Here is a 57,671-nt window from a genome sequence, read left to right on the forward strand (position 1 = left end):
GCCGCTGAGCGTACCCGAGGAGGTATTGCCCGGCGGCGCCAAAGGTAAAAAATATCGGGTAATGCAAGGGGATGTCGCAGATCAATTCAAAATCTCCGCCCAGGCCATCACCCTGTTTAACGCCTGCAGCAGGCGGCGGCGCCCGCGGAAAGCAAAGGGCCGCGAGAAGTGCTGTTTATCGATAAGGATCGTCTGGATCGTGCGGCGTGGGGCTATGACTTTATCCATACCGGTATCGTGGCGCTGCTGGATATTATTCCCACCACGCAAACCAGCGGGTAAAAATAATTATTGATATTAATGTCGGCGATATATTAGTACAGGTGTGAACGGATATTAAAATACAGCTGAAGATATTTGTAGCGACCAATTTTATTTGACCGCTACAAATATCATTATCAGTTATATATGGAGGTTCATATATTAGCATAAATACAAGCATTTAATTACGCCATTTATTAATAAGTCATCACTTTATATTTGTAAGGACACATCAATGATAAAACATATCCGTATTTTGCCCGGCGGACTGATGGTGCTGGCCGCCGTTTTGCTCTGCCTGCTGACGGCCTGTCGCGACCACAGTCGCGACGGCATGAGCGGCGCTGACATAAATGTCTATAACCACGGCCCGGATGACATTGTTTCGGTGCAGGTAAACGGTTACGGGGGCCCCAGGGCTAATCCCTACGGCGGCGGCGGCGGCTTCTGTTGCGTGATGGTGCCAGATGTCTGGCGGCCGGGACTGACGGCAAAAATCACCTGGACTTCCGATCCTAATGCCTGGATGAAATCGAGTGAGATGCCGGACGACTATGAAACTCACTATCAGAAACATGGGCCGATTACTGTCCCTATCGAACGTTGGGAGAAGGGGCAGGCCTGCGGATTTGATGTGCATATTTTCCCCTGCGATAAAGTGCGGATAGTGCGTTCCTGCATCCCGCCGGGACAGCCGGGATATCCGGTTCCCCAGTCGCCGCCAGACTGGAAGCAAAGAGCTCAGAAAATACTTATCCAACATATCAAGGAGGAAGTTGTATGTCCGACGCCGCAGACTCCACGTTAAGTGCCCTGAAGGCGCTTATTGCCGCCTTCCAGACCGGCGCCACCCCGGTCGCTGTCAAAACGTCCACCGCAGAAGCGGCCAGTTTACCGCCACACTTTCCCGGGCCGGATGATAAAAAGGGGAAAGCGCCAGCGGATGACTCCACGCAGCAGAAAACCGAATACAACGAGCGCGGCCGCCTGCCGGCGAGCAGAACGCTGACCGAAGGCAACTACGCCAGGCAGTACCTGGAGGGATATGTCGGGGAGTCCGATCATCAATCGGACAAAAAAACGGAACCGGGCTGCCCCGCCAGCCTGCATATCAGCCTGTTCTTTGACGGTACCTGCTGTAATGAAGAAGGGGCTGATGAGATATACGGCTCGCGCAATCCGCCGCTGACCAATATTGGCCGCCTCTACCATGCGGCAAACTGGAAAGAGCAGGATGAAACTGCGGAAAACGACGGCTACTTCAGTTACTACTTCCCCGGCTGTGGGGCGCGCTTTCCGGAGATTGGCGAAGAGCACTACTCGCTGGACGGCGAGCTGTTTGCCAACGGCGGTGAGGATCGTATCAATCAGGCGCTGCTTAAAACCTACAGCAGCATTTGTTATGCGGTGAAAAAGGAAAGGATAGAAGACAATGAGCTGACCAGATATCGGCAAAGTATGGCCACCGTCTGGCCCTTCTCGCGGCTGACCCAGAAGTTCAACCGTAAAAGCGCGCTTGACAAATTCTGCGACGACCATCTGGGGTGCGTGGTCAACCAGTGGCCGCGGCAGCCGACGCGGCTGCATATCCAACGCTCGCAGCGGCGCATCGCCAAAATCAAGCTGTTCGTCTACGGCTACTGCCGGGGGGCCGCCACCGCCCGCGCCTTCGCCCGCGGGCTGGAGTTGCTGCTCGATGACGCTAAAATGCCGCTCGATGCGACAAATATGCTGCCGGCGGGGGCGGTGGTTCCGGGCGGGCCAACCCTGCTGGGCATCCCTATCAGTATCGAGTTTATGGGGTTGCTGGATACGGTCTCCGCGGTTGGCGTGCCGCATATTCTGCCGTCGGCCACCGGGCATCTGGGCTGGGCGGCCAACAGCCTGCGGCTGCCGACCACCAAAGGTTTCTTAAAAAGCTGCCACCACTTTGTCGCCGGCCACGAGCAGCACGGCGACCTGCCGCTGGACTCCATCCGCGGTCCGGACGGCAAATACCCGGCCGGGGCGGTGGAGGTGGTCTATCCCGGAATGCATGCCGATGTTGGCGGCGACTGTAAACCCACGGAACTCGGCAAAGTGCAGACCGATGCCGCCAGCCTGCTGTCAAAGATTGTGCTGCACGATATGTATGCCGCCGCCTTTGATGCCGGGGCGCCGCTGAGCGTGCCTGAGGAGGTGTTGCCCGGAGGGGCTAAAAATAAGGCCTACCGGATAATGACGAATGCCGTTATAAAACAATTCAAAATCTCCGCCCAGGCGATCGCCCTGTTTAACGCCTGGCAGCAGGCCGGGGCGCAGCAGGCGGGGGCGAAGACCGAAACGCCGGCCGTCAATGAGGCGGAGGTGGTGGCCATCGCCGTGGCCCAGGGCCGGGATCCGGTTGCCGCGCTGAAGGCGGCTCACGACAAGGCGGATGGCGATAAGGCGAAAGCCGCCGCCGCGAAGCCGCCGGAGAACGGCCCGCTGGGCAAACTGCCGGATCCGGTGTATGTGCCGCTGAAGGCCAAAGCGCTGGAGGTGATGCTGGCGGACCAGCTGAGCTGGATTACCGCCTGGCGCACCGAGCGCTTTGCCAGCCCGCAATACGCCGATAAGTATTATCAGCGCAAACCTTTTTATCAGCAGGCGCTGAATGAGCAGACCAGCGCGCTGCCGTCGGCGGCGGCGCCCGCGGAAAGCGAAGGGCCGCGAGAAGTGCCGTTTATCGATAAGGATCGTCTGGATCGCGCGGCGTGGGGCTATGACTTTGCCCATACCGGTATCGTGGCGCTGCTGGGCCAGGTGCTGCTGGATGTGATCCCCACCACGCAGACCAACCAGCTTGGCGGTCCGCTGGTGGCGGCGCAGGAGTCGGAATATATCCAGATCAAGAAAAGCGGCGATGCCCGGCGGGCGGCGCTGATGGGCTCGCCGACGATGCTGGATTTTTACGATAACTACGTGCATGACACGCTGGCTAAATATAATCACGACCCGCTGCACTCCTCGTTTTCCCACGGTTATTTTGCGTCGCGGACGATTTACGATAACGATGATGATACGTGGGATTCGGTGAAACAATTTGGCCAGCGGGTAAAAGCGATTATTGATATTAATGTTGGCGATATATTAGTGCAGGCGAGAACGGATATGAAAGATTTGAATACGGTATCGGGCGTGCTGGGGAAAATATATCGCGATATAAAAAGCGAGGCTTTTAAAATACTGCTGCCTTAATTCGTTATCGCCATATTCATTATATCCGCTAAGTATCCTTAATAACGCTATACGGGCGTGATGATGCACGCCCGTGGCTAAGGGAATCATCAATTTTATGTTCAAGGAAAAAAATGCCGCGGTAATGACCGTAGCGGCTACCGCGACCCTGTGTCTTGCCGTCTGGACAATTGTGGTCCTGCTGGGCGGTCTGGGATGGTGGAACTGGCACGCCAACCGCACGCTGCAGTGGACGGCGATCCGCGAGATATTGACCGTCTGTGGCCTGATCTGGGCGTATGGTCTCTGTCTCTGGATACTGGGCTTTATTGCTTTCCACCTGTTTATCAGGCAAAAAGCCGATGGGCAACAGCGTCAGACGCGGACTTTTATTAGCCAGCAGACAAAACCGGCGCAGCCGTTTGCGTCCTTAAAGCACTTTCTCCGTCGCCGCTACGGCCGATTGTGGCGCAATAAGGTCCGCCTGCTGTGGGTCGCTGGCGAGGCGGCGCAGATTGCCGCCATCGCTCCAGGCCTTGCGCAACAGCAATGGCTGGAGGGCCGCGGTACGGTGCTAATTCACGGCGGTAGCCTGTCGGCGACGGTGGATAACGAGCGGCTCAGTGCCCTGCGTCGGCTGCGCGGCCGCCGGCCGCTGGATGGTATCGTGCTGGCGCTGGACAATGCTCAGGCCACCGCCGCGACTCTGGACGGGTATTTGCGAACGCTGGAGCAGGTTGCGCAGGTTCTGCGCTACCATCCGCCGGTCTATCTGTGGCAACTCCACGACAGCGACTGGCCGCAGGATACGCGCATTACCCAGACGCTGGGGGCGTTGTTCCCGCCGCGGGCCGTCCCGCAGGATGTTGAACGGCAGCTTCGCGCCATTCTGCCCGCCATGCTGGCGCAGGGGACCCAGCAGTTGTGCGCTGATTCGTCCCACGATTACCTGCTGCGTGTCGCTAAATGGCTGAAGGAGGGTGGTATCAGCGGCTGGAAGACGCTACTGACGCCGTGGCTTACCGGGCATCTGCATCAGATCCCGCTCCGTGGTCTGCTGTTCAGCCCCTCGTTAAAGGCGGAAGAAGCGGTGGACAATGGGCTCTATCCCCACCGTTGGTCGGCCCCGGCCGTCTGGCAGGGGATCATCGCAGACTGCGGCCGCGCGCGCGGCGTGCCGGTGGGGGGGGCGTGGCGCCGCTCCCTCGGCGTCGGCCTGCTGGCGCTGATTGCTCTGTGGGCGGCGGGAAGCCTGCTCTCTTTTATCGTCAACCGCCAGCAAATTGTCAGCGCCACCCAGCGGGTACAGCTGCTGCGGCAGCCCGTCGTTAACGACCAGCATCTGATCGATTTGCAGGTGCTGCGCAACGATATCGGCCGTCTACAGAATCAGCTCGCCAACGGCACGCCCTGGTATCAGCGCTTTGGTCTTAATCATAATGCGCCGCTTTCTGCCGCGCTGCTGCCGTGGTATGGGCGGGCTAACCAGCGTCTGATCCGCGACGCCGCGGCGCAGGCGCTGACCCGGCAACTGACGGTGTTGGTCAACCTGCCGCCGCGCAGCCCGCAGCGGGCGCAGCTGGCGAAAGCGGGTTATGACCAGTTAAAGGCCTATCTGATGATGGCGCGTCCGGACAAAGCCGATGCGGCGTTTTACCGCCAGGCAATGACCGCCGCGCAGCAGACGCGTCAGGGAGTCGCCCCGGCGCTATGGCAGAGCATCGCCCCCGATTTATGGGGCTTCTATATGGACAACTTGCCGTCGCAGCCGACGTGGAGAATCACCCCGGACGCCGCGCTGGTGACGCAAGCGCGTCAGGTGCTGCTGGCGCAAATCGGGCGGCGCAACGCCGAAAGCACGCTTTACGAGAACATGCTGCTGCAGGTGCGCCGTAACTATGCCGACATGACGCTGGAAGACATGACGCCGCAGACCAATGCCAGCCGGTTGTTTACCACGGAAGAGGTGGTGCCGGGGATGTTTACCCGCCAGGCGTGGGAGGGCGGCGTGCGCGAGGCGATCGATAAGGCGGTGGCGGCCAGGCGCGATGAGATCGACTGGGTGCTGAGCGATAGCCGCCAGACCGTCAGCGGCGATGTCTCCCCGGAGGCGTTGAAACAGCGGCTGACCGATCGTTATTTCACCGATTTCGCCGGGGCGTGGTTGGGTTTTCTCAATAGCATTCGCTTAAATCCGGCGCGCAATATTGCCGATGTGACCGATCAGCTGACGTTGGCGGGCGACGTTCGTCAGTCGCCGCTGATTGCGTTGATGAATACCCTTGCCTGGCAGGGGCAGACCGGGCAGCAGCGTGAGGGTGTGGCGGATTCGCTGGTGAAGTCGGCTAAAAATCTACTCGATAAGGATAAGCAGCCGTTTATCGATCAGCAGGCCGGCGGCGTGCGCGGCCCGCTGGAGAGTACCTTTGGGCCGCTGCTGGCGCTGATGGGCAAAAATCCCTCTCAAAGCGTGGTCGCCGCAGACAGCACCCTCAGTTTACAGACCTGGCTGACGCGCCTGACCCGCGTACGCCTGCGGCTCCAGCAGGTGGCAAACGCCCCCGACCCGCAGGCGATGATGCAGCAGCTGGCGCAGACCGTGTTCCAGGGCAAAAGCGTCGACCTGACCGACACCCAGGAGTACGGCAGCCTGGTGGCGGCCAGCCTTGGCGAAGAGTGGAGCGGTTTCGGCCAGACCATGTTCGTCCAGCCGCTGACGCAGGCCTGGGAAACGGTGCTGCAGCCATCGGCGGCCAGCCTGAACGAGGCGTGGCAGCGTTCTGTGGTCGCTAACTGGCATTCGGCTTTCGACGGCCGCTATCCGTTTGCCGCGGGCAAAAACGATGTCTCGCTACCGATGCTGGCGGCATTCATCCGTCGCGATAGCGGGCGAATCGACCAGTTTCTTGCCCGACAGTTGGGCGGCGTGCTCAACCGGGAGGGTAGCCGCTGGGTGGCCGATAGCGCGCACAGTCAGGGGCTGACTTTCAATCCGGCCTTCCTGAAGGCGATTAATCAACTGAGTTCCTTGTCCGACATCCTGTTTACCGACGGCAGTCAGGGAATGGGGTTTGAACTACAGGGGGTGGCGACGCCGGGCATTGTTGAAACGCAACTCACCCTCGACGGCCAGAATCTGCACTACTTTAACCAGCTTGCCGAATGGAAAAGTTTCCGCTGGCCGGGGACTATCAACAAACCCGGCGCGATGCTGAGCTGGAGCTCAGTGGCGGCGGGCGCTCGGCTATTGGCGAACGACAGCGGCCCGTGGGGCACGCTGCGTATGCTGGAGAGAATGAAGCGCCAGCAGATCGGCGATGGGCTGTTTCGCCTGACGGTCAATACGCCGGATAACCGGCAACTGCAGTGGCTGCTGCGTACCGAACTCGGCGATGGCCCGCTGGCGTTGCTGAAACTGCGAAACTTCACGTTGCCGACACAGATTTTCATTGTGGAGGCCTCCCGTGCGGAACCGTTTGCTGACGGTGACGTAGAGGAATAAGGGCCGACATTCACGCTGCAAGCGCTGCTTTACAAGCAGCGAGTTTTTCAATTCTGACATCTGAGATATTCCATGGACGATTTAACTCTGCGTTATTTTGACGCTGAAATGCGCTATCTGCGTGAGGCTGGCGAGGAGTTTGCCCGCGCCCATCCCGATCGCGCCGCGGCGTTAAACCTCGATAAAGCCGGCGCCCGCGATCCCTATGTTGAGCGCCTGTTCGAAGGTTTTGCTTTCCTGATGGGGCGGCTGCGCGAAAAGCTCGACGACGACCTGCCGGAGCTGACCGGCGGGCTGGTGAGTATGATCTGGCCGCATTATCTCCGTACCATTCCGTCATTGGCGATGGTCGAGTTCAGCGTCGACTGGCGGGAGATGAAAGAGCCGCAGCGGCTGAAGAAGGGAACGGAAGTGATCTCCCGGCCCATCGGCGAGACGGGCACCCGCTGCCGTTACACCACGACCCAGCCGCTAACCTTACAGCCGCTCGCGCTCTCCCGCGCCAGCGTCAGGGCGCAGGCCGACGGCCGCCAGGCGATTTGTCTGCGTTTTGACTGTAGCGCGCTGGTGGACTGGCGGGCGCTAGACCTGAGCCGTATTCCGTTGTATCTGAATGCCGATGCGCCATTGGCCTGCGCGCTGCATGAAGCGCTGACCCTGAATGTGGCGCGCATCGGCATACGTCTGGCGGGGGAGGCCGATAGCAGGCCGCTGGCGGCCCATTTTGCCGTTTGCGGTTTTGGCCATGATGATGCGCTGCTGCCCCAAAGCGGCGGGTTCAGCGGCTACCAGTTGCTGCTGGAGTATTTCAGCTTTCGTGAAAAATTTATGTCGGTCGCGCTGTGCGGGCTGGAGAATATGACGTTTCCTGATGCGCCGGGATGGTTTGAGATCGAGGTCGTGCTGGATAAACCGTGGCCGCAGGAGTATGCGTTGTCAGAGAAACATCTGCGTTTACACTGCAGCCCGGTTATTAACCTGTTCCCGCTGGAGTCGGACCCGCTGCATCTGGATTCACTACAAAGTGAGTATCTGCTGCGCCCCATGCGCGTCCAGGATGGACACACCGAAATCTATTCGGTGGAGTCCGTCACCTCTTCACGTCTTTCCGGCACCCAAGTGTATGTGCCGTTTACCAGTTTTCGCCACAAAGGCGGCATGTTGCGCCATGATGCGCCGGAATATTATTACCACACGCGCGTTAAACGTGGCCCGTCCGGGCTGCATGATACCTGGCTGACGCTGGGCGGCGAGGCGTTTGACCAGCATCGCGTGCCGCAGAATGAAACCCTGTCATTGAGCCTGATCGGCACCAACGGCCAGTTGCCGCGGCGGGCGCTGCAAAGCACGCTGCTGGACACGGTGGTCAAATCCACAACGTCGCGACTCCAGGTGTGCAATCTCAGCGCGCCGACGTTGCCGTGTTATCCACCGGATCGCGACCGTTTTCACTGGCGGGTGCTGAGCCATCTCGGTAGCAGCTTCCTGTGGATGATGGATAACGCCGAGGTGTTGCGCGGCGCGCTGGCGTTGTACGACTGGACGGACAACGAAATGAACCGCCGTCGCCTGCAGGCGATCGTCGACGTGAGCCACTGTGAGGTGGAACGTTTTGCCGAGGGGCACTTTCTACGCGGCGTGCAGATAGAGGTGACGCTCGACGGTAACGGCTTCGCCGGGCACGGCGACATCTGCCTGTTTGGCGAGATGCTCAACCGCTTCTTTGCCCTGTATACCGATATCCATCTGTTTAATCGTCTGATTCTGATACTGCAACCTACCGGAGAGCGTCTCGAATGGCTGGAGAACCACAAACGCCGCATTCCCGGCTGAGCCCGCGGCTGGAGCGGGATATTCAGCGCATCAACTTTTACCGCTTCTGCCAGCTACTGGAAAAATCGCGACCTGGCGCGCCGGCATTAGGCAGCACGCTAAACCCGGCGGATGATCCGGTACGCTTTCGCCCGCATCCGGGGATGGGTTTTCCGGTCAGCGAACTCAAAGCGGTGGAGTATGATGAGGCGCATCCCGACGCGCCGCCGACGTTGCGCACCACCTTTATGGGGCTATACGGTGTCGATTCGCCGTTGCCCACCGCCTGGCTGGATGATATTGCGCAGCAAAGAGAAGGGCATGAGGCGCAGGAAGCATTTCTCGATATTTTTAACCACCGCATTCTGAGCCAGTTTTATCGCATCTGGCGCAAATACTCGTATCCGGCAACCTTTGAAGACGGCGGTCGCGACCGTACTTCACAGAGCCTGCTGGGGCTGATCGGGCTGGGCATTCCCGGCACCGCTCAGCATATTGCCGCGCCGGTATCTCGCTTTCTGGCATTACTCAGCGTGATGCGCCTGCCCGCGCGTACCGAAGAGGGGATTCAGGCGCTGGTACGATTGTTGGCGCCCCATACGCGGGCGGAAGTGTCGCCGCACTGCCCACGGACGGTGTACCCGGCGCAGCCGCTGGGTTTTTACGGCGATAACGATTTCCTGCTTGATGGCTACACGGTGCTGGGCGAGGAAACGACCGAGATTGCCAGCCAGTTGCTGATCGCGCTGTACACCGATGATATCGCCGAGGCCGCAGGCTGGATGCCGGAAGGGCAAATCTATGCGGACTTTCTGGTTCTGCTGCGGGTTTATCTCGGCTGGCGCTATAAGGCCAAAATCACCTTAACGCTTCCCACGCCGCTGTTACCCGCGCCGGTACTTGGCGAAACGCCGTTTATGCTCGGCATAAGCGGCGTTCTGGGCATGGAGGGGGACGCGGTTCCGCCGGATTTACCGGCCACGTTTACCACGGAACTGGGCGGCTACCGCGGCATGCCGCTTGCATCATTATCACAAGGAAACCAACGTGTTGCATATCACTTCGCTTAAACTATCCGCACTGATTCTTCTGCCGTTCATGCTGGCGGGTTGTGGGCTAACACAGAAAATCAGCGACGGCGCTTCGTCCGCCGTAAAGTCAGTATTTTATCGCCAGGTGAAAACGCTGCGTCTGGATTTTAGCGCGCGCAATGCGTTAAACACCGATAACCGCGAGGATAACAGCGCCTCCCAGCCGGTGATGGTGCGGGTCTATGTGCTGAAGGATCGCAAGACTTTCGATAAGACGGTTTACCAGCAACTGGCGGCGGAAGGAGAGGACATATTAAAAGACGACCAACTGGCCAGTCGCAGCCTGGTGCTCAAACCGGGAACGGCGATGAGTCTCACCATGCCGCTGGATGAACAGGCGCAGTATGTTGCCGTGGTGGCGCTGTTCCGGGCGCCGGATCTGACGAAAAACGACTGGAAGCTGGTGCTTGCCCGTGTGGATCTTGACCCGGACCGCGCGCGCGTCATTGAGGCCAGCCATCATCAACTTGTTCTGCAACCGCGGAAGGAGAAGTGAGAAACGCGCTGCGCAATTTTATATTCCATAAATAACCTGACGGACGCCATGATGGCCAAACCTTTTATCTAAGGTTTGGCCTGTGAGAGCTCTCATTTAACCGTGGGCAGATCGCTATATCGGGTAGTGTATCGCGGGGAGAGCATTTCCCGCTTCATCTGCCACGGTTGCTGGATACCCTGGCCGGCGAAGTAAAGCGTTCCACGTCCGTCCTCAGCATTCAGGCGGTCCAGTACCTCCATCAGTTTTTGGCTATTTTTTCGCGGCGCATTTTCGTCAAACAGATTAAGTTGCGCGACGCCCTGGCTATAAAAATCGCCCAGCATCACCCCGGCTTTCTGGTACCGACAGCCACTTTGCCAGATGGCATCCAGACAACGCGTCGCGGCGGCGATAATATCTCTGCTGTCCTGCGTTGGGGTAAGCAGGGTGACCGAGGCATTATTGGCGTAATACCGTTCGTCAGGCGCGAAGGGCGACGTTTTTACAAAGACGGAGATAAACCGGCAGTATTGATGTTCCTGACGAAGTTTCTCTGCAGCCCGGGAAGCGTAACTACAGATGGCCTGGCGCATTTCTTCGTACTCGGTGATGCGATGGCCGAACGAACGGGAACAGATAATCTCTTGCTTTACCGGGGCAAACTCTTCCAGCTCGAGACAGGGCTCGCCGCGTAATTCACGGACGGTTCTTTCCAGTACGACATTAAAGTGTTTCCTGATGAAGCGGATATCCGTGTCAGCCAGCTGCAATACCGTCCGGATCCCCATCGTTTCAAGCCTCTTCGCTATGCGTCGACCCACTCCCCAAACCTCTTCCACCGGTAGCGCCGCCATCAATTTTCTTTGCCGCTCCGCATTCGACAGGTCAACCACGCCTCCTGTCTGCTGTTGCCAGCGTTTTGCCGCATGATTCGCCAGTTTAGCCAGCGTTTTTGTCTGGGCTATTCCGACGCCCACCGTCAGGTGTGTGCGTTGCCGCACCGTGGCTCTGAGCTCATGTCCAAATTCGGTAAGAACGCGGCAGTTACGCACGCCGGTAAGATCGCAAAAAACTTCATCAATGGAGTATTTTTCACAGCGAGGCGACATCTCTTCAAGCGTCGTCATTACCCGGTTGGACATATCGGCGTAGAGTTCATAGTTGCTACTGAAGCAAACCACGCCATGATGTCTGAAGATATCTTTTTGTTTAAAGTACGGTTCACCCATTTTCACAAACGGTTTGGCTTCCGCAGAACGTGAAATCACACACCCGTCATTATTGGACAAAACAACCACCGGGCGGCCGCGTAAGTCCGGGCGAAAGACGGTTTCACAGGAAGCATAGAATGAGTTCACATCACACAGGGCAAACACGATCAGCCCGCCGATTTCACGATGTAGGTCACCACGCCAAAGATTTCCAGACACTCTTCACTGCCTGGCATAATCGGCTGGTAGGCGGGATTATCAGGTTTTAGCATGACAACAGGATGTAACTGGAGGCGCTTAACCGTGAATTCTCCATCCACTGCGGCAATAACGATGCTGCCATGGACGGCCTTGCGGGAGCTATCCACCACCAGTAAATCACCATCGCCAATGCCAGCGCCAATCATTGAGTCACCGCTTGATTTCACAAAGTAGGTGGCGCCAGGATGCTGAATCAGCAGTTCATTCAGGTCGATACGCCGTTCAACATAATCCTGCGCGGGGCTAGGAAAACCGCAGGGAACAAGATCTCTGAACAGGGGGAGTGCCACGATCTGGCGTAGTTCGGTTAGTGTGAAAAACTGCATGATGATCACCGATTATCTTTACTGTATGTATATACAGTATTGTAGATCGATGGCAGAGATCAAGAGGGTCGTACCTTATCAAAACCTGCGCCAGCGCCTGGCAGGCGGGGGTTTTATGTCTGAAGCCGATTGATAAACAATAGATTACCTCATCGCTAATATTAGCGACTGCGCCGTTTAGCTGGCGAAAATAGCGCGACGATTTTATGTAAAAACAATCTGAATATGACTGAGGTAAAGGATCTGATATTAACGAGACAGGGGATGTCTGAGCGATTAACGACCAGGGATTGCTCACCGGCCGACCGTATGCAAGAGCAGGCCGGTGAGCAAATGGCTGTGATGGCAGTTCGCAGCCGCGGTTATTTTAAAGCGTCCGGGCCGGTTTAAACATATTTCTTCGCGCCAGGAGACTATTTTCAGACTTACCTCATTACCGTTTCTAATAAGTCAAACCAGTAATTAACGCCTGTTAAGAAAGCTCCACTACTAATAATGACGGTATAAAGATGAACAAAAGCACAGAGTTGAATAATTAAGAGTATTCCTGGGTGAAATCTCGGGCAGAGAGATGACTTCTGATAAATATTCAGGATAATTTATTAATCTTAAGGAATTAGCCCCGCGGCTGCCTGCACCATAAAGGAATCCATATGGTTAATCGGATATCGATCCTGTCATCTGTCGACAGCTCCTCGTTATTATTCTGGAAATTCAGCGGGCAGGAGAAACTGTCCGAACCTTTCCACTTTCAGGTCGATTTACTCAGCCAGGATTTTGCTATCGACCGTCAGGCCATGCTCGGCAAAAACATGACGGTGGCGGTTCCCGGCCAATGGGGACAGGAGCGTTATCTTTCCGGCAAAATCACCGCCGTTACCGTACGCGCCGAAGATCTTGGCGAGACGCGCTACGCCGTCTATCAGACCACGCTGGAACCCGATTTCTGGCCGATGATGCGCGACCGCAACTTCCGTATTTTCCAGCAGCAGCGGGTGCCGGATATCGTGGCCAAACTGTTTAGCGAGCATAACGTTAAGTTTGAGGACAAACTTACGCGTAGCTACCGGCAGTGGGATTATTGTGTACAGTACGCGGAAAGCAGCTTCCATTTCATCAGCCGTTTGCTGGAGCTGGAAGGTATTAGCTATCTGTTCCGCCACGATAAAGACGGCCATACCCTGGTGCTGATGGATGACTATCAGCAGACTGAATCCTTCCCCGGTTATGAAACTATTCCCTGGCATGCGCAACCGGGCGGCGGCGCGGTCGGCGAAGAGGGCATCAGCCAGCTGATGGCGAGCCACGTCGTCACGCCGGGGCTTTACAGCACCGATGACTATGATTTTCGCAAGCCCCACGCCTGGATGCTGCAAACGCTGCAGAATCCGGTCTCGCCGACACCGGGCAAAATCGACGTTTACGACTGGCCGGGGCGCTTTATGGAGCACGGCGACGGCGAAGCCTACGCCCGTATTCGTCAGCAGTCCTGGCAGGCCGAACAGCAGCAAACGCAGGGTATCGCCACCGCGACCGGTATCGTCCCGGGACACACGTTTACCCTGACGCATGCGCCTAACATGGCTGATAACGCTAAATGGCTGGTGGTGGGCGCCCGCTATGATTTTGAAGAGAATCAGTATGCCTCCGGCGGCGGAAATACCGCGCAGCACCGCATCGCATTCACCGTTATTCCCGCCGCGACGCCATTTGTCCCCGCGTCAAGGACCGACTGGCCGCGCACCTACGGGCCGCAAACCGCCCGCGTGGTAGGGCCGAAAGGAGAATCGATCTGGACCGATAAATATGGCCGGATTAAGGTGAAATTCCACTGGGACCGCGAAAGCCAGGGCGATGAAAATAGCTCCTGTTGGGTGCGCGTTTCCAGCGCCTGGGCCGGGCAAGGTTACGGCGGGGTGCAGATCCCACGCGTCGGTGATGAAGTGGTGGTGGACTTTATTAACGGCGAGCCGGACCGGCCGATTGTCATTGGCCGCGTCTATAACGAAGCCAGTATGCCGCCGTGGGCGCTACCGGCGGCAGCCACGCAAATGGGCTTTATGAGCCGCTCAAAGGATGGTTCGCCGGACAACGCCAACGCCCTGCGTTTTGAAGATAAACCCGGCGAAGAGCAGCTCTGGCTGCACGCTGAGCGCAACATGGATACTGAAGTCGAAAACGACGAGACCCATGATGTCGGCAATAACCGCACCAAAACCGTCGGCAAAGACGAAACCAGCCATATCAAACAGAACCGCACCCGCACGGTGGATGGCAATGAAAGCGTTACCGTCGGCAAAGATCGCAGCAAAACCATCAATGGTAATGAAACCACCACCGTTGAGCAGAACCGTACCGAAAGCGTGAAGGGGAATGAGACCCTAAGCGTTGAGCAGAACCGCGATGAAACCATTAGCGGCAACCATACCACCACGGTGAAAAGCGACCATACCGCGACCGTCGAAGGCAAGCAGTCACTGACGGTCGTACAGGATCGCACCCGTCAGGTGCAGGGTAACGAAAGCGTCAGCGTCCAGCAGAACCGTAACGTGCAGGTCACCGGCAACCAGACGCTGGGAGTGACCGGCAATCACGATATTTCCGTGACCGGTAAGCAAACGCAGACCATCACCAGTAAGCAAGAGGTGACGATCGGCGCCGGGCGTACCCTGAGCATCACCGGCGGTGATACCCGCTTTACGCAAGGGAGCGTAACCGACAGCGCTACCGATACCGTACATATCAACGTGGGCGAAAGCGGCATTCTGATAAGCAACGGCAGCGTGGAGATTACCGCTGGCGGGTCGACGATCACCATTAACGCCGCCGGCGTGATGGTGAATGGTAAGAAGATTGAGCTCAATGCCTGACAGGGAAAGGGAATGAACGCGGCGAAGAATCCGACCGAAAAAGTAATGAGCGAGCTTGAGCTTAGCTGGCTGGACGCCAGCGAGCAGGCGGAGCAGATCCGCTTATTTATCTGGCGGACGCCTGCCGGCGGCGAGTCGCTGCTTGATGGTTTTATCGCGCTGCAGCAGCATCCTGAAGGCCGCTCGCTGCCGGATCTGCTGCTGGGGTTAACCACGCCGTTCGAGACCGGCTATGGCTACAGCGAGGCGCTCGGGCGCGAGTTTGTGGAACACTACGAAGCGACGCCGGATGCCGCCATATGGGATGCCGAACGCTTTCTCCCAACCTATAGCCCGGCGCAGTTGCGGCAGATGCTGCAGGATTTTGCGACGACATTTCATGACGATTTACGATATCTGGTATTGGTGCTGAAACCCTCCGCCGTCAGCGATGAAAAGGCGTTGAACCGCTGGTTGAACGGCTGGCTGGCGCAGGAGGCGTGCAACGCCAGACTGTTACTTATCGACACGCTTGAGCAACCGATTTGGCAGCCGCTGTATGAGGCGCATCCACGCAGGGTACAGCTGCTGACCGATGACGTCGACAGTATGAAAGTGATGCATCAAACCGCGCGCGGGCAGAGCGATCCGAATCCCGATCGCCTGCTGTTTCGCCGCTATCTGGCTGACGCCATGCTGCTGCTGGAAAAAGGCAGCGCCGCGCAGGTGGCTGCGCGCGGCGGTATGGCGCTCGGCGTCGCCCAGCGCTGCGGTTGGGCCGACCAGCAGGCGATGGTGCATAACCTGATCGCCGGCGGTTGGTTGAAAGGTAACGATCATCAACGGGCCGTCGATCACTACCGTCAGGCGCAAACCATCAGCGGCGAAATTGCCGACCCGGCGCTTAAAGGACAACTGCGTACCCAAAGCACTTTTGGCGAGGCCGGCGCCTGGTTCGCGCGTAAAGAGTATCTCCAGGCGGCGAAAGGCTATCGCCGGGCGGCGGGCGAAGCGCAAACCATTCCACACCCGGTATTTGCCGTAGAAGGCTGGCGGATGTCCGGTTTTTGTCTCAACCTCGCCGGGCACCGGGCAAAAGCGATGGAGGAGTATGCTCACGCCATCCAGGCGGCGGAGCCGATCCCACGGCAAGAGCGCGCCCAGACCACGCTGCCGCTGGCATTCCAGGATCTGCTGCGCATCCATGATAAACGACGGACCGAGGCGCTTGAGGCCTGCGCGACGCGCTGGCAAAGCGAAAAACAGCGCTTAATCCAACAGGCGGAAGACCGCTTACCGCGGGAACCCGCCGTCGAACAGGTAAAACGCGTGGACCGGCAGTTACAGCTACAGCTGGAAGCCGCGTTCGCGCTGATCCGCGAAGCGCGGGAAAAACTGATCCGCGGCGGCGATGACAGCTTTCGTCGCGTGATCCGCCTGGCGCGGGAGAAGCTGCATCCGCACTGGAACGGCCTGCCGGAGATCGCCCACCCCTTTGATGCCCCGCCGGGTGAATGGCAAAGCCTGCCTGCCTGGGGAAATACCGATGCATCATCCACTGAAAATGCAGGGAGCAACCCGCTATGAAGACCCGGATTATTATTATTGTTGCCGTGACGCTGCTGGCAATCCTGTTTTTAAGCCTTTCGGACGGCGGGTTCGCCACCGAAGTGCGCACCTTCCTGCGCGCGCTGCTGCGCGCCATGTTCTGAGGCGCGTCTGATGCACTCCGGGGCTCACTTCGACCCGCAGCTTGGCCTGGATATCCATACTTATCCCTGGCCGCTGCCGACGCCGCATATCGGCATCGTTTTCGACGTGTTTGATTATCTGCCGCTGCTGGGCACTACCGTACACGTCAACAGCATCAAACGCGCCAGCGCGGGGACCGGCGGTATTGCGGTACATATCCCGGTCGGCGGCGTGTGGGTGCCGCCGCTGCGCGCGCCCGGCGGCCCGCAGATGGAAGACGAGCTGTTTATGGGTAGCAAAACCGTCGCCGTCGATGGTGAACCGTTTTCCCGCATCGGCATGCCGGTACTGAGCTGTAACATCCTCGGAATGGTGCCGCCGTTCCGCCTGAAGCGGCTGAGCAAGCCAAAGCCGCTCTCGCTGACGCTGCCGCTGACGTTTAATCTCGCGATTCCCAACAATGTGATTGTCGGCGGGCCGCCAACCATCAACCTGATGGCGCTGCTGATGCGCGCCGGGTTAAGCGGGTTGGGCAAGGGGTTGAAGAAAGTTAAAAAAACGCCGCAGTGGCGGCTGTTTATGCGGCGGTTTAAAAAGCTGCGCCAGAAGCTGTTTCGCAACATGGATCCCGGCGTCCTAAAATGCCGGGTGCTACGCGCCGAACCGGTTGATATCCGCGACGGTAGCGTGAGCCTGGAACATGAGGATTTTCTGTTACCCGGCCGCCTGCCGCTGGCGTGGACGCGAAGCTACTCGTCGGCGGATCTCGATGAAGAAGGGCTGTGCGGTTACGGCTGGTCAACCCCGGCGGACACCCGCCTTGAAATACTGGCCGATGAAGGCGTCGCGGTGCTGACTCAGCCGGAAGGGATGACGCTGTTTGCGGCGCTGCCGCAGTCCGACGGGCGCGAGCAGGGTATTGTCGGCCTGCCGGACGGCAGCCGCCTGTGGCGGGAAACCCGCAATGGCGAATGCTTCTGGCATGTTGAGCAGGAAGGGAGCGCGCGGCTGCAATTTCGCGGTAAGTGCGGGCGGCTGGCGATTTACCGGCTGGCGGACCGTAACGGTAACGGCTGGCAGTTCGACTGGCAGGGGCGCGAGCTTGAGCGTATTCGCGAGTTCAGCACGCGCGGCATGAGCGGCAGGGAGATCCTCGTCACCTGGCAGAATAGCCGCCTGCGGGCGCTACGCCTGCGCAACGCACTGGATGACGAGATCACGCCGCTGACCCGCTATGAATACGATAGCGATAATCAGTTGAGCGCGGAGATCGATGCGCTTTCGCATCCGCGGCGCTTCTACTATCAACAGCGCCATATGACCAGCCATGTCGACCGTAACGGCCAGGGCTTCCACTACCAGTTCAATGACGAGTGGCGGGTGGTCCACGCCTGGGGCGACGGCGGCGTATGGGATTACCATTTCGCCTGGCACGACTTGCTCAACGAAGTGGAAATCACCGATTCCAACGGCCATGTAACGTCTGTCAGCTTTGATGATAACGGCCTGCCGGTTTCGGAGATCGATCCGACCGGCGGCAATACCGTCTTCCACTACGATGATTTTGGCCGCACCGTCGAACTCATTGAGCCGGACGGCAGCACGCGTCGTTGGGAGTATGATGAACAGGGGCGAATGATCGCCGAACATCTGCCGGACGGTAGCCAGATTCAGGCGGCCTACAATGAAGACGGCGATCTGCTGACGCTGATTGATGAGAAAGGCGCCTGCTGGCGTTCGGACTATGACGAACGCGGCAACCTGCTGGCGGGAACGGACCCTACCGGCGTCACCTCGCGCTATCAGTATGATGAGTACGGGCAGCTGAGCGCGGCGGACGTGCCGGGTTCCGGGCAGAGTCGCTATCGCTATGATCGGTTTGGTTTTTTGCAGGCGCTGAGCCAGGCCGGCGCGGGAACCACTCAACTGCGGCATTCCGCGCGCGGCACCCTGCTGGAGCGTATTGACGCCGGCGGCGGCAGCAGCCGTTTCCACTGGGACAGCAAGGATCGGCTGGTGGCGATGGTCAATCCGCAGGGCGGCGAAATTCGCGTCGCTTACGACCGGGAAGATTCACCGCTTCACTTCACCGATGAAGCCGGCCAGATAACCCGTTTTCGTTATAACCGCACCGGAATGCTGGCCGCCTGCGAGACGCCGGATGGCGCGACGCTTAGCTATCAGTACGACCTGGAAGATCGCCTGCTGGCGGTGATCAACCAGAACGGTCAGCGCTGGCAGCTGGACCGCGACGCGCTGGGGCGCATCGCCGCGGAGACCGATTACTGGGGACAGATAACCCGTTATGGCTGGGATAAAGGCAACCGGCTGATCAGCCGCGAGGATCCGCTGGGGCGGCTGGTGCGCTACGGTTACGACCGCGGCGGGCGGCTAAGCGAGCGGCGCAGCGGCGATACCCTGCAGGCGAAGTATCATTACGATCCCTGCGGACGGATGGTGCTGTGTGAGAATCCGTGGCGGCGGCTGGCGTGGCGCTATGATGACGCCGGGCGGGTGCTGCTGGAGGAGCAGGACGGTTTTCAACTGCATTATGGCTATAACGAGCGCGGCCTGCTGGTCTCCCGGCGCAGCGACAGCGGTCATCAGGTGCGTTACGCCATGGATGAGTATGACCGGCTGAGCCAGATCCAGCTGAATGACGATGCGCCGATCGTGCTGGGTTACGATGAGGCCGGGCGGCGGGTCAGCGAGCAGCTGTCGGCGGAGGTGACGCGTCATTTCACCTACGACCGGCTCGGCCAGCTGACGTCGCAGCAGGTGTTGCAGAATGATTTACCGCTGTTCGCCAGCGGCTTCAGCTGGGATAGGTTGGGTAACCTGACCCGGCGCGATGACAGCCTGTGGGGCAGCGATCGTTACGCTTACGATCCGGTGGGGCGCTTGACGGCCCATACCGCGCCGGACGGTACGCTGCGGCAGTTTGTGCAGGATGCGGCGGGCAGCCACCTGCAGACGCAGACCCGGGCGGTGAATGAGAGCGCCGGGGGCTGGTTCCGCGAGGGGCAGCAGCGCGGGGTGCGTTATGTATTCGATCGCGCGGGCGAGCTGCGACAGCGGCGCGATGTCCGGCATAACGGCGAGAAAGAGGATTTCAGCTGGGACGATAACCGCCAGCTGGTGGCGGTGCGCAAGGGCGAGCGGCTGGTGCGTTACGGCTATGACGGGCTGGGGCGCCGGGTGTTCAAGCAGACGGCGGAAGAGACGCGCTGGTTCTACTGGCAGGGCGACGCGCTGGCGGGGGAAACGGTCACTATCACCCGCGAACCGCTGGCGGCACAGAGCATTTTTGATACCGGCAGCCGACTGCAGCGGCAGAAAGCGCAGGAAACGCTGTTCAGCAGTATGCGCGAGTACGTGTACTATCCGGGAAGTTTTCAGCCGCTGGCGCTGCTGACGCAGGAAGCGGGCAGGAAGGAGAGCTGGCACTATCATTGTGACCCGAACGGCGCGCCGGTGCGCCTGACGTCATTACAGGGCGAGATAGTGTGGTCAGAGAAGACGGGCGTATGGGGAGAAAAAGGGGAGGTCTACGCCGATCGTATCAGCAACCCGCTGCGTTTTCAGGGCCAGTATTTTGACGCTGAAACGGGGCTGCACTATAATCGACATCGTTACTATGATCCTGAAATTGCGGGGTTTATTAGCCAGGATCCGATTGGATTAGCCGGCGGGCTGAATGTTTATCAGTATGCGCCGAACCCGCTGGGATGGGTGGATCCGTGGGGATTAGCTAAGTCATGTGGTGGAACAACAAAATTTTATCGTTCAATGAGTCATGAAGATTTCGAGTATTTACGCACTACAGGTAAATTAAGAGGAACATCTGAAACATTCATTTCACCAAGAAGAGCATTCTCTGAGAATTACGATGGGGTTTTAGTGAGGTTTTACCTTAAAAACGATGCATTATCAGAACTAAAATCAATTGGGGTTAAAGATTCAGCAGTACTTACCAGTATTACTTATCCGGACATGCCAGATGTAGGGAAGGGATGGAAGGAGACAAGTGCATTCTTTAAAGCTGAAGGGGAACAGATTAATATTGGATTAGGTAAAGGTAAGGCATTAGATATATTCAATCAAGGGATTCAGCGATTCGAGAGGTTAAATTAACAGCATATGAAAATGGATAAAAAACAATTAATTGTCTCTTTAATGAAAAGAGAAATTGATATCTCAAAATTTTATAATGATTTCAATGCATTTTACGGTGAACTTAACATATGCTATGAACTTGAATTAGCTCGTCAAAATAGAGATGCTGAATTAGTTGATGTTTTTTTATATTTGTCAGCTCTTATTAATTATGATTTTAAGTGTATAGATTTATTGAATGAATTGATAATAGCTGATTGGCATAAAAAACATGAGGATTTAGCAACGATTCTAAATTACTATCATAGTGAGACTAGTGTTGAATACTTATATCAAGCGGCGTTGTTAGAACTAAATTATAGAGACTATGATGAGGATTATGTTCTGGCAGATAAATGTATTAGGGCGCTAGCCAAAATAAACAATAAAAACTCAATCGAAAAATTGGAAAAATTGGCTATGGTAGAAAATGAAAAAATAAAAAAAAGCGCAATGAAACAATTAAGTAAAATTAGTTGAGCTAATGGGTGTTAAAAGTCGCCTGTCCATTACAGGCGATTTAGAAAAATATTTAAAACTAATTTAAAGTTGGAAATGATATGTTTTTTCTGTAGGGATAAGCGTTTTCGCCTTGCAAAAATCGCCTAAAGAGACGAGGTTGTGAATCTCCTGTACCTGATGGGTGATATCATGTAGATTAACAATCCATTCATTACAAAAATTAATGACTGCTTGGTTTCGAATTCCAATTTGTATTGTACGGTAATTAAGTTTATTTAGATGAATATCTCTCTCAGGATCCCACTGAAATATAATATCTGAATTCTTTATTTTATCTTGCCATTCTTCTTTATTTTGAAAGGTTGATGCTGAATGATAATCACTTGGCACCCCTAAATGAAGAATTTTTTGGAATGCGTCATGACTCAAGTCTATAGCTAATATTCTCGTCTGATTGCTGTCTTTTTTCCCCCAGCCAGAGCGATACATCATCCATAAAAATGATGGCTTAATCCATGTCATTCTAGTCAGGCTAAATGGGGGAGAAACGAACGTATTGTTTTTAATCGCACTATCAGCTATTTCATCGGAATATGCCTGATAGACACGGATAAAATCTTTTGTGAAGAAGGCTCTAATTTGCCGTTCTGGGATTGAGTACTTTGGTAAATGCTTTTCCATCAATAGTTTTAATTGAGTTAATTAGTTAAATAGATATTATACATGGAAAGTTACTCTGATAAAAATGTTTCGTATTGTTGAAACAGGCTTTTCCCAGAAAATGCTACGACAGAATTCATAATAATATATCAAGCAGACGGTGGAAGAGACGCGCTGGCGGGGGAAACGGTCACTATCACCCGCGAACCGCTGGCGGCACAGAGCATTTTTGATACCGGCAGCCGGCTGCAGCGGCAGAAAGCGCAGGCCGCGCTGTTCGGCAGTATGCGCGAGTACGTGTACTATCCGGGAAGTTTTCAGCCGCTGGCGCTGCTGACGCAGGAAGCGGGCAGGAAGGAGAGCTGGCACTATCATTGTGACCCGAACGGCGCGCCGGTCCGCCTGACGTCATTACAGGGCGAGATAGTGTGGTCAGAGAAGACGGGGGTATGGGGAGAGAAAGGGGCGGTCTACGCCGATCGTATCAGCAACCCGCTGCGTTTTCAGGGCCAGTATTTTGACGCTGAAACGGGGCTGCACTATAATCGACATCTTTACTATGATCCTGAAATTGCGGGATTTATTAGCCAGGATCCGATTGGATTAGCCGGTGGGCTGAATGTTTATCAGTATGCGCCGAACCCGCTGGGATGGGTGGATCCGTGGGGGCTAACTTCGGTAGACGCCACAGGATATAGTGTTTACGGTTTATTTGAGTCTGGTGCGAAAGAACCTTATTACGTGGGTATCACTAATGATATGGATCGAAGAAGAGGAGAGCATCTTGATACAGAAAGATTATCACCAGATTCGAGGATGGAACCTCTTGATCGAAATGTAACTTATGGGCAAGCCAGAGGTTACGAACAATATTACATTGAAAAATATAAAACGAGAACTGGGAAGATTGGCGAAGCCATATCATCAACCAATAGGGGTAATAAGTATAATTCATTTGATCATGGACGGAAAGATGCTCGTGCGAAGTCATTTAAACATGCTTATAATAGTAAAAAGAATGGGAGGAAATGTTGATGAGTAATTTTAAATTTTGGGGATGGGATAAAAAACCAAGAACCATGTTACGCTTTGTAAAACCAGGAGACATATTTTGTTTAAAGTTTGATGAGAGTAATTATTATTTTGGTAGAGTCATATCTAAAATAATCACTGGCCACGTAGTTGAAATTTTTGATTTTGTATCTACTACTCCAGAGTTAACCGAAGAAGATATATCAAAAAGAATCATTCCTCCAATTGTGATTGATACATATACATTATTTGATACAAAGAAAGAAAAGGGGAGTGACTGGAGAATTATCGGACATCAAAATGATTATGTACCTGAAAATGTTGATGACGTTTATTTTGTTTATGGGGTAGGTGATTCATGCAAGAAAGTGGATGTTTTTGATAATGAGTACAATATATCTGAAAAAGATGCGGATAGTTATCCTCGCCTGACACCACATGGTGATCATCAGGTTAAATCTTTATTGAAAACTGGAGGCCGGTGAGATATAAAATCCTTTCGACTTTCTCTAATGAGTTTAAAAGGAGGGAGGATTACAATCTCATTATGAATCACAACTTAGATGGGCGATAAATAACTTTTCAAAATAGGAATATATCATTGTGATCCGAACGGCGCGCCGGTCCGCCTGACGTCATTGCAGGGCGAGATAGTGTGGTCAGAGAAGACGGGCGTATGGGGAGAAAAAGAGGAGGTCTACGCCGATCGTATCAACAACCCGCTGCGTTTCCGGGGCCAGTATTTTGACGCTGAACGGCTGAATACCTTACTTACCTCTCACGCGGCGTCGCCTTCTTACTACTGTACATCGCTTTATCTGCACTGTTCAGCAATGTATCGGCATCCGCGGCATCGTGAGGGAAAAGCGCAATGCCGATGCTGCCGGAAATCGTAATAACATGCTCGTGGATCAAAAATGACTGGGTTAGCGCATTGCTGATCTTTTCCGCCGTTTGTCGGGGGAGCGGATCGTTTGCCTTTAAACCGGGGAGCAGAGCGATAAACTCATCGCCGCCGAGGCGGGCCACCGTATCACCTTCTCGTAAAACGCTTTGTAGACGGAACGCCACCAGCCGCAGCAGTTCGTCACCCACGGCGTGGCCGTAAACGTCATTCACTGGCTTAAAGCGGTCGAGATCGATAAAAAGCAGCGCCACTTCTGTCTCATTGGCAATGGCCTGAGTAATCGCCAGCTCCAGGCGATTTACCAACAGTCTGCGGTTTGGCAATCCGGTCAGCGCGTCGAAATTGGCATGCAGCCAGACCACCTGCTCCCGCTGTTTACGGTCGGTGATATCGCGAATAAACGCGGAGAAAATCTGCTTGCCTGATTGTTGATGCGGCCAGATCGACAGCTCGATAGGGAACTTGCCTTTAGTGCGATGCAGGGCGGTAATTTCGATGGTGCGATTAAGGATATTCGACGGCTGAGCCGCCTGAAAGCGCATTAAACCACGCGCGTGCTGCTCGCGAAACTCTTCCGGCACGATCATCTCGCCCAGGTTGTTGCCGATAGCCTCCCCTGCGGACCAGCCGAACATTCTTTCCGCTGCCTGGTTCCAGTTAATCACCACCCCAGCATGATTGATGGTAATCACCGCATCCTGTGCAGTCTCAACCAGCTGTCGATGGTTCTCCTCGCTTTCGGCCAGCGCTCGCTGCATCGACTCAATCTCGCTGATGCTCTCCTGTAGCTCACGATGCATTTCCGCAAGCGAAAGCGAGAAAAAGCGAATACGCTCTTCTACTGACATATTTTTCATTTCGGCGTACAGATCGCTGGCGCTACGTGGAGACATAAGGCGTTCCTGATGAATCGAAGAGAATATTCAACCAATTTAGCAATAAGTGTAGTTAAAAAAAGATCCGCTGCTGACATCTCGGCTATTTTATCTATTAAATAAAATCTATTGTAAATTTGTTCAGATTTAAATTTAACGCTTAGTTACAGATGGATCATATTCCGGCGGTAATAATCCGCACTCTTTATAAAGCGTATTAAGGACAATTTATCGTGAATACTTTCTTGCGTAACACCCTGGCCGCCGTAGTGATGACTGCGGGTCTTTCCGTTGCCGCTCAGGCCGCGACGACAGCCGAAGTGCCGCCGTTATCCCAGGACCCAGTGGTGCAACATCTCAAGCTGAGCAACGATCAGGTCAGCAAAATTCAGGCCCTGCGTCAGGAGCTGGAAACAAACCTCAAAAATATCAAAATTGGTGGTTACCAGGATGGTGCTCTGGTGGATGTGATTCAGTCCGGTAAATGGGACGATGCGAAAGTAAAACAGCAGCTAGCCGCTTTTGCGCAATTGGATCAGCAGACGCGTTATTACCGCGTGAAGTATTACTTCGGCATTAATCAGGTGCTGACGGCTGAACAACGTGAGCAGGTAAAAAAAGATCTGCAGCAGGCTCTCAACTAAGCAATGTCCTAATGCTCCGCTGTCCGGCGGAGCATTGATAGTGACTTTCCTCAATGAAAAGACAAGGGTGTCATCATGAAGAAGTTTCTCTTTATTGCGCTGGGAATGGCCGCGTTGTTTAGCCAGGCTGGCGTCGCCGGGACTAAAACGTTGGTTGATTATGGCGTCGTACAGGAAAGCCATATTATTAGCACTCCGCATCAGCGCCAGCCGCTTCGTACGCTCGCGGCAGGAACGCTGGGCGGCGTGGTCGGCCATCAGTTCGGCAACGGAAAAGGCCAGACGGCGATGACCGCCGCAGGCGCTCTGGCCGGAGCTGGCGCCTCTCGCTATCACCAGGATCGGCAGCAGGGCGCTCAGCAGGTTGAACTGTTAATCAAAACCAGTAGCGGTCAAGTGATACAGGTGCTACAGGGATACGACGGTCGGCTTATCTTCAACAAGGGAGATAAGGTGCGCATCCTGACGTCGGGAAATGATACCCGGGTGGATAAGTCGGTGTAACGCAGGTAAATGGGAGCCAATGCACTCCCGTTTGGCGTGACATGTTATGCCGATTTCAGCATATCAAAGCGGATTATCCGCGAACGTCCCAGCTCTTTCGCCCGATACAACGCGGCATCTGCGGCACGTAGCAGGCTGTCGCTTTGCGCGTGTTGCGGATAGCTGGCAATACCGATAGAAACATTCACCTGGCCTATATCCGTCAGCCCAGAGCGTAAAGTCATATTTCTCACGTTGTTGTAGATTTCAGTCGCGCAGGCTTCTGCGCTGGCCTCATCGCTGCCGGAAAGCAGTACCAAAAACTCTTCGCCGCCATAGCGGAATGCCATGCCAAGATCGCGTACCGCGCGCTGGATGATCGCTGCGACGTTTTTAATCACCAGATCGCCCGCCTCATGGCCGTAATTATCGTTAACCGCCTTAAAGTGATCGATATCGATCATCAGGCAGCTCAGCGGGCTGTTGTTGCGCACCGCCAGATTCATCTGCGTATGCAGCGCTTCCTCAAGATGATGGCGGTTTCGCAACCCGGTCAGAGAATCAAACAACGCTTTTTCCAGCAGAGCATTGCGCAGACGCTGGTTGGATAGCGCCAGGCCCAATGCTTCCGCCATGAGTTCAAGATAAGCGCGAGAGGGGGCTGTCTCACTAGTGACATTACGAAAAGAGAGCAGGCCAATGGCTTCACCCTGCGCGATCAGTGGAACGCACAATGATTGCTCGTTGCATTCTTGCGGCAGATGATAGCAGGCGATGTCCGGTTCGCCGTTAACCGGCGGATGGCTCAGGCCTCGACGTACTGCCCAGCACTTATCGGGATAAAACACGGCCGCCTCGTCCGGCGGCGAAAGCCACTGCGCGACGCAGCGCATTTGCCAGGGATCGGTATCAAGAATATACAGTCGGCCAGGAACGTCCGGCGCGATATTGGGGGCGAAAAGTTCAGCGACCTTCACCACATCCTCAAATGATTCACATCCCTGCAAGCGTTGAGTCATTCGCGCCAGCAGTTCACGAACGGCCCAGTCGGCATCGCGTTGTTGTTCAAGACGCTGGCGGGCAAGGCCATTTTCGCGAAAGATACGGATCGCCTGCGCCATATCGCCGATTTCATCAATCTGTTTGAAGTGTGGTGGTTCGACGGCATAATCCTGCGATGCCAGACGCTGTACCACATCGCTGAGTCGTACCACAGGGGTGAGCACCCGGCGTTTGAGAATAAAGCCGAGAACAAATAAAAACATCAAGGCGGTCAGGCCAACCATCGCTTCCGAAAGCGTCCGCCAGAGGCGTGATTTTTCAGTCGCTTGCTGCATGGCGTTGTTTGTTCGTCCTTCCAGCAGCAGGCGGAAATGATCGATTTGCGTTTGCACCCGCTCCAACTCCTGCTCATAAGGCTTACCGTAAACCTGCAAAATCGCCTCTTTCTCTTCGCCACGAGCGACGCGATCGATCGCGGTCTGCTGTTCATCTTGTAATTCATCGGCAATACGCAGACCATCGTGCAACAGCGCCAGTTCCTGCTGGCTGGCGCCAATGTCTTTTAGTTTAAGCAACCGATTTTCAATTGATTCGAGCGTTTGGATCTGCTGACGATACTGTTGCAGCGTCTCCGGTTGTTTTTCGATGACATACAGTCGCGTGAGGTCCGAAAGCTCCCACGCATCGCGTTCTACCTCATCGGCGAGACGAACGAACGTATCCCGTTGTTGTACAGCCTGGCGTTCAGCGCGATCGGCGCCGGAAGCCATTAGCATCGCCATACCGGATGCAATGGTCAGCCCTACGGTGATCCCGTAGGCCCAGTTAGTCATGGTGGCGATTCTCACCGGGTATTTCCTTGCAGGCAGATGAATGAGAAATGGGTATTTTTATTATAGAGCCCTGTAGCCAACCGGAAGGATCAGACGCGCGGTATGCGGGTGACGAGGTGATGTAGCGCCTGGGCATGCTGGCGCAATACAAGATACACATCGTTATCCAGAGCGCCATTTATAACATCAGCTTCTATAAGATGTAACGCCTCCTGATACGGCATGCCGAGCCGATACGGGCGATCCTCAACGAGCGCGGTAAAGATATCCGCAACGGCGATAATTCTGTCCGGAAGTTGTAAATAACGATGATTTAAATTCAGCGGGTAGCCGCTGCCATCGAGTTTCTCATGATGGTTAGCGGCCCAATCGATGATTTCCGCCAGATCGGTGAAATCTCGTAATATTTCACCGGTCATATAGCTATGCTCGCGGATCAATTGTGCTTCGTCATCGCTAAGTTCAGCCTGTTTTTCGAGGATCGCCAGTGGAATATATATTTTGCCGATATCATGCAAATAGCCGGCAATTTCAATTTTGCGGCACACCGGCGGCGGCAGATGCATATAGACGGCGAGGGCATAAGAAATTTCGCCAACCATGATGCTGTGGCTGGCGGTGAAACTACTGTAGGTATCGACAATTTTGGCGATCAACAAACAAATATCTTTTAGACCATCGATGTCAATATATACGTCATTAATCGGCCCGACGATCTCCAGCAACCGCTGAATATGCTCTGCTTGCATATGGCGCCAGAAGGTAGGATGTTGCGCCAGTTCGCATAGTCTATCGCAAAGTGGAGGATCGATGTCGCGATAGTCAGCGACAAAGCGGGCGATGAGAGCACTTTGTTGGTCCGGGGCAACGACGCCTTGCGAAGGGAGTAGACGCTCAAAACAGTCCGCGAAATAGACGATATGCTGCTCCAGATTGCCTTTGCGGCTTGGGCTGAAGTGGTGATCGCCAATAATAGGGCTGATAGGGGTAAAAGTATCCAGCCCGGCAAGCATCTGTACGCCACGGATTTGATGCGGGTCATAAAGGTTGTCTATTGCGTTTAGCGAATCAATGCGCCGCTTATCGCCAAGCACGCCGATATCATGTAGCAGCGCAGCCAGAAAGATGGTTTTTTGTTGCGGCGCAGGAAGATCCAACGCCAGCGATAATTTGTAGCTTATCAGCGCCGTGCGCTGTAGATGCAGATCCAGCCTTGGGTTGATAGCGTTAATGACGCGCGTGACCAGCATTAAAGCCGACTTTAAGGCAATACGCATTTTTCTCTCCGTCCATGCAATCCGCTGTTGCCGTTAATCCTGTGGCGCCGGCAAGCACGATCAAATCCCCCAGGCGCCTGACAAGTGAATCGACGCCAGACTCAAACGCCACCCACTTATGTGAACAACTCATTTTAGCTCACATAGTCGCTTTCATTGTGGTAATAGCGTGATGAATCTCTTCACAGTTTGATTCATATCTACCTGTGATAAGAACTGATTGCTTTTACATCACCTTTCGCGGCGCTGTAAGGGCGGGTTGGAGCATGTGCAAATCGGCTCTCCTGTTTTGTTCGCCTCTATTTGGCGAGGTGGCATTGGTCATGGAGTTTTATTGCCTGAAAAGGGCGAAAAATAACACTTATGGGACAATTTTATATTGTTGCAAACGTGACTATTAGTCTCAATTATATACTTTTGTCAGTATTCATCAGTAAGCATAAATAATCCTGTTCTTATTTATATTTCACAATAACTAAAATTTTAATGAGTCAGTGCATCCTGTAAATATTATTATCTACAGTGATGATTTTTAGTGAATGAATTCGATGCTTGAATGTTTGTTGACCGTTTGAGTTCGGGCTGTGATGTGCCGGGAGGGGGCGTCAACAGTGGCCTGCGTGAAGTTGTGTTTGTAAAATCGCCAGATAGCAGTTTAAGTTCATTCCTATATCGAAAAAAATCATTAGCGCGAAAATGATTATCAGCGTAAATATGAATGAACGGACTCCATTTTTACTTTACATTTTGTAACATCTGTGTATCTATTATGTATTTTAGCGTTAAGTGTAATTTTTTCTTGCTGCCGTGAATTTACCAGGATTACTATTGTCTTACTCGTTGTATCGCCTAATGACAGATGAAGGGACTCGTTTTTTCCTTAAGCGTTACCCTATATTTTAATGTTTACAGGAAAAACCATGTCTTGCGCCTTTAAAAAGAATCTACTGCTTCCCCGCTATTGGGTGACCTGGTTTGGCCTGGCCATTCTTTGGTTAATCGTCCAACTACCTTATCCCGTTTTACATACGCTCGGCACCAGCGCAGGGCGGCTATCGCGTCGCTTCCTGAAGCGTCGGGAACATATCGCCCGGCGTAACATTGAGCTGTGCTTCCCGGAGATGTCCAGCGCGGCTCGTGAAAAGCTACTGGAAGAGAACTTTATGTCTCTCGGCATGGGGCTTATCGAAACGGGTATGGCGTGGTTCTGGAGCGATGAACGCGTTAAGAAGTGGTTTGACGTCGAAGGCATCGCCAATCTGAATAATGCGCTCAGCGCCGATAAAGGCGTGATGGTTGTTGGCATCCACTTTATGTCACTGGAGTTGGGCGGCCGAGCAATGGGCTTGTGTCGTCCGATGATGGCGACGTATCGCCCGCACAACAGCCCGCTTATGGAGTGGGTGCAGACTCGCGCTCGCCTGCGCTCGAATAAAGCGATGATCGATCGCCGTAATCTTTCCGGGCTGGTGCATGCGCTGAAGTCCGGTGAAGCCGTGTGGTTTGCGCCGGATCAGGATTATGGCCCGAAGGGCAGCGTATTTGCGCCGTTCTTCTCGGTTCCACAGGCGGCGACGACTAATGGTACCTGGGTGCTGTCGCGCCTCTCCGGTTCGAAAATGCTGAGTATCAGTATGGTGCGCAAGCTGGATCGTAAAGGCTACAGTCTGCACATCAGTGAAGTGATGAATGATTATCCTGGCGAAGATAAACAGATTGCCGCCAGTTATATCAACAAGGTCATCGAACGAGAAATCCTGCGTGCACCAGAGCAATACCTGTGGGTGCATCGCCGGTTCAAAACCCGCCCGCTTGGCGAAACCTCGGTATATTAGTACAACACTTGCGCTCCACGCTTTCAAAATGACCGCAGTTGCGTTAACGTGAGCCGGATCATACTTTTTGTTGAAAGCGAAGGAGTGCAGCGTGTTCGCTGAGTTTGGTGTTTTGAATTATCTGACCTACCTGGTCGGGGCTATTTTTATCATTCTCGTACCAGGTCCCAATACTTTTTTTGTACTGAAAACCGGTATCGCGCACGGCGTTAAGAAAGGATACCTTGCCGCCGCTGGCGTGTTTATCGGCGATGCGGTTCTGATGTTCCTGGCTTTTGCTGGCGTTGCGACGCTTATCAAAACGACCCCGGTGCTGTTTAATATTGTGCGCTATCTTGGCGCGATTTATCTGCTTTGGCTGGGGGCCAAAATGCTCTACTCGGTATTTAAACAGCGCGAGGGGCAAGATGCCGCCGATGCTGAGCCGGGGAGCGCCATCCTCAAACGCTCGTTAACCCTGAGCCTGACTAACCCGAAAGCGATTCTTTTCTATGTCTCTTTTTTCGTCCAGTTCATTGACGTTAATGCGACATCGCCGGGCATCGCGTTCTTTATCCTGGCGCTGACGCTGGAGATCATTAGCTTTGTCTATATGAGCTTCCTTATCCTTTCTGGCTCGTTTGTGACGCGCTATGTGAAAACCAAAAAGAAACTGGCGAAATTGGGCAACAGCCTTATCGGTCTGGTCTTTGTGGGTTTTGCCGCCCGCCTGGCGACGCTGCAGTCCTGATCCCGGAAACGATCTGCCAGCGATAATCGCTGTGTTGTAACAAAAGCCCTTCAATTTTTATTGCATTGGTGTTACATATACAGCCGATTATCGCTCACAGAGAAGGGAACCCGGATGATTCTGCAAAAAATCCTCAGTAATAAAAACGGCAAGAAGTTTCTGTTGTCGATGGCGACAGTTTTTGCCATTGCGCTTGCCGTCGTGGGCCGCGCAACGTTCGGTGGCGTGGTGAGCGAGTACAACATGCCGTACTCGGAGTGGACAACCTCGATGTTCTTCCTGCAGGGGGCGATGGTGATGGTTTACAGTACCGTGTTCACCGTGTTATTTGCTATCCCGCTGGGCTTTCTGTTTTTAGGTTCTGACCGTCAGGACTAAATGCAAAAAGGCGAACTCTTGTTCGCCTTTTTGAATGATCCTATCTGTTACCAGCCACGATCATGATGATGGTGGTGGTGGTGTCGATGATGATAACCATCATCCACGATACATCCCGATAACAGCGTGCACAGCGCAATAATCAACGGTAACACCATCGGTTTTTTCATTACTCACTTCTCCAGTTAATGCCCGCTTTGCTGCATAAACACAGCGAAGCGGCTGATGAAATGAGTGTATCGTCTTAACTTATTGAGTAGATAAGACAACTCCGCAATACCGGGGCGGCGGGAAAATTTGAGATTACCACCAGCCCAATTCGGTGCCGGCGACCACCACGATGGCGACAATAATCATAATGATGGTTGTCTTTTTCATCATGCCCCCCCTGGCGCCGCATAGCCGCCAACAAAAAACCAGCCCAGAAAGACCACGGCGACAATGAAAATCACCACCGGAAAAAGAATACCCAATTTCATGCTTAGTTCCTGTCTCTTAACGTAATGTTATCTATCATACTGGAAAGTTATGCTTTCTGGTCGATATCGAAAATGGTCAGCATGCGGCGTGCGTTTTTGTCGTGGTACATAGCCTCATCCGCTGCGCGTAGCGCCTGTTCAACGTCCATATTCTGCGGATCGACGTCGATGACCCCAAAGCTGGCGCCAGGGTATTCTATACCGTGTCCGGCCAGGCGGTAACGCCCGGTAAGCTGCTGGCGCAGATGGGCGATAAACGCCTCCTGCTCAGATGATCCAAGTGCCGGGCCGATGATTAAAAATTCATCGCCGCCGAGGCGGCCAACGGCATCTTCGTCACGCACGCTAGCGTTTAGTCGTTCACCTATCTGGATGAGAAAACTATCGCCGCAGGGGTGGCCCAGTTTATCGTTAATCGCTTTAAAATCGTCGAGGTCGATAAAAATAAGCAGGAGCCTGCGCTGCTGGGCGCGAGCTTGGGTAAACAGCGTTTTAAGATGTTTAAACAACGCGCGGCGGTTGGCCAGACCGGTCAGTTCATCGGTATTGGAGTGCATCTCCAGCGCCGCATTTGCGCTACGCAGTTGCTGAACCAGCGTCTCTTTCTCCACGTAATGGGAGATCAGGCCGGCGAACAATGTCATTACCTGCTCGCCTTCCAGATTATAGGGCTGTTTGACGCGGCTGGTGGCGCACAACGTACCATATAACGAACCATCGGCAAGATGGACGGGAATACTAAAGAACGTGGCGATCCCGAGTTCCTGCGCGGCGGTGCAGGACCGCCAGCGTTGGCCAACCTCGTTGCAAAATATACAGTTATCATCGATTGCGCGTTTGCAAAGCGACTCGTCCCAGGGAACGGAAAAACCTTCCGGGATCTGCATTTCGCTGCTGTTGTGGGCATACATGACTAACTGGCGCTGTGCTTCTAAATCAACCCGCGTCAGGTATGTGGACTCCATACGAGTCACCAGTTCCAGCATTTCCAGCAGTTGTCGCACCAACGTTTCGAGCGTTCGTTCGGTAGCAAGCGTCTGTGAGACGCGGGCAAGAATGAAGTCTGACATGAATGAAACGGCCCCCGGAGGTTAGCGCAGCACTGCGAGCTGGCGCAGCGAACAGCTAATAACAAACATATTTATAACGAATGTATCACATTTAGCAGGGGGATATCTGCTATCGCGACGGTAAAAAAAAGCCCCATCGGGGGCGATGGGGCAAAACTCATTGATTATGGAATGATCTGTTCTCTGGTCAATTCGAGAACGAGCGCTACTCTAAAGGGCAAAAGTGTAGTTAAAATGGAGAAACCGTGGAGATTCAGGGCGAAAGGTCGCTTTGAATAAAACAGGAGTAATTATGAAGTGGATAGTAATGATGTTGCCGCTGATGCTAGCGGGCTGCGCTCAATCACAACAGCCTGATGCGCCACCGCCGCCAAATTCGATCGGTATGGCGAATCCGGCCGCCGTCTATTGCGACCAGAAGGGCGGTAAGCAGGTTCCGGTCCAGACACCTCAGGGCGTGCGCACCGACTGTAAACTTCCCAGTGGCGAAACGCTCGATGAATGGGAACTGTGGCGGCGCGATCATCCGGCGAAGAAATAATTCGCTGCCGTTAGATTAAGCTTTTCAGCCACTCCGCCAGCACCAGCGCATGGTTTTGTTGCGTATCTTTGGCCGCGTAGAGCAGCGTTAAGGGTTGCTGATTGGCCAATTTGGCGAGCCGTAGCCCTTCATCGCGATGGGTTTCAAGCTCTTCGCGGTACTGCTGGCGGAAGTGAGAGAAGTCAATCACTTCTCCGTGAAGAGCCTTGCGTAAATCGCTGGAAGGCGTCAGGGTTTTACACCATTCGTCATAATGCAAATCCTCTTTTTTTATTCCGCGTGGCCACAGGCGATCGACCAGCACGCGGTAACCATCGCTGGCCTCTGTAGGGTCATAAACGCGTTTACATTGAATCATCATTATTCTCCCCTCGTTATGTCTATCTGGCGGCTTGCCCGTGCAGCGTGCCGCTAAATAACCATTGTGTTCCGCGAATGATATCGCTAATCTGAGGTTCCTTGTGTTGCCCGATAATCCTCAGACATAAGGATCCTGCTATGAACACCCCTTTGCGCATTGCCCTTGTTGGCGATTATAACCCTGATGTGATTGCCCATAAGGCGATTCCGCTGGCTATCGATGACGCTGCCGCGGTTCTGGAACAACCGGTGAGTTATGACTGGATAGCCACCAGCGAGATTACCAGCGCAGACCGGCTCACCGATTATGACGCCATCTGGGTGGTTCCCGCCAGCCCGTATAAAAACGCCGAGGGCGCATTTATCGCCATTCGCTACGCCCGCGAAAATAGCATTCCGTTCCTCGGTACCTGCGGCGGCTTCCAGCACGCGATTATCGAATACGCCCGTAATGTTATGGGATGGCAGGATGCGGCGCACGCCGAAACCGATAGCGAAGGGCGAATGGTCATTGCGCCATTAAGCTGTTCGCTGGTGGAAAAATCAGACGCTATCGAGCTGCGCGCGAACACGCTGATTGCCCGCGCTTATGGCCGTGACAGCATTGAAGAGGGATATCATTGTAACTACGGCATTGCCGAAAGCTTTGCCCATGAACTGGAGCAGGGCGCGCTGCGGGTGACCGGTTGGGATGAGAACGGCGAGATCCGCGCCGTGGAGTTAACTACCCATCCGTTCTTCGTCGCCACGCTGTTCCAGCACGAGCGCAACGCGCTGGAAGGGCGTCCGGCGCCGCTGGTACAGGCTTTCCTGCACGCGGCCCGGCAATAAAAAATCGGCAGCCCTGGCTGCCGACTCTTGTGATTAATGAATTTCGCGCGCCCTTCCGGCAAGGGCGCCGAACAGCGCCATGACCACTGCGATGAGTGCGACGATGATTAACGGTATATGCCAGTCGCCGTAAGCATCATGGATTTTACCGATGAGCGGCGGTCCGCAGGCAGCCAGCAGATAACCAATAGTCTGCGCCATGCCGGAGAGGGCCGCGGCCTGATGCGCTGAGCTGGCGCGTAGACCAATAAACGTCAGGCCAAGGATCATGGTGGCGCCGGATCCGAAGCCAAAAATCAATGTCCAGATCACCGCCTGACCGGGCAGTAACCATAATCCCAGCGTGCTTACTACGCACATTAAGGCTACCAGAACGGCGATGCCGCGCTGATCTTTCAGGCGATGGAGTACCAGCGGGATGGCCAGGCCCGGTGCGGCGGTTGCCAACTGCAACAGGCCATGCAGAGAGCCAGCCTGCGCTTCGCTGTAGCCCATACTCTGCAGGATTGCGGGCAGCCAACCGACGATAACGTAATAGACCAGTGAGTTAATCCCAAGGAACAGCGTGACCTGCCACGCCAGCGCTGAACGCCAGATCCCCCGATTGTGCGCGGCACCCGATCCGGTCATCGGCGTGGTAGCCTGGCGGCGCGCCTGCGGCAGCCAGAGTAATAGCGCCAACAGCGGGAAAACCATCAGTAGCAGCAGTGCGCCGCGCCAGCCAAAACCCGCCAGCGCCAGCGGCACCACCATCGCGGAGCCTGCCGCCGCCGCTGCACCCATGGTAATGGAGTAGGCGCCGGTCATACGGGCGACATGGCCGGAAAAATCACGCTTAATTAACCCTGGCAGCAGCACGTTGCCCAGCGCGATTCCGCAGCCAATGAGCGCCGTACCAATATACAGCCAGGCTGCTGAGGGGAGGGAACGTAATCCGATCCCGAGGCAAATAATCACCATCGCCAGCAGCAGGCTACGCTCTATGCCGAATCGGCGGGCGACGCCGGCCGCCAGCGGAGAGACCAGCCCGAAGGCCAGCAGCGGCAGGGTCGTGAGCAGCCCGGTTTGCGCCGTCGTCAGTTGGTATTCAGCGCGTATCGCATCCAGCAGTGGGGCGATACCGGTGAAAGTTACCCGTAGCGTGGCGGCGATAAATAAAATTCCGACAATCAGCAGCAGTTTTTTGCCGTTGGCAGAGGAAGAAACAGGACTCATAACGTTCTCAGACTAATAAACAGGGTCGTAACAATAGCCTGTTTAACGGTTGTTTGAATCAAGCTAAAATGACAGATTATCGCTAATATCGGACAATTTGATGATTGGACTGGGTTTAGACGGCTATGAACCAGACAGCGGACATGAAGCGGCGCTGGCGTTTCGCATTCAGGTGGTGGACGACGAGCAGTTCATTCCGCGCCATCAGCACCGCAAAGGTCAACTGATCCTCGCGTTACACGGCGCTTTAACCTGCGAAGTGGATAACGCCATGTGGATGGTGCCGCCGCTGTATGCGGTTTGGGTTCCAGGCCTGCTTCCACACAGCAATCGCGCAACGCCAGGGGCACAGGTGTGCTTTTTGTTCATAGAACCGGGGGCGGCGCCGATGCCTGAGCATTGCTGCACGTTAAAAATCTCACCCCTGGTGCGAGAGTTGATTATGACCCTTGCGGAACGCGGCAGGGAGGCGCTTGACGCGCCGCCTACGCAGCGCCTGGTGCAGGTATTATTTGATGAGCTACCGCAACAACCGCAAGAACATCTGCAATTGCCGGTTTCAGGACATCCGAAGATCCGCCGGATGGCCGACACCATGGCCCGCGATCCGGCACACTGGCAGACGCTCTCGCAGTGGGCGGCGGCGTTCGCTATGAGCGAACGCAACCTGGCGCGGCTGGTGGTGCGGGAGACCGGGCTTAGCTTTCGCCGCTGGCGGCACCAGCTTCAGCTGATCCTGGCGCTGCAGATGCTGGTGCGCGGACAGACGGTACAGCAAACCGCCCAGACGCTCGGTTACGATTCAACAACCGCCTTTATCACCATGTTCAAAAAAGGGTTAGGGCAAACGCCGGGCCGCTACCACGCCAGTTTGGCTAAGCCTTTCCGATAAAAAGCGAAATAATACCGGCGGCGATAAGCGGCCCGACCGGGACGCCGCGAAATAGCGCCACGCCCAGCACGGTACCCACCAGCAGCCCGGCGACCAGTTGAGGCTGCGAACCCATGAGCGCGACTCCGCGTCCGCCAAGCCACGAGACGAACACGCCCACGGCAATCGCCAGCAGTGACTTCCAGTTGACGAAAGAGTGAATCAGCGTCGAGGGCGGTAACGTTCCGCTGGCGATGGGAGCCATCACGCCGATGGTCAGAATGATGATACCGATGCTCAGCCCCTGCTTTTCAATCCAGGGGAAGAAAACGTTAAGCGGCGTCACCCGTACGATGATGAGCACCAGTATTGAGATAGCGACAGTGGTGTTATGGCTGATAAAGCCGAGTGCCGCCAGCCCCAGCAAAATAAACAGGGTTGTATCGAACATGCCAGAGGTCCTTGCCAAAATAAAAAAAGAAAACCTGCTTACTCTACGCATAATCGCGTGAATAAACAGGCTTTTAATTTATTTGCTGCAAATAAGGCTACCAGCTCCGCCCGCGAACCTTGTCGCATACCGACGATGCGCTAAATGACGCGACGGAACGCGACCAGCTCAGGGCGGGCGATACGCAGATAATCCTCGGTATTCATAATGATCGATTTTTCCAGCAGGCCGGCATTAAAGGCTATCTCTGTAAAACGTTCGAACAGCAACGGGTCGGCGACCAGTTTTAGCTTAGGGTGGAAGCTAAACGGCGGAATGGCGCCGAATACGCAGGCGGTAAGGGCATCGACTTCTGCCGGGCTGGCGAGTGAGGCTTTATTGCCGCCGATATGCTGCGCCAGGCGAGATAAATCGGCCTGCTGATCGGCGGCAAGGATAGCCAGCACGTGCTGGTTTACCCCATTACCTTTCACTTTACAGACCAGCGCTTTGGCGCCCTGTCCCAGCGCGGTACCGCGGATTGCAGATACGGCTTCACATTTACCAACCGCTTCATGTTCCATGACCCGATAGCGGGCCTGTTGCTCATCAAGGAGGCGGCATAACCGCTGGTGTATGTCGGCTGTCTCTGGCGATTGCATGTTGCGTTAGTTCCTCTACTGAAAAGACAAAGCTTAACCCCGCACGGCGGTAATGAAAACTTATCTACGAATGTCGGGGCTTTTTTTCTGCTTTTTGTTCATATACAGGCGCGCATCGGCAGCTTTCATTGCTTCGCTGAGCGACTGTTCTGGCGCGAGATGTTCCGCGCCCCAGGAAAAATCGACGCGCTGTTGATGGTCATGAATCGTCAGATATTGCCGGATCCTCGCCGGGATATTTTCCGCTTCACTTTCCGGATAATCGATCAGAATTAGAAAGAACTCATCGCCTCCTAAGCGCACGCCATAATCGCTGCTACGAATGGATGCGGAAATAGCCTGCGCCAGTAGAATAATCGCTTCGTCGCCGGCGTTATGCCCCCAGGTATCGTTGATCTTTTTCAGTCCATCGCAGTCAAGGGCCATCGTTACCACGTTAACCCCTTGCGCGGTAAGTCGTTGCAGGCGCGACTCGAGCATCGTGGTAAGGATTTTACGATTATAAAGGCCGGTCATGGTATCGCTGATATTCTCTTTCGATACCGAGTTATAAAGGCGGAAATGAACCCGCACCAGATGCAGTAATGCGGCGGTAGAGAGTAAATAAAACAGGAAGAGTTTCCATGAACTAAGCAGAAAATACATAACATCCAGAGACAGAGTTATCCGTAAGTTTTCTGCTACCTGATGGGTGTAATGGGCGTAATTCAACAGGTGCGTTTTACTATGATGTACCTCAATGAGTGCGCCGGTATCGGAATCCTTCAAGGTAATATCCAGATAGCGCCACACCAAAGGTCGGTCGCTGGTGTATAACAAGGCCTCAATCTCTTGCGCGGTCACATCGACCATCACTACGCCTTTCAGCTTATCCTTGAAATACACTGGCGTTAAAAACGATAAAATATTCTTTCCCGTCATCGCATCAACATACACGGTCGAGATGAGCGAACGACCCTGTTCTAAACCATCAAGGCTGGCCTGGCTAATACCCAGTTTACTGTCCTGAAGAAAATTCCAGTTCTGTATCGGATTACTTTTAATTCTGACGGGCGCATAAAAGTAGATGTATTTATTTACCAGGTCTATGTAATAGCGAAAGCGTTTTTCTGATTTAAGCGTCGCGGGAACCTCTGGCTGCCAGCTATCATTTTTGGCAACCGCGCGATCGAATGCCTGGAGTGCAGGAATATCTCCACGCCACTTGCCGCAGTCGGCATGCGCGGCGCTTAGCGTGCCATGCAACTGGGGATAGGTATATCCGGCGATATTCAAACCACTGACATCCCCGTTGTGTTGTACGCTATTGCAGACCTGTTCTACCTCTGTTTGGTTTGGGGGAGTATCCAGCTTACGCAGAAACTGAGAGATGATGAGTTGATTCTGATACTTATCATAGAGAAAGGTCGATTCTCCTTTTTCTACGATGTATCGCATATAGCCTGACATATCGCGGTGGGTAGCGATTAATTCGTATACAAGAAAAGAAGACGTCAACACCACAACGCCTGCGGAAATAACATGTCGCAGTAATTTATTCTGTAATTTCATGATGTTTGGATTCGTCTTACCCGTTTAGCTGATTTTATCATAGTGGATAAACAGGCTACCAGAGCGTGGGTGAACGAACGGCTGGTCAGATTAACTATGCTGACAGGTAGTGTAGGTGTGGAGAACGAGGCAGGGCAGACTAACTAAAATGCGGCACTCTTCATGACGCGTGTCTGAAGAGTGCGCAGGACTGGCCAAAGGCCACTCATGAGGCGGCGGAGGCAAACATTTTGCTTCCGGCGAGTTGTGACATGACAGGCTGATAAACATCGATAGATTCGATATTGTCAAAAGTCACCATGTCGGATTTGCAAAAAATGCATTTCGCGCCGAAGGGGTTTTTTTCGCTCACGTCAAAATGTGAGGTTCTGTATTGTGACCCATGGCAGCACGGGCATCGGAAATGAATATTGTTAATCATAATTTTATCCTTTTATATTATTATGTTTTTTTACATTTTGTCACTTACCCACAGATGAATATGTAAATTTCTGGTGGGCTGAACTGCAAAACGGAAAAATATTTTGCGTTACTACTAAAAATAGCATAGCTGACAGATTATGTTATCAATTTATGCCATTTTGTGTTGATTTGAATGAGATGCTTCTTATTTATCTACTCAGGTCAAAGCCGTCATCGTTATCGTAAATCAGAAGTTCGCATCAAATTTAGCCGGCGTTTAACCGTTTTACTAAGTCATAAATCTTATTAGTCATCTTCTATCCAATTTTTTTAATGTATCAAAGCATACAGGATTTGATTTGCAGAAGAATCTTAATACTATTGGAGAGACTCAGGAAAGGTGGTATCAGCGATAGCGCCTGGAGGTGTGAGTAACTGCTTGGGTAATATCTTTCTGTCTTTCAAATCGACGTAGCCATTAACGCATAGTAGAAAAAATAGTGCAAGATTTATTTTAGCCGTCCAGAGGCCCAATGCGTAAAGGATTAATTCGACAATTATCGAAATGTAAATGAACGGAACTGTGGCTGGCTATTAATGTGTTTTAGTTACAGAAAAATCAGCCAGAACGGGTATTTATCTGGCTGATTTATGAGGCTAAGTATTACTGGTCGCGCCTTGTTTATGAAACAGTTCGCGGAACACCGGATAAATATCTTCCTGATCGCGAATATGCTGCATAGCAAAATTCTCAAACGTCGCCTGCAGATGTTCATATTCGCGCCACAGAGTCTGGTGAGCGCGGCGGGTGATTTCGATATAGCTGTAGTAACGAACCACCGGCAATATTTTCTTCGCCAGCAGTTCATGACACAGCGGCGAGTCGTCTGCCCAGTTATCGCCATCCGACGCCTGCGCGGCGTAAATATTCCACTGCGCCGGGTCATAGCGGGCTTTAACAACCTCATCCATCAACTTCAAGGCGCTTGAAACAATCGTACCGCCGGTTTCCTGGGAGTAGAAAAACTCATGTTCATCCACCTCTTTCGCCTGGGTGTGGTGGCGAATATAGACCACTTCAACGTTTTTATAGGTCCGGCTGAGGAACAAATACAGCAGAATGTAAAAACGTTTCGCCATGTCTTTGGTGGACTGGTCCATTGAACCAGAAACATCCATCAGGCAGAACATCACCGCCTGACTTGAAGGCTCCGGTCGTTTCTCATAGTTTTTATAGCGTAAATCAAAGGTGTCGATAAACGGCACGCGCTCAATTTTAGCCCGTAGTTCCGCAATTTCTTTACGTAGCCGCTCCTCTTCCAGCAACTGCGCTGGTTCGCTTTTGGCAATGGTATCGAGATCGTCTTCCAGCGCCCGCAGTTCGCGCCGTTTACCGGCGGTCATCGCGGTTCGCCGTGCCAGCGAATTCTGCAATGAACGCACCACGCTGATATTGGCCGGCACGCCGTTGGCGGTAAAACCCGCACGATGGGTTTTGAACTCGTTCAACTGGCGTTGCTGGTTTTTCTTCAGGTTGGGAAGGGCCAGATCTTCAAACAGCAGGTCAAGATATTCATCTTTCGAAATCTGAAAGACGAATTCATCCTGGCCCTCGCCATCGGCGCTGGCCTGCCCCTGACCACCGCCGCCTCCGCCGCCGCCGCCCTGAGGGCGTTCAATACGGTCGTTCTGCACAAAGTGATCGTTGCCGGGATGGACGCGATTACGAAGCCCGCCGCGCCCCTGATGAAACATCGGCTCGTTAATATCGTCCGTCGGAATGGAGACGGATTCACCGCTGTCGATATCGGTCACCGAACGTTTATTGATGGCTTCGGAGATCGACTGCTTTATCTGCGCCTTGTAACGGCGCAGAAAGCGCTGACGATTGACAGCGCTTTTGTTCTTCCCGTTCAGGCGTCGGTCTATGAACCAGGTCATATGCCCTCCTGTACTGCATTTGCCAACTGTACCCTGATGTTGATTAGGGTAGATGTCTTTCGTTATACGAGCAGTGGTGCTGAAACCCGGCAGCCGCAGCTACCGGGTTGGTCGCTATCAGGACGATTTACGTACCCGCAGGTACCATTCGCACAGCAGGCGTACCTGTTTACGGGTATAGCCTTTTTCCATCATACGATCGACGAAGTCGTCGTGTTTTTTCTGCTCGTCGGTAGACGTTTTGGCATTGAACGAAATGACCGGCAACAGCTCCTCGGTATTGGAGAACATTTTCTTCTCAATAACCGTGCGCAGTTTTTCATAACTGGTCCAGTTCGGATTACGTCCGCTGTTATTCGCTCTGGCGCGCAGCACGAAGTTGACGATTTCATTACGGAAATCTTTCGGGTTGCTGATCCCGGCGGGCTTCTCGATTTTCTCCAGTTCCGAATTCAGCGATTCACGGTCGAACAGTTGCCCGGTATCCGGATCGCGGTACTCCTGATCCTGAATCCAGAAATCCGCATAAGTGACATATCTGTCAAAAATGTTCTGTCCATATTCGGAATAAGACTCAAGATACGCCGTTTGGATCTCTTTGCCGATAAATTCGGCGTATTTCGGGATCAGATAGCCTTTGAGGAATTCCAGATAACGTTCGGCCTGCTCTTGCGGGAACTGTTCGCGTTCGATTTGCTGTTCCAGTACGTAGAACAGATGGACCGGGTTGGCCGCCACTTCGGCATGATCGAAGTTAAACACCCTTGAGAGAATTTTAAAGGCAAAACGGGTAGAGAGACCGTTCATCCCTTCGTCGACGCCGGCGTAATCACGATATTCCTGGTAGGATTTCGCTTTCGGGTCGGTATCTTTCAAGCTTTCGCCGTCATAGACGCGCATCTTCGAGTAGATGCTCGAGTTTTCCGGCTCTTTCAGGCGCGACAGAATAGAGAAGCGCGACAGCGTTTCAAGCGTTCCTGGGGCGCATGGCGCATGGGTCAGCTCACTGTTATTCAACAGTTTTTCATAAATACGGATCTCTTCCGAGATGCGCAGGCAATAAGGCACTTTGACGATATAGACACGGTCAAGGAACGCCTCGTTGTTTTTGTTATTACGGAAAGTCACCCACTCGGATTCGTTGGAGTGCGCGAGGATAATGCCGTTGAACGGCAGGGCGGAGATACCCTCGGTACCGTTATAGTTGCCTTCCTGGGTCGCCGTCAGCAGTGGGTGCAATACTTTAATCGGCGCTTTAAACATCTCGACGAATTCCATGATCCCCTGGTTGGCGCGGCATAGCGCGCCGGAGTAACCATAGGCATCCGGGTCGTTTTGCGCATAGTGTTCCAGTTTACGGATATCCACTTTCCCCACCAGCGCCGAAATGTCCTGGTTATTTTCATCACCGGGTTCCGTTTTGGCGATGGCAATCTGTTCGAGGATTGACGGCCACACTTTCACGACGCGGAATTTAGTGATATCACCGCCGAACTCGTGCAGGCGTTTAGCCGCCCACGGCGACATAATTGTGCCGAGATAACGGTTAGGAATGCCGTATTCTTTATTGAGGATCTGCGCGTCCTCCTGCGGGTTAAACAGGCACAGAGGGTGATCGTTGACCGGGCTGCGTTCGCCATTCGCGCTCAGCACGTAGATTGGCACCCTTTGCATCAGCGATTTCAGGCGTTCCGCCAGCGAGGATTTACCGCCGCCAACCGGCCCCAGCAGATACAGAATCTGTTTTTTCTCTTCCAGACCCTGCGCAGCATGTTTCAGATAGGAAACAATCTGCTCGATGGCATCTTCCATACCATAGAACTCTTCAAACGCCGGATAGCGTGCAACAACCCGGTTTGAAAAGAGGCGGGACAGCCGCGGCTCCAGGGCCGTATCGACCATGACTGGTTCACCAATGGCCGTCAATAGCCGCTCTGCCGCGTTGGCATAAGCACTGCGATCTTGCCGGCAGATGGTAAGAAACTCCTGCAGTGTGAACTCTTCGTCCTTGGCAGCTTCATAGCGCTGGCGATAGTGATCGAATATATTCATGGCATGCCGTCCTTTCGTTTTTTAGCACAGGTTGAGAGCCGTTCATATGAATAGTAGGGGCCCCCGGAAGGAGCAGGCTGAACGACATCCTTTACTTATCAGCAACCCTCGTGCCAGGTTACAGAAGCGATTTGGATAACGTGCTCTGCGACTACACCTTCTAAATTTAAGCGTAGATGCATTTAGAAAACTTGCATGCCGCTAAAACTCAATTTCAATGACATATCAATAACTCATCCGGAAACCAGGCAATTTTTCGCATATCTTGCCAAAGCCTTTCATCAATGTGTCATGAAGTCGCAAGAGGACGGTCATCAAGCAGTGGGAAATTGTTCGGTTTAGTGTAAGAGCAAGTAAAGCATTTGAGGCATGACCTCTACGACGTTAAACTGCACGCGCTAATTATTTGACAACAGGAATATGGATCGTGACTAAAATCAAACTTCTGGCACTGGGTGTGTTCATCGCGACGTCAGCTGGCGCAGTGCACGCTGACGGGAAGTTAACGCTGGGGGCCGGCGTGGGCGTCGTCGAGCATCCTTATAAACAATATGATGCAGATGTTTACCCGGTACCTGTCATTAGTTATGAAAGTGATAACTTCTGGTTCCACGGTTTGGGTGGTGGCTACTACCTGTGGAATGATACCAACGACAAACTGTCCGTGACCGCTTACTGGTCGCCGATGTATTTCAAGCCGGGCGACAGCGACAATTCGCAGATGCGCAAGCTGGACCGCCGCAAATCCACCATGATGGCGGGGTTGAGCTACGTTCATAACACTCAGTACGGATTCCTGCGTACGACGCTGGCCGGCGATACGCTGGACAACAGCAATGGCATTACCTGGGATATGGCCTGGCTGTACCGTTACACCAACGGCAACCTGACCCTGACGCCGGGTATTGGCGTGGAGTGGAACAGCGACAATCAGAACGAATACTACTACGGCGTCTCGAAGCATGAGTCGAATCGCAGCGGCATGCGCAGCTACGATCCTGACAGCAGCTGGAACCCGTATCTGGAGCTGGCGGCGAACTATCGTTTCCTCGGCGACTGGAGCGTTTATGGTATCGCCCGTTACACTCGTCTGTCTGACGAAATCACCGATAGCCCGATGGTGGACAAATCCTGGAGTGGCCTGATTTCGACCGGGATCACCTATACCTTCTGACGGTGCACTTCCACAGACTTTTTTGTGCATCAAAACAGGGCGTTATGCCCTGTTTTGCTATATTACAATTCGCGTTTATGCCGGGTGGCGGCTACGCCTTACCCGGCCTACGGGTCGAGCCCACTATCGCCTCAGTAAACACGGTTTTAAGTAGGCCGGATAAGCGAAGCGCCATCCGCTCACGCCAGACGCTTGTCGGTCTTAACGCTTCACAACGCGAATAGTCTGCGCCAGGCGAGTGGGTTTCTCTTCGCTGGCTTTCTGCGGCACGGTCACGCAGCAGGTTTCCACGCAAACAAAAGTTTTGTAGCCATCATCCGGCATATCGCCCATGCTGACGGAAAGCGCCGGGCCCGGGTTCCAGGCAACGACGTTACCGTGATGGCGATGGATCACGTCGATGTTGCGCTGCAGGACGTCATCATGAATCACGCTGCAGGCATCGGCATTGAGATAAACGCGGTCGGTGCGGTCCGGGAAGGTCTGGATGCCGTCTTTCAGCACACCTTCTTCGGCATTCAGCACTTTATCGACATAGCGATCGCCAAGGCCGCTCACTTTGACTGCCGTGATATCGCCAACGTTGAAGTAGGTGTGCAGGGCGGATGTGGTTTCAAACTCGCCGTGGGCTTCCAGTTCGATCTCGCAGGTCTTACCCAGCTTGAAGCGCGCATACAGCGTGAAGTCGTGCGGCCAGTATTTGCGGGTTTCGTCACTGCTCTGCAGTTCGAAGGTCAGCATCACGCCGTTTTCATCTTCGTCCTGGCATTTTAGCGCCCATGGCAGGTTGCGTGCGAAACCGTGCGACGGCAGCCCCTGTTGCGCTGACGGACCGAACCATGGCCAGCAGATGGGTACGCCGCCGCGCAGGGCGACGCCGCTTTTAAATGGGGTATTGTTGCTCAACCACAAAACTTCTTCTTCACCGGCCGGTTGCCATGAGAGCAGGTGAGCGCCCTGTAGGGCGACGGAAGCTTTTACCTGCGGGTGGTCAACGACGATAAGTTCAAGATCGTCCAGCTTGCGGCGGGAGAATGCAGGAGAAAGTTGTTCAATCACCGGGAGAGCAAAAATTTTATTAATCATTACGCCATCCTCTTTCAGGCAAAAAAAAGAGCGACCGAAGCCGCTCTTATTGATTACTTATTCATCTCAACTTATTTGGAGATGTGAGCAATCAGGTCCAGAACTTTGTTGGAGTAACCAGTTTCGTTGTCGTACCAGGAAACCAGTTTCACGAAGTTGTCGTTCAGTGCGATACCAGCTTTAGCATCGAACACGGAAGTGCAAACTTCGCCGTTGAAATCGGTAGATACAACGTCGTCTTCGGTGTAACCCAGAACGCCTTTCATTGCGCCTTCAGAAGCCGCTTTGATTGCTTTCTTGATTTCTTCGTAGGACGCTGCTTTTTCCAGACGAACGGTCAGGTCAACAACGGATACGTTCGGAGTCGGAACGCGGAACGCCATACCGGTCAGTTTGCCGTTCAGTTCTGGCAGTACTTTACCTACCGCTTTAGCAGCGCCGGTAGAGGACGGGATGATGTTCTGCGCTGCGCCGCGGCCGCCGCGCCAGTCTTTGTGAGACGGGCCATCAACGGTTTTCTGAGTTGCGGTAGTAGCGTGAACGGTGGTCATCAGGCCTTCAACGATACCGAAGTTGTCGTTGATGACTTTAGCCAGCGGAGCCAGGCAGTTGGTGGTGCAGGATGCGTTAGAAACGATGTCCTGGCCTGCGTAAGTGTCGAAGTTAGCGCCGCGAACGAACATCGGAGTGTTGTCTTTGGACGGGCCAGTCAGAACGACTTTTTTCGCGCCAGCGGTGATGTGTTTACGAGCGGTTTCGTCGGTCAGGAAGATACCGGTTGCTTCAGCAACAACGTCAACACCAACTTCATCCCATTTCAGGTTAGCCGGGTCACGTTCAGCGGTAACACGGATTTTTTTACCGTTAACGACCAGATGACCGTCTTTCACTTCAACGGTACCGTCGAAACGACCGTGAGTGGAGTCATACTTCAGCATGTAAGCCATGTACTCTGCGTCTAACAGGTCGTTGATTGCAACGATCTCGATGTCAGAACGTTTCTGAGCAGCACGGAAAACAATGCGACCGATACGGCCAAAACCGTTGATACCTACTTTGATAGTCATATATTCCACCAGCTATTTGTTAGTGAATAAAAGGTTGCCTGTAAAATTACAAAAACCTTACGCAGCGTCAAGCGGAATCGTGTCAATCATTGCGACAAATCAATCCTGAGCAGACCTTTGCGCGATTGATTTGCCTCACTCTCCCTTTGAGCCCAATTCCATATGGGGACTGCGTCCGGAATTTTAAAGGTCATATAAGATAAAAATGTGATTAGTATCACAATTATCTGGCTGCCTAATGGCATCGGATAAGTTTAGAACAAAAGTACAGGTTTCATTGTTAATGTTTTGTTAGAATCGACGGGTAAAGTTGCCCTTTCAAAGCGAGAAGTAATCACATGGCTAATAAACCATCTCCTGACGAGCTCAAACAAGAATTGAGCGAGATGCAGTTTTATGTGACGCAGAATCACGGTACCGAACCGCCGTTTACCGGACGGTTGCTGCATAACAAAAAAGACGGCATCTACCACTGCCTGGTCTGCGATGCGCCGCTATTTCACTCACAATCCAAGTATGACTCCGGCTGTGGCTGGCCAAGCTTCTATGAGCCGGTGAGTGACGACGCGATTCGTTATCTCAATGATTACTCCCACGGGATGCAGCGTACTGAAATTCGCTGTGGCAATTGCGATGCGCATCTGGGGCATGTCTTCCCGGATGGCCCGCAGCCGACCGGCGAGCGTTTTTGCGTCAATTCGGCCTCTTTAAGCTTCACCGATGAGCAAAACGGCGAGCGAACTAAAGGCTAAGAAACGATTCAGCAAATTATTCCAAGACGGATGAGCAGAAGATGGATATCGAGCAAATTATTGCCAGTATGACGCCGGAACTGTACCAACGTTTAGCCACCGCGGTGGAGTTAGGAAAATGGCCGGACGGCGTTGCGCTGACCCCGGAACAAAAAGAAAACAGCATGCAGCTGGTGATGTTGTGGCAGGCGCGCAACAACACGGATGCGCAGCATATGACCATCGACACCAACGGTCAGATGGTGATGAAGAGCAAACAGCAATTGAAAGAGGATTTCGGTATCGTGCCGAAGCCGATTGCGACGTTCAAACCGCAGTAACCTGCCGCACAGAGCGCCCGGTTTAGCCGGGCTGCTCTCCATGTTACCCCGGTCGCGCAGTGCTTCCGGGGTGTGTGTTTTACTGCGTCTTGATACCTAGCGACTCGGCCAGTTGTCGGGCAAGCTGGTTTTTGTCATCTGCGCCATATTCCCAGAACATGCCGCCCGCTAACCCTTTGCTCTTGATGTAATCGGCTTTGATCGCCACCGAACGTGGATTCTCGTAGGACAGGGCGAAAAGCGCTTTGCCATCGGCAGAGTTTACCGATAACCACGGCACCTTCGCTTCGTCATCCCAGTGCTCAGTAAAGCGTTTCTGCGGATCGTTGAGCAGTTTGGCAACAATATCGTTGTATTTCACATAGGTATCTTTGCTCAGGTCATAACCCAGCGATTTAAACAACTCGATTTGCTGTGCCCCGAAGTAAGGCTGGGTAGCCGGGTTTTTCTGCGCGTCTGGCTTACTCCAGTCAATCCCTGGCTCGACGGCACGTTTCGGTACCCGGCCATAGAAACCAATACCGAGATTCATCTGGCTGGGTTTTAGACCGGCGGCCAGATAGTTATTAACCACAAAATCGGCGCTATATTTATCCGCTGCGGCTACGGTCGGCCAGTGGCGGGAGTCATACAGATTGGAGTTGAAATATTGCGTGCCGTAGGCCATGTCGTAGGTCATCAGATTGATGTAGTCCAGCTGTGGGGCGACCGCTTTCACGTCGACCCAGCTTTTTGGACTTTCAACATTAGCGCCCACGGCGATGGTCACCAGTTTCTTAGTGCCGACGGCGGCACGTAGTTCTTTCAGCAGCGCGGTAAAGTTATCGCGATCCGCCGGCTGGCTGGCCACTAATCCCCAGGCGCCGTTAACCGGAAATTCCCAGTCAAGATCGATGCCATCAAGGCCATATTGGTTAATGACCTGCTGAACCGAACGGATAAACACCGCCCGGCTTTCCGGCGTGGCCGCCGCGCCGGAAAATCCACGCGCGCCCCAGCCGCCGACGGAGAGCAGGACTTTCAGATCGGGATTTTGCTGGCGTAGCGCCGGCAGTTTTTGTAAATCCGCCTGTACTTTTGGCGACAGCCAGATTTGATGGAGATGGTCAGGGTCTTTCAGCGCGTCGTTGGTCTCGTCTTTTTCATCGTTGTAGATAAGGCCGAACGAGTAGTTAAGATGGGTTATTTGTCGGACATCAAGCTTGTCGATATCGCCGCCGGGGCCTGCGGTGACGTCGCCGCCGCCGTTAAAGTAGCCGACCGACATATAAGATTGCGCGGAAACGACAGAGGCGCAGAGCAGGGGTAATGCTGCCAGAAAGGGCAAAAGTTTCATCGGAGTTCCTCTTTGACAATAATAAAAATGCTCACGCCACGGAAATGGCGTGGCGAAAAAACAGCCTGTCCACAGTATCAGCCCTTATCCGGGGAAACTGCGAGACAGCTCAATTTATCGAGGTCAACGAGGCGGTAAATACCGCCCGGCGTGAGGTACGCCGGGCGCAACGTCAGGGCTGAGTTTCCAGCCAGTCATCGAGGGTGTAGAGCGTGGCTCCGGCGGCGGCCATGTCCATAAAGGCAACGGCGCTGTCCTGCGGCTGCAGGTTGACGCCGCGACAGCCGTCGGTGATCACGTTGACGGTGTAGCCCAAATCCAGGGCATCAAGCACGGTAAACTTAACGCAGTAATCCGTCGCGAGACCGAGAATGTTCAGCTCCGTCACACCGTGCGCGCGCAGCCAGCCATCGAGTTCGGTTTTCTGCCGGTGACCGTTGTCGAAAAACGCGCTGTAGCTGTCGATTACCGGATTTTGCCCTTTATGAAACACGGCGTTAATAGCCTGCTGTTTGAGTAGCGGGTGCAGCGCGGCGCCATCGCTATGCTGCACGCAGTGATCGGGCCAGAAAGTCTGCGGCAGGCCATCAAGCTCGCCCTGGGCATAGGGTTCCGCCTGATGCTGACTGGCAAAGCTACCATGGTTGGCCGGATGCCAGTCCTGGCTTGCGATGATGGCGTCGCCGCGCGCCAGGCTCCAGTCGATCAGCTGATTTGCGATATCAATGGTGCTGTCGCCTTCGGGGACGGCGAGTGCGCCGCCAGCGCAGAAATCGTTTTGCAGGTCTACCAATAGCAGCGCGCGGTGGCTCATAGCATGTTCCTTATTCATCGGGGGTCAGCTCGCCGCGCAGGTTTTGCTGCATGGCGTTTCGAATGGCCGCACCATCAAGGTTCTGACTGAGCAGATAGTGTAGCTTGGTCAGCGTCGCTTCCACGGTCATATCAAAACCACTAATGACTCCGGCCTGCGCCAGCGCGTTGCCGGTGGCATAGCCGCCCATATTCACCTTACCCGACATGCATTGCGTCAGGTTCACCACCACAATACCGCGCTGGCTGGCTTCCGCCAGGACCTGAATAAACTCGCCGTTCTGCGGCGCATTGCCTACGCCATAGGAGCGCAGGATCAGCGCTTTCACCGGCTGACGCAGGAAATTACGCACCACATCGGCAGAAATCCCAGGATAGATAGTGACCACGCCGATAGGCTGCGGCGTAATGGGATGGACGATCAGCTCGCCCTTTCCGTGCGGCGCGGGCGGGGTACCGAGACGGCGGATATGGATGCCGGCTTCCAGCAGCGGCGCCAGGTTTGGCGAAGCAAAGGCATCAAAACCGTCTGCGTGGGCCTTGGTCGTGCGGTTGCCGCGATACAGACGATTATTGAAGAATAGCGAAACTTCATTGATCGGGTAGTTGGCGGCGACGTACAGCGCATTGAGCAAATTGATTTGCCCATCGGAACGCAGCTCGGCTAGCGGGATTTGTGACCCTGTCACAATGACCGGCTTACCTAAGTTCTCCAGCATGAACGACAGCGCCGAAGCGGTGAAGGCCATGGTATCGGTGCCGTGCAGGATAACGAAACCATCGTATTGGTCGTAGTGGTCGCGAATGTCGTCAGCGATATGCTGCCAGTCTTCCGGCGTCATATCAGACGAGTCCATCAACGGCGCATATTCATGAATAGTGAAGTCCGGCATCTCCGGGCGGTGGAACTCGGGCATTAGCGCCAGCTGGCGCTGCAGGTGGCCGGAAACGGGGATATAACCGTGATCGGAGCGCTGCATACCGATGGTCCCACCGGTGTAGGCAACGTAAATCGATTTCTTTTGCATAGCATCGCTTAGGTTGGACGTGAACAGGCGCAGTATAAAGTGGCAGGCAAAAAAATAAAGCGCTAACCCTGAGAGTTGCAGGGAAGCGCTTGAATTTAATGTCGTTGAAACGCTGCCCCACGGCGGGGGCAGACGGGGGATTAACGAATATTGGCGCAGGTCAGACAGAAGGCATAGCGATTCTGCGGATCGTTAAATGTCGCCAGTTTATCGCTTTCCGTTTTCACAACGTCCGCTGCAGCCGCAACCGGCGCAGGCAGGTATGCCTGAATCGCGGCCGGCAGAGCAGCGCGCACCGAACCGGTCAGACTATCCATCACCATCGCAAAGAACGTGGGTTCTTCCTGATACCAGGTGATATGCCATTGTTTCAGTTTCGCCAGCTCCGCGGCTTTCGCCACCGCATCGTCGAAATCGCCGAGGCTATCTACCAGACCATTGGCTTTGGCGTCTTCACCGGTCCAGACATGGCCTTGTGCGATTTGGTCAATCTTCTCCGGCGTGCTCTTACGCGCATTAGCCACCAGGGTGATAAAGCGCTTATAGCCATTTTCGATGCTCAGCTGTATTAACTGCTGCACTTCCGGCGGTAGCGATTTGGTGGTTGAGACATCGGCCAGTGGCGAAGTGGCGACGCCATCGGTATGAACGCCAATCGAACCGAGCGTATTTTCCACCGTGTTAATCACGCCGAAGATACCGATGGAGCCGGTGAGGGTGCTCGGGTTCGCCACGATGTAATCCGCAGGGGTGGAGATCCAGTAACCGCCGGATGCCGCCATGCCGCCCATTGAGACCACCACCGGTTTACCCGCCGCTTTCGCCGCCGCCAGTTCTTCGCGGATGACCTCCGAGGCGCTGACGCTGCCGCCAGGACTGTTGACGCGCAGAACGATCGCTTTCACTTTCGGATCCAGACGCGCGTCGCGGATTTGCGCCGCGGTGGTGTCGCCGCCGACGTTACCCGGCGTTTCCTCACCGTCCATGATGGCGCCATTAGCAAAGATAACCGCTACCGCTGAACCCTGTTCAGCAGGCGCTTTGACGTTGTAATCGTAGTAGCTGATGGCGCGATAGTTGTTATCCGCTTTGCTCCAGCCAAACTGCTTAGTCAGCGCTTTTTCCACTTCCGTCGAGGTGGCCAGCTCGTCGACCAGCTTGTTATCCAGCGCGTATTTCGCGGTATCGCCATCAACTTTACGCAGGCCGTCGATCACGCCCTGAGCGCCGGGGAACAGCTGCTGCGCGGTGATCTGGCGGTTAGCGGCAATGGTGTTGAGATAGTTCTGCCACAGTTCGCCGATCCAACGGCTGTCCGCTTCACGCGCAGCCGGCGACATGTCGTCGCGAATAAACGGCTCGACGGCGGATTTGTAAGTACCGACGCGGAAAACATGGGTCGAGACTTTCAGTTTATCCAGCAGCGACTTGTAATACAGGCCGTTGGTGGCAAAGCCGTGCAGGTCGACTTCACCCTGCGGCGAGAGCCAAATTTTATTGGCGAAACTCGCCAGATAGTATTGTCCCTGGGTGTAGCTGCTACCTACGGCATATACCGGTTTACCGCTGTCGCGGAACTCGCGTAGCGCTTTACCGATATACTGCATCGAGGGCTGATCGCCGCCGACGAAGTTTTTCAGATCCAGTACGATACCGGTGATATTACGGTCGTCTTTCGCCTGGCGAATCGTCTGTACGATATCGAACAGCGAGTTCTCCTGCAGACGATCGGAACTGGCGCCGAACAGCTGGCGGCCAATGACCCCGAGCTTGCTGCTGGCGGAAGGCTTATCAACGACCACGCCGGTGATGTCCATCAGCAGCGCGCCGCGTGCGGTATGTTCCGCGGTGCTGCTGCTAAACTGTGCCCAGATGCCGACGCAAATCAGCACTAACACCAGGAACACCAGGTTCAGCGCGAATTGGCGAATGAAATTGAGTATTCGCCATGTCCATTTAAAAAATCCGGCAAGAAATCGCCAAAGGGTTCGCATGTATTCTCCCTAATATTTTGATGATGGGTCAGCCGCAGGGGCTGCCGCGTCTGGCTATCCTAAAGAGAGTGCCGACGCTTGTCAGCAGGAATCACCCATCGGGCTGTAACAAAATCCATGCGCATGTTAATTTTATGCAAAATGACATCACAGGAGTTACACAGATGGATGCTCTCGAACTACTGGTAAATCGCCGCAGCGCGTCGCGCCTGACCGATCCGGCTCCGGCTGGTGAACAGCTGGAAAATATCCTTCACGCGGGGATGCGTGCGCCGGATCACGGCACGTTACAACCGTGGCGGTTCTTTATTATTGCCGATGATGGCCGCGAACGCTTTAGCCAACTGCTGGAAAAAGGGGCGATGGCCGCCGGGCAGGATGAAAAAGCCATTGAAAAAGCACGTAATGCGCCGTTCCGTGCGCCGTTGATTATCGCGGTAGTCGCACGCTGCGAAGAACATCCGAAGGTACCGCTGTGGGAACAGGAGATGTCCGCGGGATGTGCGGTGATGGCGATGCAAATAGCCGCAGTGGCTCAGGGCTATAACGGTATCTGGCGTAGCGGTGCGTTAACCGAGAGTCAGGTTGTCCGCGAAGGCTTTGGCTGCCGCGAACAGGACAAAATTGTCGGTTTCCTCTACCTTGGCACGTCGCAGTTAAAAGCATCAACCACGTTTACGCGTCCGGATACCGCGCCGTTCGTCACGCGCTTCTGAGTCAGTGCTTGTTACGCCGGTGGCGCTGCCGCTTACCGGGGCTACAGCGCTGTGCGATTTAGTAGCCCGGAGAAGGCGCAGCGCGCCGCCTCCGGGAGTTCAACGGCGATGACGTTACTTCTGCGTTTTGGCGAATTCATCCTTTGCTTTCTGCAACTGCTGTTGGAAGGCCGGGTTGGTATGCAGGGTCGCCACCACCGCCGAGCCGACTATCCGCGCCGCATCGACGTCGCTCTGCCAATGATAGCCGCAGATAACCCGGCTTTCGCCCAACTCATAGCCGCGTTTGAGAATTTCGTTTTGCCGCTGCGGATTGATCTCCGCCAGTACCAGCGCGGTTGCCCAACCGATAGAGGTATGACCGGAAGGGTAAGATCCGTTTTTCGACAGCTTGTCCTGCTCGGTAGTGTTACAGGTTGAAACGCCGTAGAACGCAAACGGGCGAATGCGCATATATTTCTCTTTCGCGCTGCGGGTGGCCAGATCGCCGGCATCCTCAATCATATTTGTCAGCAGCTTATGTAACTGCGGCGCGTCTTTTTCGGTGATGGGCGAACCAAAAGCGCTGGAGAAGGCATTCGCGACGCCGCCGGCGCTCAGGTTAGCATCTTCAGCCGCCAGCTTGCCGCGTTCGGTATTGCGCAGCAGCCGTCCTTTCTCATACATCGCCTGATCGTTTAAAAATGCGATGCTGCCAACTTCCGGCGGCGGCGGCAACAGCGCCAGGCTATCGATGGCCTGTGCATTTTTCAGATAATAGAGATCCGGTTTGGTGGTCGCATCATTGCCGGCAGGGACCAGCGCGAAAGCGTTAACGGAAAACAGGCTGGCGAGGCAGAGGGCGAGAACGCGCTTTTTCATCTACATTTCCTTACGGTGTTATATGTCCAGAACAATGGTTTTGTTTTTAGTCACATTTTTGTCATCTGTAAGTAAAAGTTAAAATGGCGTTGAAAAAATTGTTCGGTATCGCAAAAACGCATATTTGTCTGCTTAATGAGCAACCACTCGCGATTTCGGACTGTCGCACTTATCACCTTGCCGTTTGGGCGCTACCATAGCGGGATTGCAATGACAGGAGATGTCCATGAGCGAGCAAGCTATTCGTTTAACGCAATACAGCCACGGAGCCGGTTGCGGTTGTAAAATTTCCCCTAAAGTGCTGGAAACCATTCTGCATAGCGAGCAGGCGAAGTTTGTCGACCCGAACCTGCTTGTCGGCAACGAAACCAGCGACGATGCGGCGGTCTACGATCTGGGTAACGGGACGTCGATCATCAGCACCACCGATTTTTTCATGCCGATCGTCGATAATCCTTTTGATTTTGGCCGTATCGCGGCGACTAACGCCATCAGCGACATTTTCGCCATGGGCGGCAAACCGATTATGGCGATTGCGATACTTGGCTGGCCAATCAACACGCTGGCGCCGGAGATTGCTCGCGAAGTGGTTGAAGGCGGGCGTTTTGCCTGCCAGCAGGCCGGGATTGCGCTGGCGGGCGGTCACTCCATCGATGCGCCGGAACCGATTTTCGGGCTCGCGGTGACCGGCGTGGTGCCAACCGAACGTATCAAGAAAAACAGCACCGCGCAGGCGGGCTGCAAGCTGTATCTGACCAAACCACTGGGTATTGGCGTGCTGACTACCGCCGAGAAGAAATCGTTGCTGAAGCCGGAACATCAAGGGCTGGCGACGGAAACCATGTGCCAGATGAACCTTGCCGGCGCCGCATTTGCCAATATCGAAGGGGTAAAAGCGATGACCGACGTCACCGGTTTCGGCCTGCTGGGGCATCTCAGCGAAGTCTGCCGCGGCGCGGGCGTTCAGGCGCAACTAAACTACGCCGATATCCCTAAACTCCCGGGCGTTGAAGCTTACATTGCCGCCGGAGCGGTGCCGGGCGGCACCGGACGCAACTTTGCCAGCTACGGTCATTTGATGGGCGAGATGCCGGCGGAATGGCGCGATCTGCTGTGCGATCCGCAAACTTCCGGCGGCCTGCTGCTGGCGGTCACGCCGGAAGCAGAAGCCGAAGTCCAGGCCGCTGCCGCGGAATTTGGCATTAAGCTTGCCGCCATTGGCGAGCTGGTAACCGCCCGCGGCGGGCGTCCAATGATCGAGATCCGTTGATTAGATGCGGTTGTTTATTGCAGAAAAACCGAGTCTCGGTCGCGCTATCGCCGATGTGTTGCCGAAACCGCATCGCAAAGGCGATGGCTTTATTGAGTGCGGCAACGGGCAGGTGGTCACCTGGTGTATCGGTCACCTGCTGGAGCAGGCGCAGCCGGATGTTTACGACGGACGCTACGCGCGCTGGAACCTGCTCGATCTACCTATCGTTCCGGAAAAGTGGCAACTGCAACCAAAACCGTCGGTCACGAAACAGCTGAACGTCATCAAGCGCCTGCTTGGCGAGGCGCAGGAAGTGGTTCACGCGGGCGACCCGGATAGAGAAGGGCAACTGCTGGTCGATGAGGTGCTGGACTACCTGCAGCTGGCGCCGGAAAAGCGCCAGCAGGTGCAGCGTTGCCTGATTAACGACCTCAACCCACAGGCGGTTGAGCGGGCGATTAACCGCCTGCGCGCGAATAGCGAGTTTGTCCCGCTGTGTGTGTCGGCGCTGGCCCGCGCTCGCGCCGACTGGCTGTATGGTATCAACATGACCCGCGCCTACACCATTCTCGGGCGTAATGCCGGCTATCAGGGAGTGTTGTCGGTTGGTCGCGTACAGACGCCGGTGTTGGGGCTGGTGGTGCGTCGCGATGAAGAGATCGAGAACTTCGTCGCCAAAGATTTCTTTGACGTCAAAGCGCATATTGTCACGCCGCAAGACGAGCGGTTTATCGCCACCTGGGTGCCGAGCGAAGCCTGCGAACCCTATCAGGATGAAGAGGGGCGTTTACTGCATCGCCCGCTGGCCGAGCATGTGGTTAAACGCATTGAAGGCCAGCCGGCAATCGTGACCGGCTATAACGATAAGCGCGATTCCGAACCGGCGCCGCTACCGTTTTCACTGTCGGCGTTA

General features: G+C 54.2%; 52 protein-coding genes and 2 pseudogenes (2 of these 54 running past the window's edge). 29 read left to right on the plus strand and 25 right to left on the minus strand.

The genetic code is table 11. The features are described 5' to 3' along the window. The 7 genes from ABLU86_RS04275 to tssJ form a co-directional block, all read left to right on the plus strand. Window positions 1–295, plus strand: partial view of a DUF2235 domain-containing protein gene (locus ABLU86_RS04275; RefSeq protein ID WP_348795951.1) — the final stretch only. It extends 1,376 nt beyond the left edge of the window; the window shows 295 of its 1,671 coding nt (coding positions 1,377–1,671); its start codon lies off the left edge, out of view; its stop codon occupies window positions 293–295. A gap of 201 nt (window positions 296–496) precedes the next feature. Then, window positions 497–1,069, plus strand: a complete 573-nt coding sequence (locus tag ABLU86_RS04280) for a DUF3304 domain-containing protein (protein WP_015705813.1) — start codon at window positions 497–499, stop codon at window positions 1,067–1,069. After that, a complete protein-coding gene (locus ABLU86_RS04285; protein ID WP_348795952.1) occupies window positions 1,042–3,480 on the plus strand; it encodes a DUF2235 domain-containing protein in 2,439 nt (812 codons plus the stop codon). Before ABLU86_RS04280 ends, ABLU86_RS04285 begins: the two co-directional genes overlap by 28 nt. Before the next feature lie 97 nt (window positions 3,481–3,577). Beyond that, window positions 3,578–6,961 carry an ImcF-related family protein gene (locus ABLU86_RS04290; protein WP_348795953.1) on the plus strand — a complete coding sequence of 1,128 codons (3,384 nt, stop codon included), beginning with the start codon at window positions 3,578–3,580 and terminating at the stop codon, window positions 6,959–6,961. Window positions 6,962–7,033: 72 nt separating this feature from the next. Further along, window positions 7,034–8,794 carry a type VI secretion system baseplate subunit TssF gene (gene tssF, locus ABLU86_RS04295; protein WP_047077237.1) on the plus strand — a complete coding sequence of 587 codons (1,761 nt, stop codon included), beginning with the start codon at window positions 7,034–7,036 and terminating at the stop codon, window positions 8,792–8,794. Next, window positions 8,758–9,843, plus strand: coding sequence for a type VI secretion system baseplate subunit TssG (gene tssG, locus ABLU86_RS04300; RefSeq protein WP_045362914.1), 1,086 nt, complete (start codon window positions 8,758–8,760; stop codon window positions 9,841–9,843). Before tssF ends, tssG begins: the two co-directional genes overlap by 37 nt. Beyond that, window positions 9,821–10,360 (plus strand): type VI secretion system lipoprotein TssJ, encoded by a 540-nt coding sequence (gene tssJ / locus ABLU86_RS04305; RefSeq protein WP_032708371.1) that lies wholly within the window; start codon window positions 9,821–9,823, stop codon window positions 10,358–10,360. The genes tssG and tssJ overlap by 23 nt, the downstream gene beginning before the upstream one ends. 92 nt (window positions 10,361–10,452) lie before the next feature. Here tssJ and ABLU86_RS04310 read toward each other — a convergent pair whose 3' ends face one another. Both ABLU86_RS04310 and ABLU86_RS04315 read right to left on the minus strand, forming a co-directional pair. Beyond that, on the minus strand, window positions 10,453–11,718 hold the full coding sequence (locus tag ABLU86_RS04310) for a Y-family DNA polymerase (protein ID WP_015366112.1): 1,266 nt from the start codon (window positions 11,716–11,718) through the stop codon (window positions 10,453–10,455). A gap of 2 nt (window positions 11,719–11,720) precedes the next feature. Then, window positions 11,721–12,140, minus strand: coding sequence for a translesion error-prone DNA polymerase V autoproteolytic subunit (locus tag ABLU86_RS04315; protein WP_032709968.1), 420 nt, complete (start codon window positions 12,138–12,140; stop codon window positions 11,721–11,723). Between the two features lie 653 nt (window positions 12,141–12,793). Here ABLU86_RS04315 and tssI point away from each other — a divergent pair. From tssI to ABLU86_RS04340, 5 genes are read left to right on the plus strand one after another with little or no spacing between them, the layout of a single operon-like run. After that, window positions 12,794–15,010, plus strand: coding sequence for a type VI secretion system tip protein TssI/VgrG (gene tssI, locus ABLU86_RS04320; protein ID WP_015366117.1), 2,217 nt, complete (start codon window positions 12,794–12,796; stop codon window positions 15,008–15,010). A gap of 12 nt (window positions 15,011–15,022) precedes the next feature. Next, window positions 15,023–16,576 (plus strand): hypothetical protein, encoded by a 1,554-nt coding sequence (locus ABLU86_RS04325; protein WP_348795954.1) that lies wholly within the window; start codon window positions 15,023–15,025, stop codon window positions 16,574–16,576. Then, entirely contained in the window at window positions 16,573–16,701 is a 129-nt protein-coding gene (locus tag ABLU86_RS04330; RefSeq protein ID WP_015366119.1) for a hypothetical protein, read from the plus strand. Before ABLU86_RS04325 ends, ABLU86_RS04330 begins: the two co-directional genes overlap by 4 nt. Before the next feature lie 10 nt (window positions 16,702–16,711). Next, complete coding sequence (locus tag ABLU86_RS04335) at window positions 16,712–20,815, plus strand: RHS repeat-associated core domain-containing protein (RefSeq protein ID WP_348795955.1); 4,104 nt, start codon at window positions 16,712–16,714, stop codon at window positions 20,813–20,815. A 12-nt stretch (window positions 20,816–20,827) separates the two neighbouring features. After that, window positions 20,828–21,316, plus strand: coding sequence for a hypothetical protein (locus tag ABLU86_RS04340; RefSeq protein WP_223575842.1), 489 nt, complete (start codon window positions 20,828–20,830; stop codon window positions 21,314–21,316). 63 nt (window positions 21,317–21,379) lie between these two features. Here the strand turns inward: ABLU86_RS04340 and ABLU86_RS04345 are convergent, their stop codons facing one another. Further along, entirely contained in the window at window positions 21,380–21,979 is a 600-nt protein-coding gene (locus ABLU86_RS04345; RefSeq protein ID WP_015705801.1) for a DUF4291 domain-containing protein, read from the minus strand. 147 nt (window positions 21,980–22,126) lie between these two features. On the opposite strand from ABLU86_RS04345, the pseudogene ABLU86_RS04350 reads away from it, so the two are divergent. The 3 genes and pseudogenes from ABLU86_RS04350 to ABLU86_RS04360 all read left to right on the plus strand — a co-directional run. Continuing rightward, window positions 22,127–22,633 (plus strand): annotated as a pseudogene (locus tag ABLU86_RS04350) (RHS repeat-associated core domain-containing protein); the annotation flags it as partial. Between the two features lie 359 nt (window positions 22,634–22,992). Beyond that, window positions 22,993–23,475 (plus strand): immunity 26/phosphotriesterase HocA family protein, encoded by a 483-nt coding sequence (locus tag ABLU86_RS04355; RefSeq protein WP_015366124.1) that lies wholly within the window; start codon window positions 22,993–22,995, stop codon window positions 23,473–23,475. 108 nt (window positions 23,476–23,583) lie between these two features. Beyond that, window positions 23,584–23,664: pseudogene (locus ABLU86_RS04360) on the plus strand (RHS domain-containing protein); the annotation flags it as partial. A gap of 97 nt (window positions 23,665–23,761) precedes the next feature. Here the strand turns inward: ABLU86_RS04360 and ABLU86_RS04365 are convergent. Further along, entirely contained in the window at window positions 23,762–24,790 is a 1,029-nt protein-coding gene (locus tag ABLU86_RS04365; RefSeq protein WP_045360499.1) for a diguanylate cyclase, read from the minus strand. A 215-nt stretch (window positions 24,791–25,005) separates the two neighbouring features. On the opposite strand from ABLU86_RS04365, the gene ABLU86_RS04370 reads away from it, so the two are divergent. Both ABLU86_RS04370 and ABLU86_RS04375 read left to right on the plus strand, forming a co-directional pair. Next, window positions 25,006–25,416, plus strand: a complete 411-nt coding sequence (locus ABLU86_RS04370; protein ID WP_015366126.1) for a hypothetical protein — start codon at window positions 25,006–25,008, stop codon at window positions 25,414–25,416. A gap of 75 nt (window positions 25,417–25,491) precedes the next feature. Further along, complete coding sequence (locus tag ABLU86_RS04375) at window positions 25,492–25,920, plus strand: glycine zipper 2TM domain-containing protein (RefSeq protein WP_015705797.1); 429 nt, start codon at window positions 25,492–25,494, stop codon at window positions 25,918–25,920. Between the two features lie 44 nt (window positions 25,921–25,964). Here the strand turns inward: ABLU86_RS04375 and ABLU86_RS04380 are convergent, their stop codons facing one another. Both ABLU86_RS04380 and ABLU86_RS04385 read right to left on the minus strand, forming a co-directional pair. Then, window positions 25,965–27,749, minus strand: coding sequence for a diguanylate cyclase (locus tag ABLU86_RS04380; RefSeq protein WP_020078528.1), 1,785 nt, complete (start codon window positions 27,747–27,749; stop codon window positions 25,965–25,967). A 74-nt stretch (window positions 27,750–27,823) separates the two neighbouring features. After that, on the minus strand, window positions 27,824–29,011 hold the full coding sequence (locus ABLU86_RS04385; protein ID WP_020078529.1) for an HD domain-containing phosphohydrolase: 1,188 nt from the start codon (window positions 29,009–29,011) through the stop codon (window positions 27,824–27,826). A gap of 920 nt (window positions 29,012–29,931) precedes the next feature. Between ABLU86_RS04385 and lpxP the strand changes: the two genes are divergently transcribed. The 3 genes from lpxP to ABLU86_RS04400 all read left to right on the plus strand — a co-directional run bounded on the left by lpxP (window position 29,932) and on the right by ABLU86_RS04400 (window position 31,954). After that, window positions 29,932–30,846 carry a kdo(2)-lipid IV(A) palmitoleoyltransferase gene (gene lpxP, locus ABLU86_RS04390; RefSeq protein WP_015366130.1) on the plus strand — a complete coding sequence of 305 codons (915 nt, stop codon included), beginning with the start codon at window positions 29,932–29,934 and terminating at the stop codon, window positions 30,844–30,846. A gap of 91 nt (window positions 30,847–30,937) precedes the next feature. Continuing rightward, window positions 30,938–31,576 carry a leucine efflux protein LeuE gene (gene leuE, locus ABLU86_RS04395; protein WP_045411280.1) on the plus strand — a complete coding sequence of 213 codons (639 nt, stop codon included), beginning with the start codon at window positions 30,938–30,940 and terminating at the stop codon, window positions 31,574–31,576. Between the two features lie 114 nt (window positions 31,577–31,690). After that, window positions 31,691–31,954, plus strand: coding sequence for a DUF2534 family protein (locus ABLU86_RS04400; RefSeq protein ID WP_015366132.1), 264 nt, complete (start codon window positions 31,691–31,693; stop codon window positions 31,952–31,954). Between the two features lie 47 nt (window positions 31,955–32,001). Here the strand turns inward: ABLU86_RS04400 and ABLU86_RS04405 are convergent, their stop codons facing one another. The 4 genes from ABLU86_RS04405 to ABLU86_RS04420 all read right to left on the minus strand — a co-directional run bounded on the left by ABLU86_RS04405 (window position 32,002) and on the right by ABLU86_RS04420 (window position 33,503). Next, complete coding sequence (locus ABLU86_RS04405; protein ID WP_015366133.1) at window positions 32,002–32,124, minus strand: hypothetical protein; 123 nt, start codon at window positions 32,122–32,124, stop codon at window positions 32,002–32,004. Between the two features lie 133 nt (window positions 32,125–32,257). Further along, window positions 32,258–32,332, minus strand: coding sequence for a protein YoaJ (gene yoaJ / locus ABLU86_RS04410; RefSeq protein ID WP_100279139.1), 75 nt, complete (start codon window positions 32,330–32,332; stop codon window positions 32,258–32,260). Next, on the minus strand, window positions 32,332–32,433 hold the full coding sequence (locus ABLU86_RS04415) for a YoaK family small membrane protein (protein WP_015705794.1): 102 nt from the start codon (window positions 32,431–32,433) through the stop codon (window positions 32,332–32,334). The genes yoaJ and ABLU86_RS04415 overlap by 1 nt, the downstream gene beginning before the upstream one ends. Window positions 32,434–32,480: 47 nt before the next feature. Then, entirely contained in the window at window positions 32,481–33,503 is a 1,023-nt protein-coding gene (locus ABLU86_RS04420; RefSeq protein WP_032708358.1) for a sensor domain-containing diguanylate cyclase, read from the minus strand. Between the two features lie 292 nt (window positions 33,504–33,795). Here ABLU86_RS04420 and ABLU86_RS04425 point away from each other — a divergent pair, with 292 nt between their 5' ends. Next, complete coding sequence (locus tag ABLU86_RS04425; protein ID WP_015366135.1) at window positions 33,796–34,044, plus strand: DUF333 domain-containing protein; 249 nt, start codon at window positions 33,796–33,798, stop codon at window positions 34,042–34,044. Window positions 34,045–34,054: 10 nt separating this feature from the next. Here ABLU86_RS04425 and ABLU86_RS04430 read toward each other — a convergent pair whose 3' ends face one another. Further along, window positions 34,055–34,402 (minus strand): DUF488 domain-containing protein, encoded by a 348-nt coding sequence (locus tag ABLU86_RS04430; protein ID WP_047037913.1) that lies wholly within the window; start codon window positions 34,400–34,402, stop codon window positions 34,055–34,057. 140 nt (window positions 34,403–34,542) lie between these two features. On the opposite strand from ABLU86_RS04430, the gene ABLU86_RS04435 reads away from it, so the two are divergent. Next, window positions 34,543–35,235, plus strand: coding sequence for a CTP synthase (locus tag ABLU86_RS04435; protein WP_032711865.1), 693 nt, complete (start codon window positions 34,543–34,545; stop codon window positions 35,233–35,235). 33 nt (window positions 35,236–35,268) lie between these two features. On the opposite strand, the gene ABLU86_RS04440 is transcribed toward ABLU86_RS04435, so the two are convergent. Beyond that, the gene (locus ABLU86_RS04440) at window positions 35,269–36,450 is read right to left on the minus strand and encodes a CynX/NimT family MFS transporter (RefSeq protein ID WP_042892734.1); all 1,182 of its coding nucleotides are present in this window, start codon (window positions 36,448–36,450) and stop codon (window positions 35,269–35,271) included. A gap of 97 nt (window positions 36,451–36,547) precedes the next feature. Here ABLU86_RS04440 and ABLU86_RS04445 point away from each other — a divergent pair, with 97 nt between their 5' ends. Next, a complete protein-coding gene (locus ABLU86_RS04445) occupies window positions 36,548–37,342 on the plus strand; it encodes a helix-turn-helix transcriptional regulator (RefSeq protein ID WP_161798783.1) in 795 nt (264 codons plus the stop codon). On the opposite strand, the gene ABLU86_RS04450 is transcribed toward ABLU86_RS04445, so the two are convergent. From ABLU86_RS04450 to yeaG, 6 genes are all read right to left on the minus strand, one after another. After that, window positions 37,326–37,772: a DUF441 domain-containing protein gene (locus tag ABLU86_RS04450; protein WP_015366140.1), complete on the minus strand. Its 447-nt coding sequence runs from the start codon at window positions 37,770–37,772 to the stop codon at window positions 37,326–37,328. The two genes, ABLU86_RS04445 and ABLU86_RS04450, sit on opposite strands and share 17 nt — an antisense overlap. A gap of 140 nt (window positions 37,773–37,912) precedes the next feature. Beyond that, a complete protein-coding gene (locus tag ABLU86_RS04455; RefSeq protein ID WP_045360494.1) occupies window positions 37,913–38,413 on the minus strand; it encodes a YbaK/prolyl-tRNA synthetase associated domain-containing protein in 501 nt (166 codons plus the stop codon). A 60-nt stretch (window positions 38,414–38,473) separates the two neighbouring features. Further along, complete coding sequence (gene dgcJ / locus ABLU86_RS04460) at window positions 38,474–39,964, minus strand: diguanylate cyclase DgcJ (RefSeq protein WP_045360492.1); 1,491 nt, start codon at window positions 39,962–39,964, stop codon at window positions 38,474–38,476. A 205-nt stretch (window positions 39,965–40,169) separates the two neighbouring features. Next, complete coding sequence (locus tag ABLU86_RS04465) at window positions 40,170–40,385, minus strand: hypothetical protein (protein WP_041165555.1); 216 nt, start codon at window positions 40,383–40,385, stop codon at window positions 40,170–40,172. 638 nt (window positions 40,386–41,023) lie between these two features. Further along, on the minus strand, window positions 41,024–42,307 hold the full coding sequence (locus ABLU86_RS04470; protein WP_015366144.1) for a YeaH/YhbH family protein: 1,284 nt from the start codon (window positions 42,305–42,307) through the stop codon (window positions 41,024–41,026). Window positions 42,308–42,424: 117 nt separating this feature from the next. Next, window positions 42,425–44,359 carry a protein kinase YeaG gene (gene yeaG / locus ABLU86_RS04475; RefSeq protein ID WP_015366145.1) on the minus strand — a complete coding sequence of 645 codons (1,935 nt, stop codon included), beginning with the start codon at window positions 44,357–44,359 and terminating at the stop codon, window positions 42,425–42,427. Window positions 44,360–44,786: 427 nt separating this feature from the next. On the opposite strand from yeaG, the gene ABLU86_RS04480 reads away from it, so the two are divergent. Then, on the plus strand, window positions 44,787–45,533 hold the full coding sequence (locus tag ABLU86_RS04480; RefSeq protein ID WP_015705786.1) for a MipA/OmpV family protein: 747 nt from the start codon (window positions 44,787–44,789) through the stop codon (window positions 45,531–45,533). A gap of 201 nt (window positions 45,534–45,734) precedes the next feature. On the opposite strand, the gene ABLU86_RS04485 is transcribed toward ABLU86_RS04480, so the two are convergent. Both ABLU86_RS04485 and gapA read right to left on the minus strand, forming a co-directional pair. Next, a complete protein-coding gene (locus ABLU86_RS04485) occupies window positions 45,735–46,619 on the minus strand; it encodes a D-hexose-6-phosphate mutarotase (protein ID WP_059444044.1) in 885 nt (294 codons plus the stop codon). A gap of 71 nt (window positions 46,620–46,690) precedes the next feature. Further along, window positions 46,691–47,686: a glyceraldehyde-3-phosphate dehydrogenase gene (gene gapA, locus ABLU86_RS04490; RefSeq protein WP_004203784.1), complete on the minus strand. Its 996-nt coding sequence runs from the start codon at window positions 47,684–47,686 to the stop codon at window positions 46,691–46,693. A gap of 338 nt (window positions 47,687–48,024) precedes the next feature. Between gapA and msrB the strand changes: the two genes are divergently transcribed. Together msrB and ABLU86_RS04500 are read left to right on the plus strand one after the other, a co-directional pair. After that, window positions 48,025–48,438: a peptide-methionine (R)-S-oxide reductase MsrB gene (gene msrB, locus ABLU86_RS04495; protein WP_015705785.1), complete on the plus strand. Its 414-nt coding sequence runs from the start codon at window positions 48,025–48,027 to the stop codon at window positions 48,436–48,438. A gap of 41 nt (window positions 48,439–48,479) precedes the next feature. Then, window positions 48,480–48,758: a YeaC family protein gene (locus tag ABLU86_RS04500; protein ID WP_015366149.1), complete on the plus strand. Its 279-nt coding sequence runs from the start codon at window positions 48,480–48,482 to the stop codon at window positions 48,756–48,758. 79 nt (window positions 48,759–48,837) lie between these two features. Here ABLU86_RS04500 and ABLU86_RS04505 read toward each other — a convergent pair whose 3' ends face one another. The 4 genes from ABLU86_RS04505 to sppA form a co-directional block, all read right to left on the minus strand. Next, a complete protein-coding gene (locus ABLU86_RS04505) occupies window positions 48,838–50,094 on the minus strand; it encodes a glycoside hydrolase family 18 protein (protein WP_063422058.1) in 1,257 nt (418 codons plus the stop codon). Window positions 50,095–50,266: 172 nt separating this feature from the next. After that, window positions 50,267–50,908 carry a bifunctional nicotinamidase/pyrazinamidase gene (gene pncA / locus ABLU86_RS04510; protein WP_047048482.1) on the minus strand — a complete coding sequence of 214 codons (642 nt, stop codon included), beginning with the start codon at window positions 50,906–50,908 and terminating at the stop codon, window positions 50,267–50,269. A gap of 10 nt (window positions 50,909–50,918) precedes the next feature. Then, complete coding sequence (ansA, locus tag ABLU86_RS04515) at window positions 50,919–51,935, minus strand: asparaginase (protein ID WP_015366152.1); 1,017 nt, start codon at window positions 51,933–51,935, stop codon at window positions 50,919–50,921. A 140-nt stretch (window positions 51,936–52,075) separates the two neighbouring features. Beyond that, a complete protein-coding gene (sppA, locus tag ABLU86_RS04520; RefSeq protein WP_047048480.1) occupies window positions 52,076–53,929 on the minus strand; it encodes a signal peptide peptidase SppA in 1,854 nt (617 codons plus the stop codon). A 164-nt stretch (window positions 53,930–54,093) separates the two neighbouring features. On the opposite strand from sppA, the gene ABLU86_RS04525 reads away from it, so the two are divergent. Continuing rightward, a complete protein-coding gene (locus ABLU86_RS04525; protein ID WP_348795956.1) occupies window positions 54,094–54,645 on the plus strand; it encodes an NAD(P)H nitroreductase in 552 nt (183 codons plus the stop codon). Window positions 54,646–54,759: 114 nt separating this feature from the next. Here ABLU86_RS04525 and phoC read toward each other — a convergent pair whose 3' ends face one another. Beyond that, window positions 54,760–55,506 (minus strand): acid phosphatase PhoC, encoded by a 747-nt coding sequence (phoC, locus tag ABLU86_RS04530; RefSeq protein WP_015705781.1) that lies wholly within the window; start codon window positions 55,504–55,506, stop codon window positions 54,760–54,762. A gap of 226 nt (window positions 55,507–55,732) precedes the next feature. On the opposite strand from phoC, the gene selD reads away from it, so the two are divergent. Continuing rightward, complete coding sequence (gene selD, locus ABLU86_RS04535; RefSeq protein WP_045360482.1) at window positions 55,733–56,776, plus strand: selenide, water dikinase SelD; 1,044 nt, start codon at window positions 55,733–55,735, stop codon at window positions 56,774–56,776. A gap of 4 nt (window positions 56,777–56,780) precedes the next feature. Then, a protein-coding gene (locus ABLU86_RS04540) for a DNA topoisomerase III (protein WP_015705779.1) crosses the window boundary here: on the plus strand, window positions 56,781–57,671 show its start. It continues 1,059 nt past the right edge of the window; the window shows 891 of its 1,950 coding nt (coding positions 1–891); its start codon is at window positions 56,781–56,783; the stop codon falls past the right edge of the window.

Source organism: Klebsiella sp. JN_Kp121, from assembly GCF_040062145.1.
In the GTDB taxonomy this organism is placed as follows: Bacteria; Pseudomonadota; Gammaproteobacteria; order Enterobacterales; family Enterobacteriaceae; genus Klebsiella; species Klebsiella aerogenes.

Excerpts from the sequence above, each read along its gene's own strand:
- ABLU86_RS04280 (WP_015705813.1), top strand. The coding sequence starts at position 497 with ATGATAAAACATATCCGTATTTTGCCCGGCGGACTGATGGTGCTGGCC.
- ABLU86_RS04285 (WP_348795952.1), top strand. The coding sequence starts at position 1,042 with ATGTCCGACGCCGCAGACTCCACGTTAAGTGCCCTGAAGGCGCTTATT.
- ABLU86_RS04290 (WP_348795953.1), top strand. The coding sequence starts at position 3,578 with ATGTTCAAGGAAAAAAATGCCGCGGTAATGACCGTAGCGGCTACCGCG.
- tssF (WP_047077237.1), top strand. The coding sequence starts at position 7,034 with ATGGACGATTTAACTCTGCGTTATTTTGACGCTGAAATGCGCTATCTG.
- tssG (WP_045362914.1), top strand. The coding sequence starts at position 8,758 with ATGGCTGGAGAACCACAAACGCCGCATTCCCGGCTGAGCCCGCGGCTG.
- ABLU86_RS04315 (WP_032709968.1), bottom strand. The coding sequence starts at position 12,140 with ATGCAGTTTTTCACACTAACCGAACTACGCCAGATCGTGGCACTCCCC.
- tssI (WP_015366117.1), top strand. The coding sequence starts at position 12,794 with ATGGTTAATCGGATATCGATCCTGTCATCTGTCGACAGCTCCTCGTTA.
- ABLU86_RS04325 (WP_348795954.1), top strand. The coding sequence starts at position 15,023 with ATGAACGCGGCGAAGAATCCGACCGAAAAAGTAATGAGCGAGCTTGAG.
- ABLU86_RS04330 (WP_015366119.1), top strand. The coding sequence starts at position 16,573 with ATGAAGACCCGGATTATTATTATTGTTGCCGTGACGCTGCTGGCAATC.
- ABLU86_RS04335 (WP_348795955.1), top strand. The coding sequence starts at position 16,712 with ATGCACTCCGGGGCTCACTTCGACCCGCAGCTTGGCCTGGATATCCAT.
- ABLU86_RS04340 (WP_223575842.1), top strand. The coding sequence starts at position 20,828 with ATGGATAAAAAACAATTAATTGTCTCTTTAATGAAAAGAGAAATTGAT.
- ABLU86_RS04345 (WP_015705801.1), bottom strand. The coding sequence starts at position 21,979 with ATGGAAAAGCATTTACCAAAGTACTCAATCCCAGAACGGCAAATTAGA.
- ABLU86_RS04355 (WP_015366124.1), top strand. The coding sequence starts at position 22,993 with ATGAGTAATTTTAAATTTTGGGGATGGGATAAAAAACCAAGAACCATG.
- ABLU86_RS04365 (WP_045360499.1), bottom strand. The coding sequence starts at position 24,790 with ATGTCTCCACGTAGCGCCAGCGATCTGTACGCCGAAATGAAAAATATG.
- ABLU86_RS04375 (WP_015705797.1), top strand. The coding sequence starts at position 25,492 with ATGAAGAAGTTTCTCTTTATTGCGCTGGGAATGGCCGCGTTGTTTAGC.
- ABLU86_RS04385 (WP_020078529.1), bottom strand. The coding sequence starts at position 29,011 with ATGCGTATTGCCTTAAAGTCGGCTTTAATGCTGGTCACGCGCGTCATT.
- lpxP (WP_015366130.1), top strand. The coding sequence starts at position 29,932 with ATGTCTTGCGCCTTTAAAAAGAATCTACTGCTTCCCCGCTATTGGGTG.
- ABLU86_RS04400 (WP_015366132.1), top strand. The coding sequence starts at position 31,691 with ATGATTCTGCAAAAAATCCTCAGTAATAAAAACGGCAAGAAGTTTCTG.
- ABLU86_RS04405 (WP_015366133.1), bottom strand. The coding sequence starts at position 32,124 with ATGAAAAAACCGATGGTGTTACCGTTGATTATTGCGCTGTGCACGCTG.
- ABLU86_RS04415 (WP_015705794.1), bottom strand. The coding sequence starts at position 32,433 with ATGAAATTGGGTATTCTTTTTCCGGTGGTGATTTTCATTGTCGCCGTG.
- ABLU86_RS04420 (WP_032708358.1), bottom strand. The coding sequence starts at position 33,503 with ATGTCAGACTTCATTCTTGCCCGCGTCTCACAGACGCTTGCTACCGAA.
- ABLU86_RS04425 (WP_015366135.1), top strand. The coding sequence starts at position 33,796 with ATGAAGTGGATAGTAATGATGTTGCCGCTGATGCTAGCGGGCTGCGCT.
- ABLU86_RS04430 (WP_047037913.1), bottom strand. The coding sequence starts at position 34,402 with ATGATTCAATGTAAACGCGTTTATGACCCTACAGAGGCCAGCGATGGT.
- ABLU86_RS04435 (WP_032711865.1), top strand. The coding sequence starts at position 34,543 with ATGAACACCCCTTTGCGCATTGCCCTTGTTGGCGATTATAACCCTGAT.
- ABLU86_RS04440 (WP_042892734.1), bottom strand. The coding sequence starts at position 36,450 with ATGAGTCCTGTTTCTTCCTCTGCCAACGGCAAAAAACTGCTGCTGATT.
- ABLU86_RS04450 (WP_015366140.1), bottom strand. The coding sequence starts at position 37,772 with ATGTTCGATACAACCCTGTTTATTTTGCTGGGGCTGGCGGCACTCGGC.
- ABLU86_RS04455 (WP_045360494.1), bottom strand. The coding sequence starts at position 38,413 with ATGCAATCGCCAGAGACAGCCGACATACACCAGCGGTTATGCCGCCTC.
- dgcJ (WP_045360492.1), bottom strand. The coding sequence starts at position 39,964 with ATGAAATTACAGAATAAATTACTGCGACATGTTATTTCCGCAGGCGTT.
- ABLU86_RS04465 (WP_041165555.1), bottom strand. The coding sequence starts at position 40,385 with ATGATTAACAATATTCATTTCCGATGCCCGTGCTGCCATGGGTCACAA.
- ABLU86_RS04470 (WP_015366144.1), bottom strand. The coding sequence starts at position 42,307 with ATGACCTGGTTCATAGACCGACGCCTGAACGGGAAGAACAAAAGCGCT.
- yeaG (WP_015366145.1), bottom strand. The coding sequence starts at position 44,359 with ATGAATATATTCGATCACTATCGCCAGCGCTATGAAGCTGCCAAGGAC.
- ABLU86_RS04485 (WP_059444044.1), bottom strand. The coding sequence starts at position 46,619 with ATGATTAATAAAATTTTTGCTCTCCCGGTGATTGAACAACTTTCTCCT.
- gapA (WP_004203784.1), bottom strand. The coding sequence starts at position 47,686 with ATGACTATCAAAGTAGGTATCAACGGTTTTGGCCGTATCGGTCGCATT.
- msrB (WP_015705785.1), top strand. The coding sequence starts at position 48,025 with ATGGCTAATAAACCATCTCCTGACGAGCTCAAACAAGAATTGAGCGAG.
- ABLU86_RS04500 (WP_015366149.1), top strand. The coding sequence starts at position 48,480 with ATGGATATCGAGCAAATTATTGCCAGTATGACGCCGGAACTGTACCAA.
- ABLU86_RS04505 (WP_063422058.1), bottom strand. The coding sequence starts at position 50,094 with ATGAAACTTTTGCCCTTTCTGGCAGCATTACCCCTGCTCTGCGCCTCT.
- pncA (WP_047048482.1), bottom strand. The coding sequence starts at position 50,908 with ATGAGCCACCGCGCGCTGCTATTGGTAGACCTGCAAAACGATTTCTGC.
- ansA (WP_015366152.1), bottom strand. The coding sequence starts at position 51,935 with ATGCAAAAGAAATCGATTTACGTTGCCTACACCGGTGGGACCATCGGT.
- sppA (WP_047048480.1), bottom strand. The coding sequence starts at position 53,929 with ATGCGAACCCTTTGGCGATTTCTTGCCGGATTTTTTAAATGGACATGG.
- ABLU86_RS04525 (WP_348795956.1), top strand. The coding sequence starts at position 54,094 with ATGGATGCTCTCGAACTACTGGTAAATCGCCGCAGCGCGTCGCGCCTG.
- phoC (WP_015705781.1), bottom strand. The coding sequence starts at position 55,506 with ATGAAAAAGCGCGTTCTCGCCCTCTGCCTCGCCAGCCTGTTTTCCGTT.
- selD (WP_045360482.1), top strand. The coding sequence starts at position 55,733 with ATGAGCGAGCAAGCTATTCGTTTAACGCAATACAGCCACGGAGCCGGT.